The following is a 56,069-nucleotide window of genomic DNA, read 5'->3' on the forward strand; positions in this document are numbered from 1 at the left end:
CGGTGACGGTGGCGGCCGCGGTCGTGTGGACGGTGCCGGGCGGGAGTTGCGCGGCGAGGCTGTGGACGAGGGTGGCCCGGTGCAGCAGGACCAGGGGGCCGCCGAAGCGCGCCGCGGCGGCGTCGGCGCTGGTGCGCGCGAGCCAGCGGCCGCGCGGGGTGCGCAGTCCGCCGTCGCCCTGCCAGGCGGCGAGGTCGCGGATCTCGTCGCCGATGCCGATGACGTCCAGGGCGCGCAGGGCGTTGGGGGCCAGCGAGATGGCCGCGCCGACCGGCTCCAGGGAGCGGGCCCGCTCCAGGACGGTGACCTGCCAGTCCCGGCGGTGCAGGGCCGCGGCCGCGGTCAGGCCCCCGATCCCGCCGCCGATGACGACGGCGCGTGACGACTGTGCCATGGCTCCTCCTGATGCCGGGCGCGCCGCGGCGGACCCGGCGCACTACAGATGTAGTTGGGCGACTCCTCGACTGTACTACAGGCGTAGTTGCGCGGGTAGGGTCGTCCCATGTCCGTACGCACCCCGAGCGCCTCCCGTGCCGATCTGATCGCCGACACCGCCCTGGCCCTGCTCGCCGAGCGCGGTATGCGCGGGCTGACGCACCGGGCGGTCGACGAGGCGGCCGGGCTGCCGCAGGGCTCGACGTCCAATCTGGCGCGCACCCGGCAGGCGCTGCTGGAGCTCGCCGTACGGCGGCACGCCGAGCGGGAGGCGCGGGTGCTGGCGGTGAGCGAGATGCCGGACGCGCGCGGCGGACTCGACGCGCTGGCCGAGGGGCTGGCCCTGGCGGTGCACCGTTCGCTGACCCGGAACCGCGCGTTGCTCGTCGCCCGCTACGAACTGGCCCTGGAGGCCACCCGCCGCCCCGAGCTGCGTGCCTTCTACGACGCGACGGGCGCCGTCTTCCGCGAGCAGCTGACCGTCCTGCTCACCGCCGTGGGCTCGCCCGACCCGGCCCGGCATGTGCTGTCGCTGGTCGCGTGGGCGGAAGGGTTGATGTTCTCCTGCGTGGCCGGGACGTTCAACGCGGAGGTGCCGGAACTGGACGAGGTGCGGGCGGGGCTGCGGGAGCTGCTGACGGGCATGCTGGGCCGCTGAAACCGGCACCCTCGGGGGGCGACGTCAGCTCGCGTCCTCCCATGCCCCTCGTACGGGGCGGGAGACCACCCTTGTGAGGGATCATCCGCCCTTACCCTGTTCCAACGCCGCTGCCGACGCAGCAGAGTTGCGCGGGTGTATCGATCGACGACCTCCGCAGCGATCCTGGTCACCGTGGCCGTCTCGGCCCTCTCCGGCTGTGTGACCGTCCAGCGGCAGCCGACGCCCGGGCCACCACCGGCGGGGGCGCCGTCGCAGTCCTCGGCGCCCCGGACGGACGGCAGCGCGAAGCCGAGGGTCGTCCAGGCACCGGCCCGGGAGGCGCTGGAGATGGTCGGCCCGTCCCGCCGCCAGAAGCGCTCCGGCACCCCGGCCCCTCCCCCGCAGCCGCCCGGGCCCCGCCGCTCCGCCGCGCCCCAGGCCCCCCAGCCACACGGTGTGCCCCGGCACCAGCCCCCCACCGTCATCCCGGACGTGCCCCGGTCCGTCACCAGGGCCCCCGACGTGTGCTCGCTGGGGACGCAATACGGCGGCTGGCGGCAGGACAGCCCCGAGGCAGTGATCTGCCGCCGGACGTACGGTCAGTGAGACGGCGGTGCGGGCAGGGCCTAGGTCGGTCGTCGGCGGGGTGGGCCCCAGGGGTCTCCTCCCGGGGGGTCCTCCTCGCCCAGTCGGTGTTCCAGGCGGGTGATCGCCGCCCTGACGCCGTCCCCGTAGCTGTCGTCGGTGAGGGCGTCGGCCGCGCCGCGGGCGCGGTGCAGACAGGCGCGGGCGGCCTCGGAGCGGCCCAGCTTCATGTAGTCGGTGGCGAGATTCAGGTGCAGGCAGGGGTAGAACGTGCGCAGTGCCGCCGGGCCCGTCGCCCCCGCCGAGACCTCCTCCGCCGCCGACAACGCCCTCAGGTCCCAGGCCAGTTCGTCCGAGGGGTCGTCCTGGGTGTCGGCCAGGTAGTGCGCGAGCGTGCAGCGGTGCACCGGGTCCCCGTCCTGCCCGACCTCCGCCCACAAGTCCAGCAGACGGCTTCTGGCCTCCTCGCGGTCCCCGCCGTGATGCAGCATGACGACCTGCCCGATCCGGGTCAGCACGGCGTCCGGCGCCGTCCGCTCCTGCCGCTCCGCCACCGAGTCCTCCAGGCTGATCCGCACGACAGGCCCAGTCGGCTGTCCCCCCGACGCTAACCGGCGGCACGGACAAACCCGGTCAGGCGGCCCCGTACGACACAGGACCGCCCGCGGGGCGGATCAGCCCAGGTCCGGGATCGTCCAGTCGATCGCCTCGTGGCCCTGCGCGGCGACCGCCTCGTTGATCTGGGTGAACGGGCGGGAGCCGAAGAACTTCTTGGCGGACAGCGGCGAGGGGTGCGCGCCCTTCACCACGACGTGCCGGGTCTCGTCGATCAGGGGCAGTTTCTTCTGCGCGTAGTTCCCCCACAGGACGAAGACCGCCGGGTCGGGCCGGTCGGCCACCGCGCGGATCACCGCGTCCGTGAACTTCTCCCAGCCCTTGCCCTTGTGCGAGTTGGCCTCGCCGGCGCGGACCGTGAGCACGGCGTTGAGCAGCAGCACGCCCTGCTGGGCCCACGGCATCAGATATCCGTTGTCCGGGACGGGCGTGCCCAGCTCCTCCTTCATCTCCTTGTAGATGTTGCGCAGCGAGGGCGGGGTCTTCACCCCGGGCCGGACCGAGAAGCACAGGCCGTGGCCCTGGCCCTCGCCGTGGTAGGGGTCCTGGCCCAGGATCAGCACCTTGACCTTCTCGAACGGTGTCGCGTCCAGGGCCGCGAAGACCTCCTCGCGCGGCGGGTAGACGGCGCCCTTCGCCCGCTCCTCCTCCACGAACTCCGTCAGCTCCTTGAAGTAGGGCTGCTGCAGTTCGTCGCCCAGAACCCCGCGCCAGGACTCGGGCAGCATGGCGGTGTCGGTCACGTCAACGTCCTCACGGTGTGCGGTCACTTGCAGGTTGTGCAGTGCTCAGAACCTACAGGCGCCCACTGACAATCGGTGCCGTGAGCCGGCATCACCAGCTCGTCTTGCGGTGCAGCTCCCACATCATCATGATCGCCGACGGGTCCAGCGACCGTTCCGCGCCGGAGATGTCGGCGCTCGCGGCCAGGTACTGCTTGCCCTGCCACAGCGGCAGCAGCCGTGCGTCGTTCGCCAGGATCGTCTGCGCCTCCCGGAACTCCTTCACCACGCGGGAGCGGTCGCTCTCGCGGCGGGAGGCGGGCAGCAGATCATCGGTGATCTTGGGGGACGGGTAGGGCGTGCCGACGGCGTTGTTCTGGCCGACGAACGGGGCGATGAAGTTGTCGGCGTCGGGGAAGTCGGGGGACCAACCGCGCCCGAACACCGGGTACTCGCCCTTCTGGTAGCCCACCACGTACTTGTTCCAGGGACGGCCGTGCACGGTGACGGTGAACAGGCCGGACGCCTCCAGCTGGCGCTTGATCTCCTGGAACTCCTTCGCCGTCGCCGAGCCGTAGCGGTCGGTGGTGTACCAGAGGGTGAGCGGCACCTTCTGGTTGATGCCCGCCTGGCTGAGGATCTTGGCGGCCTTGCCGACGTCGGGGTCTCCGAAGTCGTCGAAGAAGGCGGTGCTGTGTCCGGTCAGGCCGGCCGGGACCATGGAGTACAGCGGCTGCACGGTGTCCTTGTAGATCCGGTGCGCGATCTCGCTCCGGTTGATGATCTGGGCGACGGCCCTGCGGACGGCGGTCTTGCGCGCCCAGGGGTCCTTCGGGTTGAACACCAGGTACTCGATCTCGTTGCTCGGCCCGTCGATGAGGTCGATGTCCTTGGAGCCCTGGCCCTGGAAGGAGATGACGTCGTCGGCGGCGAGGCCGCGGAAGGTGAGGTCGAGCTTCTTGGCACGCAGGTCGTCGGCGAGCGAACGCGAGTCCTGGTAGTAGCGGATGGTCACCGCATCGTTTCTGCGGTCCGCGGCGCCCTTGTAGTGCTTGTTGCCGACCAGGACGGCCTGCTTGCCCTCCTGGTAGGACTCCAGGTTGTACGGGCCGGACCCGAGCACCTTGCCATCCTTGCGCAGCGCGTTGTCCGGGTACTCCGCGGGATCCACGATCGACATGCCGGGCGTGGCCAGCACGAAGGGGAACGTGGCGTCCGGCTTGTTCAGGTGGAAGGCGACCTCGCGCTCGCTCACCGCCTGGACCCGGTCGAGGCTGCCCAGCAGCCCGGCCGGACCGCTGTTGACGTTGATCTTCTCGATGCGGTCGATCGAGTACTTGACGGCCTGTGCGTCCAGCGTGTGCCCGTTGGAGAAGGTCAGGCCCGCGCGGAGCTCGCACGTGTAGACGGTGTTCGACTGCGAGAACTTGCAGCTCTCGGCCGCGTCGGGCTGCGGTGTGGTCGCGCCGTCGGGGTAACTGAGCAGGGTCTGGTAGATGTTGCGGAAAAGTTCCCAGGACTGGTCCCAGGAAGCGGCCGGGTCAAGCGTGCTCGGGGCACTGGTCGTACCCACCACGATCGGTCCGCCGCTGTCCTGGCTGCCGTCCGAAAAGACGCTGCACCCGGCCACCAGGGATATGGACGCAACCGCCGCCATTCTCTGCAGGCATCGGTTCCGGTTGAACACGCGCACGCTCCTCGATCCGCCATACCAAGGGTCGGCAGACGATACCGCAGTGACACGCCGGGTGAACCTGCTTCGTACATGGGTCTTGATCGGCTTGTTCATGACGACGTTGTCATCGCTTCGGGCCCCTCCCGAACAATGACAAGGGCGCCGTTTCCGTCAAGGAAACGGCGCCCTTGTGCACCCGATCGTTATGCCGAACGAGGTCAGGCGACGCCGGCGTTCAGGAATATCCCGCCGTCGACGACGAGCGTCTGTCCGGTGACCCAGTCGGACTGCTCCGAGGTGAGGAACGCGGCGGCGCCGCCGATGTCCGAGGGCACGCCGAGCCGGGCGAGCGGATAGGCCGCGGCGGCCTCCGCCTCCCGGCCCTCGTACAGGGCCTGCGCGAACTTGGTCTTCACGACGGCCGGGGCGATCGCGTTGACCCGCACCTTGGGCGCGAACTCGTGCGCGAGCTGCTGGGTCAGGTTGATCATCGCCGCCTTGCTGACGCCGTAGGCGCCGATGAACGGCGAGGGCGCGAGGCCCGCGACGGAGGCGATGTTGACGATGGCGCCGCCGTTGTCCTTCTGCCAGGCGTGCCAGGTCTTCTGGGCGAAGCCGAGCGCCGAGATCACGTTGGTCTCGAACACCTTGCGCGCGACGTCCAGGTCGAGGTCGGCCATCGGCCCGAACACCGGGTTCGTTCCGGCGTTGTTGACCAGGAAGTCGACGCGGCCGAAGGCCTCCATGGCGCGCCCGACGGCCTCGCTCTGGTGGGCCAGGTCGTGCGCCTTGCCCGCGACACCGACGACCCGGTCGGAACCGAGCTTCTCGACGGCCTCCTTGAGGGCGTCCTCGTTGCGGCCGGTGATCACCACGCGGTCACCGCGCGCGACGAGCGCCTCGGCGACGCCGTATCCGATGCCGCGGCTGGCGCCCGTGACGAGGGCGACCTTGCCGGAGAGTTCAGGCAGTTCAGTCATGTCCGTGTTCCTCAGATTTCCCGGTGCCGACTAGTCGAGCGGTCCGCCGGCGACGTACAGCACCTGGCCGGAGACGAAGCCGGCCGCCTCGCCCGTGAAGAAGGCGATCGCGTTGGCGATGTCCTCGGGCTCGCCGACGCGCTGCACGGGGATCTGGGTGGCGGCGGCGGCCTTGAACTCCTCGAAGCCCATCTTGACTCGATCGGCGGTGGCCTTGGTCATCTCGGTGGCGATGAAGCCGGGGGCGACGGCGTTGGCGGTGATGCCGAACTTGCCGAGCTCGATGGCGAGGGTCTTGGTGAAGCCCTGCAGACCGGCCTTGGCGGCGGAGTAGTTGGCCTGGCCGCGGTTGCCGAGGGCCGAGGAGGAGGACAGGTTGACGACCCGGCCGAAACCGGCGTCGACCATGTGCTTCTGGACGGCCTTGGTCATCAGGAACGAGCCGCGCAGGTGCACGTTCATGACGGTGTCCCAGTCGGAGGCCGTCATCTTGAACAGCAGGTTGTCGCGGAGCACACCGGCGTTGTTGACCAGGATCGTCGGCGCGCCGAGCTCCTCGGCCACACGGGCGACGGCGGCCTCGACCTGCGCCTCGTCGGAGACGTCGGCGCCGACCGCGATCGCCCGGCCGCCGGCCGCGGTGATCCGCTCCACGGTCTCCTTGCAGGCGGCCTCGTCGAGGTCGATGACGGCGACGGCGCGGCCCTCGGCGGCCAGTCGTACGGCGGTGGCGGCACCGATGCCGCGCGCACCTCCGGTGACGATGGCGACCCGCTGGTCAGTGGTGGACATTGCTGCTTCTCCTCGCCCTTGAGAATTCCCCAGCCGCGGTGAGCGACCGCTTAGTACCTTCGACACACGTGACGCTAGAAGCCCTGGCACCCGGTGTCAACGGCACACCGGGTCCGTGTGATCCATTACCTCACCAGGAGGTCCAGCAACCGCAGCGCCTCGGCCGCCGGATCGGTGGTGAGACCCGTGTGGACGGGCCCGGGCTGCACGATGGTCGACCGCGGCGCGATCAGCCAGCGGAAACGTCGCCCCGCGTCGTCCGGGGCCGCGGGTCCCGCGGCCGCGCCGCCGCCGCACACGCCCTCGACAGCACCGAGCGCGGCCCGCACGCCGGCGACGTCCGCGTCCGGGTCGAGGGCCAGCAGCCGGGCCTCGTCGAGGTGGGTGCGGGCACCGACGTAGCCCTGGGCGCGGCAGTACACGACCACGCCCGCGTTGATGCACTCACCGCGCTCGACGCGGGGTACGACCCTCAGCAGCGCGTACTCGAAGACGTCCCGGCCGCCACCCTGGCCGGCCCGGGTGATGTGGCGCTCGGCCACATGGCCGGCCATGTGGATGTGGTGCTCGCTCACTTGTCCCCCTCGATGCCGGTGATGCGCTCGTGGACCACGGCGGCTCGCGCGAGCAGGGGCCGCGCGTAGGCCCGGCGCAGGTCGTCCGGGCTGTCGAAGCCGCGCTCGCCCGCCAGCCACGCGTCCGGGATCTCGGCGGTGACCTCGGCGAGGAGGTCCTCGGTGACCTGGGGGGCCAGCTCGGCCGCGGCGCCCGCGACATCGGGGCCGAAGCCGGCGAGTGCGTGGTCGGAGGCGTCGTAGGGCCGGGCCGCGGAGGCCTCGACGCCGGGCCAGTTGTGGTGCCAGATCATGGTCGCGCCGTGGTCGATGAGCCACAGGTCGCCCCGGTGCATCAGCAGGTTGGGGTTGCGCCAGGAGCGGTCCACGTTGTTGATCAGCGCGTCGAACCAGACGATCCGTCCGGCCTCCCGCGGGCTCACCGTGAAGGCCAGCGGGTCGAAGCCAAGGGCGCCGGAGAGGAAGTCCATGCCGAGGTTGGTGCCCCCGCTGGACCTCAGCAGCTCCTGCACCTGCTGATCGGGTTCGCCGAGCCCCAGCACCGGATCGAGCTCGATGGTCACGAGGCGGGGCATCCGCAGGCCCAGGCGGCGGGCCAGCTCCCCGCAGACGACCTCGGCCACCAGCGTCTTGCGGCCCTGTCCCGCGCCGGTGAACTTCATGACGTACGTCCCGAAGTCGTCGGCCTCGACGAGCCCCGGCAGCGAGCCGCCCTCACGCAGGGGCGTGATGTAGCGGGTCGCGATGACTTCCTTGAGCATCGCCCCAGGTTACTGGGGAGTCGCCACCCGTTGCCGACAGCGGATCGACAGCTCTGGTTTACGGCGCTCCGACCGCGCGGACGTCAGGATCTCGACAGCGTCTGAACGGGTCGTGCCCAGCGGCCGTACCCCTGGACGGATCACCGAAAAGGCTTCGCGGAAGGGAATCCCCACATGAGCAGCGCATCGCCCAGGCCCGTAACGGGACCGGCCCGCCGTACGGTCGTGGCCGCGGCCGGAGCGGCGGGGCTCGCCGCCGCGCTGACCGCCTGCGGATCGGGCGACGATTCGTCGAACTCCTCCAGTGCGTCCGGGTCTTCCGGCAGCACCGGGGCGACCGGTTCCACCGGGACGCAGGACGGCAGCGGTTCGGGCACCGGCGGCTCGGGCGGCGGCGACAACGCCGCGGCGGGCGGCACCGCGCTCGCCAAGACCGCGGACATCCCCGAGGGCGGCGGCAAGATCTTCAAGGACCAGGGTGTCGTGGTCACACAGCCCTCGGCGGGCACGTACAAGGCGTTCTCGTCGAAGTGCCCGCACGCCGGGTGCGCGGTGGGCAGCGTCGCGAACGGTGTGATCGTCTGTCCGTGCCACAACAGCCAGTTCTCCGTCACGGACGGCAGCCGGAAGGCGGGTCCCGCGACCACGGGGCTCACGGCCGCGAACATCACCGTGTCCGGGGACGAGATCAAACTCGCGTGAGGCTCAGGCCCCTCGGCGCGGACGCTTGAGGCAGCCGAGCACCTCGTCCGTGGTCGCGACCGTCGCGACCAGGGCGAGCGTGTTGCGGATCATCGCGGGGGTGTAGTCGGAGGGCACCCCCGCGATGGCGTCGCGCGGCACGACGACGGTGTAGCCGCGGTTCACCGCGTCGAACACGGCGTTGGGTATCGCGACGTTGGCCGAGACACCGGTGACGATCAGCGTGCGGCAGCCGAGGTTGCGCAGCAGCGCGTCGACGTCGGTGCCCTGGACGGGCGACAGCCCGTGCAGCCGCCGTACGACGAAGTCCTCCTCGGTGACCTCGATCGGGGGCGCGATGCGCACCGCCGTGGTGCCGGACAACTGCTGGACGGGGAGCCGTTCGGCGGCACGGAACAGCCGGGCATTGCGGTTGGCGCCCCGGCCGTCCGGGCGGCGCTCGGCGACGGCGTGGATCACCTGGAGGCCGCTGTGGTGCGCGGCGGCGACCAGCCGGGCGACATTGCCGAGGGCACCCGAGGCACGGGCCTCCCGGGCGAGTTCGGGCAGCGCGCTGTCGGCGCCGACGACCCCCTGCTGGCACTCGACGGTGAGCAGCACGGTGCTCGCGGGGTCGAGGAGTTCTCCGAGCCCTTCGTACGACGCCATGAGGCCCCCTTTCGCCGGGATGCGGGGCGGGCGAGACTAACCACCATTGCGCACGAACGGAAGACGACTCATTCTTTTCTGACGTGATGTCAGAGGATCTGGGCGACGACGGACCTGGACCACCTCCTCTGACACGACGTGGGAGAAGAGGGGGCCGCATGACCGTCACTCAGCGCCGGGGCCGGAAGATCATGATGACGCCGGGCGAGCTGGACGAATTCCTGACCACTCAGCGCACCTGCCGGGTCGCCACCGTGTCCGCGGACGGCGCCCCGCACGTGAGCGCGCTGTGGTTCGCCTGGGACGGCAAGTCGCTGTGGCTGTACTCCGTGGTGCGCAGCAAGCGCTGGGCCGATCTGAGCCGTGATCCGCGGGTGGCGGTCGTGGTGGACTCGGGCGAGGAGTACGACCAGTTGCGGGGCGTGGAGCTGTCCGGAACCGTGGAGTTCGTGGGCGAGGTCCCGCGCACCGGCCAGCTGTGCGCCGAACTCGACACCGCGGAGACGCTGTTCGCCCGCAAGAACTTCGGTCTGGACGAGATGCCGCACGACGGTCGGCACGCCTGGGCGCGGCTGACCCCGGAGAAGGTCGTCTCCTGGGACTTCCGCAAGCTGGGCTCGGTGTAGGGCTGTTGGGCCGGGACCGGCTCCGTTCAGCGAGGCCGGCTTGGTTCAGCCGACTGTCGCGGCCGCCGCCTGCAGTGCCTCCACCGCCGCGCGGATGGAGGGGCGGCGGTCGGCGTCGGCCCGCCAGACGACGTACACATGACGGCGCACGTGCTGCTTGAGCGGGACCATGACGGTGCCCGGGGGCACCGGGTGCCGTCCCAGCAGCGGCGCGATGCACACCCCCAACCCAGCGGCCACCAGGGCGAGTTGGGTGTGGGTCTCGGCGGCGCGATGGCCGACGTTCGGCTCGATGCCGCGCGAGCGCAGCGTGAACATCAGCCACTCGTGGCAGAACTCGCCCGCGCCCCAGGTGATCCACTCGTCCTCGGCGAACTCCCCGAGGTCCACCTCGTCACGGTCCGCGAGCCGGTGACCGGCCGGCATGGCCACATCGGCCGGGTCGTCGAGGAGGGGCGCCTTCACCAGTCCGTCCGGGACCGGCATCGGCTTGTTGTACCAGTCCAGGACCACCGCGAGGTCGAGATCGCCGCGAACGACTCCGGCCACGCCGTTCTCCGGCTCCAGCTCGCTGGAGCGCACCCGCAGCGCCGGGTGCCGGGCGCGCAGGGCCGCGAGCGCGGCGGGGAACAGTCCGCGAGCGGCGGTGGGGAACGCGGACAGTCGCAGCTCACCGACGACCTGCCCGCGATGCGCCTCCAGGTCGGACTGGGCGAGCTCGACCTGGGACAGGATGCGCGCCGCGTGCTCGGAGAGCAGCCGTCCCGCGTCCGTGAGGCGCACCCCTCGCCCGTTCTTGGCGAGGAGCCGCTGTCCCACCTCCCGCTCCAGCTTGCCCATCTGCTGCGAGACCGCGGACGTGGTGACGTGCAGCGCCTCGGCCGCGCCACTGACCGAGCCGTGCCGGGCGAGGGCATCCAGGGTGCGCAGGCGCTCCAGATTCAACATGTAAGCAATGCTACGACGTATCGCGCGAGAATTCTCGATTGTGCTACGAGGTTGCCTCCGGCATCGTAGGGCCCATGAGCACCGTCACGACCCCCCGCGCCGAGGCCGCCCCCGTCCGGCAGCCACGCACCCGCCTCGACTGGCGCCTGCGCTTCGGCGCCCTGTCCCTGATATGGGGCTTCAGCTTCCTGCTCATCAAGGTGGGCACGCAGGGGTACGCGCCCTTCCAAGTCACCCTGGGGCGGCTGGTGTTCGGTACGGCGGTGCTCGCGGCGGCCATGGCGGTCAAGCGGGAGCGGCTCCCGCGCGGGGCACGCACCTGGGGCCACTTGGCGGTCGCCGCGTTCCTGCTGAACGCCCTGCCCTTCTCTCTCTTCGCCTACTCGGAGCTCACCATCCCCTCCACGCTGGCGGGCATCTGCAACGCCACCTCGCCGCTGTGGGGCATGGCGCTGTCCCTGGTCGCCCTCTCCGAGGACCGCCCGACCCGGGTTCGCTTCGCCGGCCTCGGCATCGGTTTTCTCGGGGTGTTGACGGTGCTCGGCGCGTGGCAGGGATTCCACGGCCTGGATGCCACGGGTACGGCGATGGCTCTGCTTGCTTCGCTGAGCTATCCGATCGGGTGGATCTACGTCCGGCGGACGCTGGCCGGGACGGGGCATTCCCATCTGGCGATGACGGGGGCGCAGTTGTTGTTGGCCACGGGGCAACTGGCCATTGTGACTCCGCTGTTCACTTCGGCTCCGGGGCACTTCGCTCTTGTCCCGCTGCTTGCCGTTGCCGCGTTGGGAGCCCTGGGTACCGGGCTGGCTGTCCTCATCCAGTACGGGTTGGTTGCCGAGGTCGGGCCCACCACGGCTCAGATGGTGACCTACTTCATCCCCGTGATCGCGACCGCGGCGGGGGTTGCCATTCTGGGGGAGTCGCTTCGGTGGACCACTCCGGTGGGGGCGGTGATCGTTCTTGCAGGGGCGGCGCTCACTCAAGTTCGGCGGGGCGCCTGAAGGGGTTCCCCGCGCCTCTGGGGGGATCGGCCTTGGCTACACATATGTCCTCACCGGTGTCGGACCCACCGCCGCGGCCACCGCAGTTGCCAAGGCTCCGGTCTCCTGCGGAGTCAGCGTCGAGATCGTGATGCGGATTCCGGGTGGGGCGCTCAGGCGGAAGCGGGCGCCCGGGGAGACGGCCCAGCCGGCGTGGAGGAGGCGGGCGACCGCGCCCGTCTCGTCGGGGACCGGTACCCAGACGTTCATGCCGCTGCGGCCGTGCGAGGGGACCCCACGCTCCGCGAGCGCGTCGATCAGCAGGTCCCGGCGGGACCGGTACGCCGTCGCCACCGCCGGTCCGTCCACCGCGCCGTCCTTCCAGAGGTGGACCACGGCACGTTGCAGCAGCCGGCTCACCCATCCCGGTCCCAGCCGCTGTCTCCCGCGCACCCGGTCGACCGTGACGGCGTCGCCGGTGAGGACGGCGAGGCGCAGGTCGGGGCCGTATGCCTTGGCGACGGAGCGGACGAAGGCCCAGTGGTGGGTGACACCGGCCAGGGGGTGCAGGGGCAGGTCGACGATGCCGTGGCCGTGGTCGTCCTCGATCAGCAGGGTCTGCGGGTACTCGCGCAGCACGGACCGCAGGGCACGCGCGCGCGTGGCGCTCACGGAGGCTCCGGTGGGGTTCTGCGCGCGGTCGGTGACGATCAGGGCGCGCGCTCCGGAGGCGAGGGCCGCGCTCAGGTCCTCGGGGCGCGGGCCCTCGTCGTCGACGCCCACGGGGACCGTGCGCAGCCCCAGTGCCGGCACGAGGTCGAGGGTCCGGCCCCAGCCGGGGTCCTCGACGGCGACGGCGTCCCCCGGCTTGAGGTGGGCCGCGAGGACGCGCTCCACGGCGTCCAGCGAACCGGAGGTCACGGTGAGCGGCCCGTCGGGCACCCCGTCGGCGTCGAGTTCGGCCCGCGCGATCCGGGCCAGCTCCGGCTCGACGGGCTCGGCTCCGTAGAGCACCGGGTCCCGGTCCCCCTCCGCCGCCACCGCCGCGAGGGCGGGCGTGAGTGAAGGCAGCAGTGCCGGGTCGGGGTTGCCGCTGGACAGGTCCCGCACCCCGGCCGGCACGGCCACATGCAGCTGCTCGCGGCCCGTCGTGGCCGGCTTGGGCCGGATACGGCTGCCGCGGCGTCCCGCCGTCTCGATGACCCCGCGCTCCCGCAGGGTGCGGTAGGCGGCCGCGACCGTATTGGGATTCACCCCCAGCCGGGAGGCCAACTCTCGCATGGGTGGCAGCAGTTGGCCCGGTTGCAGATCACCGGCCCCCACCGCGCGCTCGACGCTCGCCGCGATCTCTGCTGCGCCGCGGCCTTCGATCGGATACTCTCCTAGCACAAAAGTCATTATGCACTAGTGCAATGGAGAGCGCCATGCAGGGGACCCAGCAGACGCCGCCGCCGTCGGCCGCCTACACCCCGACCGACCGCACCGTCCCGACGCGCGCCGCCGAGAGGGCGTCGTACGACAAGGAGCTGGTGCACTCGATACTCGACGAGGGCTACGTCTGCCACCTCGGCTTCGTCCGCGACGGCGCGCCGGTGGTGCTCCCCACGCTGTACGGCCGGGTCGGCGAGCGGCTCTATGTGCACGGCTCCACGGGTTCGCGCCCGCTGCTGATGACGGGCGGGAGCGACCCGGGGCTCCCGGTGTGTCTGACGGTCACCCATGTCGACGGGCTGGTCCTGGCCCGCTCCGCCTTCCACCACTCGATCAACTACCGCTCGGTCGTGGTGCACGGCATCGCCCACCAGGTCACCGACCCCGAGGAGCGGCGACTGGCCCTGGACGCGCTGGTCGACCATGTCGTACCGGGGCGCTCCGCCGACTCCCGGCCCGCCAGCAAGAAGGAGCTGGCGGCCACCGCGGTCATCCGGCTCGACCTGGACGAGGTCTCCGCCAAGGTCCGTACCGGCGGCGCGAACGACGAGCCCGAGGACCTGGCCCTCGCCCACTGGGCCGGGGTCGTCCCGCTGCGCAAGGGGTACGAGGCGCCGGTCGCGAACGCCGACCTCGTCCCCGGCATCGAGCTCCCCGACTACCTCAAGGGGCTGTGATGCTGATCCACCCCTGGGACGCGCCCCGCGACGACACCGAGTGGCAGACCTGGCTGGCCGCCCATGACTTCGGCCAGCTCGCGGTCAACGGACCGTCCGGTGAGCCGCCCTTCGTGCAGCCGCTCCACTTCGCCTTCGACGCCGCCCGCGGCGAGGCGGTCACCCACCTCGCCCGCCCCAATCCGCTGTGGCCCGCCCTGGAGGCGAATCCGCAGGTGCTGCTGAGCGTGGTCGACGACTACGTCTATGTGCCCGGCCCCTGGCAGGCCGCGCCGGACGGCCCGTCCGAGCACGGCGTCCCCACGAGCTTCTACGCCGCCGTCCAGCTCCGCTGCACGGCCCAGGTCGTGGACGACCCGGCGGAGAAGGCCGACCTGCTCAACCGCCAGCTCGGCCACTTCCAGCCGGAGGGCGGCTCGTCGCGGGCGACACCGGAGGAGGCTCCGTACGGCCGCCTGCTGTCCGGCATCCGCGGGCTGCGGCTCGTGGTGACCGACGTACGCGCGAAGTTCAAGTACGCGGGCAAGAAGCCGGAGGAGGTGCGGGACCGGATCGCCGGCGCGCTGGCGGAGCGGAGCGGGCCGGGGGACGCGGCGGCACGGGAGCACCTGGTGCGCAGGCGCGGGGCGTGAGCGGACGGCCGGCCCGGTTCACTCCGCGGGCTGTGCCGCCGTTGCCTGGGCGGCGAGTTCACGTGGGGGTGCGCCGCTCGCCACCGGGTCCGCGGAGCCCTTGGCAGGCGTCGAGGACTGGGCGATGAACGCTCCGACCAGGACGACCGCACCCCCGACGACCTGGGGCGCGGAGAGGTGTTCGCCGAGGAGCACCCAGGCCAGCACGGTCGCGACGACCGCCTCCAGGCAGGCCACGACACCCGCGACCTGCGGGGAGAGCCGCCGCACGGACACCACACCGGTGACATAGGCGATGACGGTGGCGACCAGGACGATCCACGCCAGCAGCGCGGCCGCCGGGACCGGGGTGCCGTTCATGTGGGCCGTGCCGGAGAGGACGGACCAGTCCATGGCCCAGGGGCGGGCCACGGCGGTCAGTACGAGGGCGCCGATGAGCAGTCCGTACGCGATGACACCGAGCGGGTCGGGCGCCTCCTCGCCCGCCTCGCTGCCCTGGTCGGACAGGACGAAGTAGCCGACCTGGCAGCAGGCCGCGCACAGGGCGAGCAGCAGCCCGAGCGCGTCGAAGCCCAGCCCCGACCAGACCTCGACGACACAGGCGAGGCCGCCGGCCGCGAGGACCACACCGAGCGCGGCGGCCCGTGTGACCGGCCGGCGCTGCACGAATCGCACCCAGCCGAGCACCAGGGCGGGGGCGAGGTACTCCACGAGCAGCGCGACCCCCACCGGGATGCGTGAGATCGCGGCGAAGTAGCAGGCCTGGACACCGGCCACGGCGAGCAGTCCGAACCCGGCGAGCAGCGCGGGGCGACGGCGCACCAGCCCCCGGTGGCGCACCGCGAGCGGCAGCATCACCAGCGCGGCACCGGCCACCCGCAGCCACACCACGTGCAGCGGGTCGAGTCCCGCCTCGATCAGCGGCTTGGCCGCGACACCGGATCCCCCGAAGGCGAGCGCCGAGGCGAGCGCGAGGCCGAGCCCGACGCCCTTCCCGTGGCTGCCCTGGCTGCTTTCAGACGTATGCACCGGCACATGATGACAGGCGACGACATGAGCGTCACCCCCAATGGCACCTGTCTCAGCGGCTGGACGGGGCGCGCTCAGCAGGCCGCGCCACCGTCCCCCGCGTACTCCCCCCAGCCAGCGATCCGGGCCGGCAGGCCGGCCACCTCGATCCCGGCGCGCGCGAGCACCTCGACGGCCCGGGCCTCGGGGTCCCGGACGAGCGCGACGAGCAGATCGGTGCCGCCCGCCCGGTCGCCGCCGCGCAGCCGGGCCCGCTCGACGGCGTGGACCATGGCGGCGGAGGCCAGCGGCGACCAGCCGTCGGCCCCCTTCAGAGTGGGCATCACGCCCGAGTCCTCCACGGTGCTCTGCCAGCGCAGGCCGTAGCCGATGCTGCGCTGCACGAGGTAGCCGAGCAGGCGGGCGATCTGCGGAGGGTCGCCGGTCACGGCCCGTACGTCGGGATCGGACTCCAGGAGCGAGTGCAGCAGATGGGCGGTGTCGATCTGCCGGTCCCCGTCCCGAACAGCCCTGCGGCGGGCACCGGCGACCACCGCTGCCAGCTCGGCACTGAGCCCGGCATCGGCATCCGCGCGGAGGATTCCCTGGTCATGGGCGGACTGGTGGGGAATACGGGGTTGCACATCCCCTACCCCATCAGCCTCTCGGGCCGAGGTCATCGCCGAGGGGAAGCATCTTCGCGTCCCACGGTGAGTGGACAACCCCGGCCGGAATCTCCTCCTTACGGAGGAGATCAGGCCGATGCCCCCGCGGGAACGCGTGCTCTCCACATTTTCTGACAGTTCATCAGTATTGAATGTTCCGGGCCCTGCGGCTACGTTCCGCGACACCACAGCCCGACACTGAGAGGTGGTCGCATGGCCGAAGTCAGCGCGGAGGCACGCATCGGGGCACCGGCCGAGAAGGTGTGGGCGCAGCTCACGGACTGGCCGGCGTACGGGGAGTGGAACGCGACCCACACCAACTTCCCCAAGGGCGGCCCCGAGACCCTGGCGGTGGGCGGCACCTTCCAGGAGAACATGAAGCTGATGGGGTTCCCGGCCGAGGTCGAGTGGACCATCGAGGAGCTGGAGCCGGCCCGGGTGCTCGCCATTCGCGGCAAGGGCCCGATGGCGGTGACCGTCGCCACGCGCTACACACTCACCCCGGACGGCGACGCCACGACGGTGCGCATCGACGGCGAGTTCACGGGCGCCGCCGTGTCGCTGATGGCGGGCAAGCTCAAGGACTCGGCGACGGCGGCCCTGAACGAGTCGCTGCGCAAGCTGGGCGGGCTGGTGGCCTGAGACGGCAGGACGGACGGCGAGACGGGAAGGCGCCCCGCGGAACAGTCCGCGGGGCGCCTCGGTCAGTGCTGCCCTCGCTCCTCGTGAGGAGGAGGCTCAGTCCTCGTCGGCGAGGATCAGATACAGCTTCTTGCGGGCGTCGTTGATGACGGCCAGCGCCTTCTCGCGCTGTTCCTTGCTGCCGGTCTTCCAGACCTGCCCGAAGGCCTCCATCAGACCGAAACCGGCCTGACGGATCTCGCCGAGGGCTTCCCAGTCGACCCCGCGCGAGGCCTCTTCCCAGGGCGCTTCGGGCCCCTCGTCGGCCGCGGTGCGGCCGTCCTCGGTGAGCGAGAACAGCTTCTTGCCGCCCTCGGACTCGCTGGTGATCAGGCCCTCGTCCTCCAGCAGTTGCAGGGTGGGGTACACCGAGCCGGGGCTCGGCTTCCACGCGCCGCCGCTGCGCTCGGCGATCTCCTGGATCATCTCGTAGCCGTGCATCGGCCGGTCCTTGAGCAGGGCCAGGATCGAGGCCCGTACGTCACCGCGCCGCGCCCTTCCCCTGGGACCGCCGCGCCCTCGATGACCCCAGGGGCCCGGTCCGAAACCGGGTCCGCCGGGACCGAAGCCGGGGCCGCCCGGGCCGAAGGGCCCGAAGGCCGCCCGCAGCCCCTCGAAACCGCCCCGGTCGCGCCGGGAGCCGCCGTCGTGTCGATGTCCGTGCTCGTATCCGTGGGAACGCATCGCCATCACTCCATTCCATCGTTGATCTGTCGCGATGCGTCAACGATATATCGGAACCGATCGGATGACAAGCCTCTTCGGCACCCACGGCGGCTCCGCCGTTTCCGGAATCAGGCGTTCCAGCTCCAGTCGGCGACTTCGGGCAGGTCAACGCCGTGCTCGCGGATCCAGGCGTGGTGGCGGGTGCGGGCATCGGCCATCTGCTGGCGCACGCGGGCGGCGCCCGCCGCGAGGTCGGGGACGCGGTCGATGACGTCCATCACCAGGCGGTAGCGGTCGAGATCGTTGCGCACGACCATGTCGAACGGCGTGGTCGTGGTGCCGGACTCCTTGTAGCCGCGGACGTGCAGGTTCCGGTGCCCGGCGCGGCGGTAGGCGAGACGGTGGATCAGCCACGGGTAGCCGTGGTAGGCGAAGATCACCGGCTTGTCGGTGGTGAAGAGGCCGTCGAACTCGAAGTCGGTCATACCGTGCGGATGCTCCTCGCGCGGCATCAGCCGTGTCATGTCGACCACGTTGACGACGCGCACCGCGAGCTGGGGCAGATGCCGGCGCAGCAGCTGGGCCGCGGCCAGGACCTCCTGGGTGGGCACGTCCCCTGCGCAGGCCAGCACCACGTCCGGTTCGCCGCCGTTCTCCGTGCCGGCCCACTCCCAGATGCCGGCTCCTCGCGCGCAGTGGACCCGGGCCTGATCCATGGACAGCCAGTCGAAGCACGGCTGCTTCCCGGCCACGATCACGTTCACGTAGTCCCGGCTGCGCAGGGCGTGGTCCGCGACCGACAGGAGCGTGTTGGCGTCCGGCGGCATGTACACGCGCACGACCTCGGGGCTCTTGTTGAGGACGTGGTCGACGAAGCCGGGGTCCTGGTGGGAGAAGCCGTTGTGGTCCTGGCGCCACACGTGCGAGGTCAGCAGGTAGTTGAGGGAGGCGATGGGCGCGCGCCAGGGCAGGTCCCTGGAGGTCTTCAGCCACTTGATGTGCTGGTTGACCATCGAGTCGACGATGTGCACAAAGGCCTCGTAGCAGGAGAACAGTCCGTGCCTGCCGGTGAGGAGATAGCCCTCCAGCCAGCCCTGGCAGAGGTGTTCGGAGAGGATCTCCATCACCCGGCCGTGCCGCTCCAGGTGTTCGTCGACCGGCAGGATCTGTGCCTGCCAGGCCTTTCCGCTGGCGTCGAAGACGGCCTGCAGCCGGTTGGAGGCGGTCTCGTCGGGGCCCACCACGCGGAAGTCCCGGCGCCCGCCGGTGTCCTTCATGACCTGTTCGAGCAGGGCGCCGAGGACCCGGGTCGGCTCGTGCAGCGTCGTCCCCGGCTTGTCGACCGGGACCGCGAAGTCGTCGAGGCCGCGGATCGGCAGGTCCCGTACGAGGAGGCCGCCGTTGGCGTGCGGCGTGGCACCGAGCCGCTTGTGGCCCTCGGGAAGGCAGGCCAGGACATCGGGGACGGGCCTGCCGTCGGCGCCGAAGAGCTCCTCGGGCCGGTACGAGCGCAGCCAGGCCTCCAACTGCCGCAGATGCTCGGGGTTCTCGCGGACACCGGCCAGCGGGACCTGGTGGGCGCGCCAGGTGCCCTCGACCGGCTCGCCGTCCACCTCGGCCGGACCGGTCCAGCCCTTCGGCGTGCGCAGCACGATCACCGGCCAGTGCACGCGCTCGCCGACGCCGTCCTCACGGGCGGTCCGCTGCGCCACCGCGATACGGTCCAGCGCCTCGTCGAGCGCCGCGGCCATCGCCCGGTGCACCTCGGCCGGGACGTGACCGGTCACATGGATCGGCTCATGGCCGTATCCCCGCAGGAGCTCGTCGAGTTCGGACTCGGGAAGACGGGAGAGCACCGTCGGGTTGGCGATCTTGTACCCGTTGAGGTGCAGGATCGGCAGGACCGCTCCGTCGTGCACCGGGTCAAGGAACTTGTTCGAGTGCCAGGAGGCGGCCAGCGGTCCGGTCTCCGCCTCGCCGTCGCCGATCACGCAGGCGACCAGCAGGTCCGGGTTGTCGAGGGCGGCGCCGTAGGCATGGGCGAGCGAGTAGCCGAGCTCGCCGCCCTCGTGGATCGAACCGGGTGTCTCCGGGGCCACATGGCTGGGCACCCCGCCCGGGAACGAGAACTGCCGGAACAGCCGCTCCATGCCCGCCGCGTCACGCGACACGTCCGGGTAGGTCTCGCTGTAGCTGCCCTCCAGCCAGGAGTTGGCCACCACGGAGGGCCCGCCGTGCCCCGGCCCCCAGATGGCCAGCGCGTCCAGGCCGCGCGTCCTGATCACGCGGTTGAGGTGGGTGTACACGAGGTTGAGGCCGGGCGAGGTGCCCCAGTGACCGAGCAGCCGCGGCTTGATGTGCTCCGGCCGCAGCGGCTCGGTGAGCAGCGGGTTGGCCATCAGATAGATCTGGCCCGCCGCAAGGTAGTTGGCGGCGCGCCAGTGCGCGTCCAGGGTGCGCAGCTCGTCGTCGGAAAGTACGGTGGCGTCCTGGTGTTCGACCTTGGACATGGGTGAGACTCCGGAAGTCGTCGACGTAGAGGTCATCGGGCGGTGGAGGCGGCATGGCCGACAGGAAAGCGGCGGAGCTGCCGCGGAAGGTGTACGAGAAGGAACTGCTGCGCCTGCAGACCGAGTTGGTGAAGCTGCAGGAGTGGGTGCGGGCGGAGGGCGCCCGGCTGGTCGTCGTCTTCGAGGGGCGGGACGCGGCGGGCAAGGGCGGTGCGATCAAGCGGGTGACCCAGTTCCTCAATCCGCGCGTGGCCCGCGTCGCGGCGCTGCCCAAGCCGACCGAGCGCGAGCGCACGCAGTGGTACTTCCAGCGGTATGTGGAGCACCTGCCGGCCGCGGGGGAGATGGTGCTGTTCGACCGGTCCTGGTACAACCGGGCCGGTGTCGAGCATGTGATGGGCTTCTGTACGCAGCAGGAGTACCAGCGCTTCCTGCGCCAGTGCCCGATCTTCGAGCGGATGCTGGTGGAGGACGGGATCCTGCTGCGCAAGTACTGGTTCTCGGTGAGCGACACCGAGCAGCAGGAGCGGTTCCGGCGGCGCCTGGACGATCCGGTGCGGCGCTGGAAGCTGTCGCCGATGGACCTGGAGTCGATCACCCACTGGGAGGCCTACTCCCGGGCCAAGGACGAGATGCTGGTCCACACCGACGTCTCCGAGGCGCCCTGGTACGTCGTCGAGAGCGACGACAAGCGCCGCGCCCGGCTGAACATGATCGCCCATCTGCTGGACTCCGTCCCGTACCACGAGGTGAAGCCGCCGGTGCTGAAGCTGCCGGAGCGACCGCCGTCGACCGGCTACGAGCGCCCGCCGCGGGAGCTGCAGACCTTCGTCCCGGACCACGCGGCGAGCCTCTGAACCACCGCCCACCGCGTTCACGACCGATGGGGTACGACCGCGACGGGGCAGGCGGCGTGGTGCAGAACGCCGTGGGTGACGCGACCGAGCTGGAGCCCGAAGGCGCCCTGCGTGCGCTGGGCACCCACCACCAGCAGGCCCGCGTCGCGCGAGACGTCCAGCAGCACCCGGCGTGCGTGGCCCTCGACGGTACGCCGTCGCAGGTCGACACCAGGGTGCTGCTCGGCCGCCTCGCTCACGGCCGCTTCCAGCGTCTCGGCGGCCCGCTCCTCGTGCAACCGGGCGGACTCGCCGCCGGCCGGATGTGCCGGGTGCCGCCAGGCGCGTACGGCCTCCAGGGGCACCCCGCGCAGCTCCGCCTCCGCGGCGGCGAAGCGCACCGCCGCCGAACCGGCCGGCCCCTCCGCCACGCCCACCACGATCCGGCCGTGCGTCTCCGGCCCGCCGCGCTGGTCCTGGGTGCCGCGGAGCACGATCACCGGGCAGTCGGCATGGGCGGCGACGGCCAGGCTGACCGAGCCGAGCAGCATCTCGACCATGCCCGTGCGGCCCCGGGTGCCCATCACCAGCGCGGACGCTTCGCGGCTCTCGCGTACCAGCGCGTATTCGGGTTCCTCGGGCAGGACGTCGGTGGAGACCTTCACACCGGCCTGCCGCCGGGCCGCACGCCTGGCGGCCGCGGCGACGATGTCCTCGGCCATCACCTGCTCGGACGGCCTGCCCACGTCCTGCGCCGGCGAGGTGCCCTCGTAGCGCTCCCACAGCGAGGCGTACACCAGCCGCAGCGGCACCCCGCGCAGCACCGCCTCGTCCGCCGCCCAGTCCACCGCGCGCAGACTCGGCTCCGACCCGTCGACGCCCACGACCAGGGGCAGGTCCACCGCGCTCATCGCCTGGCCCGGATCGCCAGGGGCTCACCAAAGGCCCGAACAACCGCTGCCTTCATGGGTCTTCTCTCCTCCGGGGTGGGTCGGTCGAGTCCGCTGGGTCGGTCGGGTCGGTCGGGTCCGCCGGGTCAGTCGTGCGCGACCACGGCGACCGGGGCGGTGGAGTGGTGCAGGGCGGCGTGTGTGACCGGACCGATGTGCGTGCCGAACGGGCTGCGGCGGATCCGCCGGCCCACGACCAGCAGGGAGGCTTCGCGGGCGGCGTCGACCAGGTGGTCGGCGGGGGTTCCGCAGTGGCACTCGGTGGTGACCTCGACGTCCGGGAACTTCTGCCGCCACGGCAGGAGAATCTCGGCCAGGGGGGTCTTCTCGCCGAGCGTCTCGGGCGCCTCGGGCGCCTGGATCACGAGGTCCGCGGTGACGGCTTCCGTGTAGTACGGCGGTGGGGTCCAGCCGTGGACGACACGCAGGGTCGTACCGCGCCGGGCCGCCGCCCGGAACGCGAACCCGATCAGCTCCTCGTCCGGGGAGTCCACGTCCAGGCCCAGGACCACGGGGCGGAAGGGTGTCGCGGCGGACGGGCTGCCCGCCGGGTCCGTCTCGTGCTCGTCGGCGGCCTGCTTCCCCGCCCTGACCAGCACGACGGGTCGTTCGGCGTGGGCGACGACCGAGAGTCCGACCGAGCCGACCATGAAGCCGGCCACGCCGCCCAGCCCGCGCGAACCGAGGACCACCAGTTCGGCGTCCTTCGCCGCGTTCGCAAGGACCTCGCCGGGCGTGCCGGACAGCTGCTCGGTGGTCACTTCGAGGCCGGGGTGGCGCCGGGCGATGTCCGCGGCCGCCTCGCGGGTGATCCGGTCGGTCCAGTGCTGGTGGGTCTCGGACCCGAGCAGCGGGGCCTGTGCCATGGGCTCCGGTACCGGTTCCCACACCTGGAGCAGCTTCAGCGGCAGACCCAGCAGCTCTGCCTCGCGGGCCGCCCATTCGGCCGCGGCGCGGCTCTCTTCCGAGCCGTCCAGGCCGACCGTGACGGTGCGGGTCATGATCTCCACCTCCTGAGTGGGGTTCGCGATTCGAGCCTCGTACACGGACCGGTCGGGGGGCAGGGGCCGCAGGTCCCGGAGAAGGGCCGAAGGACCCTCGACGATCAGGAGGACGGCGCGCCTCATCAGCGCCCTCATCATGGTGCCCGTGACGGCCGTGATCCGCAGCGCGATGCCTCCGACCAGGGCAGGTCCGATGCCGAAGGCCGACGGCCACGGCCCTGAACGGTCCCGCACGCCGGGCTCGTTGGGCTCGACGGCACGAGCGGGGCGGACGAGTTCACGGATACGTCTCGCGACGGCTCGTACCTCGGTGGATCATGAGGTCAGTCACGGAGAAGGGTGGCGCATGTCCCAGGGCTCGGCCGCACAGGCTTCGTGGTGGCGCCATCCGGTACCGGGGCTCGCGGTCCTGCTCCGCTATCACCGCTCGTGGCTCAGGGGCGACCTGCTGGCCGGCGCGACCGTCGCCGCGTATCTCGTGCCGCAGGTCATGGCCTACGCCGGAGTGGCCGGGCTGCCGCCGGTCACCGGGCTGTGGGCGATCCTGCCCGCGCTCGCGCTGTACGCGCTGTTCGGCTCCTCCCGGCTGCTCTCGGTCGGCCCCGAGTCCACGACCGCCCTGATGACGGCCACCGTGGTCGGTCCGCTGGCGGCGGGCGACTCCGGGCGGTACGCGACGCTGGCGGCCGCGCTCGCGGTCACGGTCGGGCTGCTGTGCGTGGCGGCGTGGGCGGTGCGGCTGGGCTTCCTCGCCGATCTGCTCTCCCGGCCGGTCCTGATCGGCTATCTCGCGGGCGTGGCACTGATCATGACCGTGGATCAGCTGACGAAGCTCACCGGAGTCACCACGACGGGCACCGAGTTCTTCCCTCAGGTCTGGTCGTTCGTCACGCACCTGTCCGACGCCCACGCGGCCACGGTCGTCTTCTCGGCCACGGTGCTCGCGTTCCTGTTCGTGGTGGCGCGGTATGCCCGCGCAGTGCCGGGCCCCCTGCTCGCGGTGATCCTCGGCACGGCCGCGGTGGTGGCGTTCGACCTCGACGACCGGTACGGCATCAAGGTGATCGGCGAGGTCCCGTCGGGAGTGCCGGACCTCGCCCTGCCCGACCTGAGCGACCTGCCGCGTCTGGTCCTGCCCGCGCTCGGCGTGCTGATCGTCGCGTACACGGACTTCATCCTCACCGCGCGGGCGTTCACCGGCGGCGCCGACGCGGGCCCCGGCCTGGACGCCAACCAGGAGTTCCTCGCGCTGGGGACGGCCAACCTCGGCGCCGGTGTGCTGCACGGCTTCCCGGTGAGCAGCAGCGCCAGCCGCACCGCGCTCGCCTCCTCGGCGGGGGCCCGCAGCCAGGCGTACTCCCTGGTGGCGGGGGCCGCGGTGCTCGCCGTCCTGCTGTTCCTCAGCCCGCTGCTCTCCCGCACGCCCTCGGCCGTGCTCGGTGCGCTCGTCGTCTACGCGGCGGCCCGCATGATCGACTTCGCGGGCTTCCGCCGGCTGGCGTCCTTCCGCCGCCGGGAACTCATGCTGGCCCTCGGCTGCCTGGCCGGGGTGCTCGCCCTGGACATCCTGTACGGCGTGCTGGTCGCCGTCGGGCTGTCGGTGGCCGAGCTGCTGACGCGGGTGGCCCGGCCGCACGACGCGGTCGAGGGGCTGGTGCCCGGGATAGCCGGCATGCACGACGTGGACGACTACCCCGAGGCCCGTACGATCCCCGGCCTGCTGGTCTACCGTTACGACTCCCCGCTGTTCTTCGCCAACGCGGAGGACTTCCGGCGCCGGGCCCTTGCCTCGGTCGACGAACAGACCGATCCCGTGCGCTGGTTCGTCCTGAACACGGAGGCCAACGTCGAGGTCGACATCACGGCCCTGGACGCGGTCGACGAACTGCGCCGTGAACTCGTCGGGCGGGGCGTCGTGTTCGCCCTCGCCCGGGTCAAGCAGGACCTCCTGGACGACCTGCGGGCGTACGGCCTGGAGGAGTCCGTCGGGACGGATCTCATCTTCCCGACGCTGCCGACCGCCGTGGCCGCCTACCGGACGTGGTGCGAGGGCCGGGCTCCGGGCGGGGACGGCGCTCCCGGTGGGGACGGCGCTCCGGGCGGGGACGACCGCAGCTGAACCGATCCTCCAGCCGTTCTTCGGCGGCCCCGCCAAGCATGGTCGATCGGGCCCTCGGCGCGGATGCGACCGCGGTGGGAACCGACGAGAGCCGAGTGGCCCGACCGACGGGCCGGGTGGCCCATGGCCCGCCGCGCCCGACGGACACACGCTGGCCTCGGCAGTTCCTACGCGCCGCCGGGAGGCACGCCATGATCACTACTCGTACGCCCAGCATGCTGCAGGCCCTGCCCGCCGAGTACCGGCAGCAGCTGATGCGCGTCGCCCGAGAGGTGTCCTTCCCGCAGGGGACACGCCTGTTCGAGGAGGGTGGACGTGCCGACCGGTTCTGGATCCTGCGCACCGGCAGCATCGAGCTCGACATGCATGTGCCCGGCCGCAAGGCCGCCGTCATCGAGATGCTCCGGCCGAACGAGCTGGTCGGCTGGTCCTGGCTGTTCTCGCCGCACGTCTGGCACCTGGGCGCCGAGGCGGTGACGCCGGTGCGTGCGTACGAGTTCGACGCCGAGACCGTGCGCACGATGTGCCGGGAGGATGCGGGGCTGGGCAACGCCGTCGCGCAGTGGGTCGGCGACGTGCTGGCCCACCGGCTGCGGTCCGCCCGGGGCCGGCTCCTCGACCTGTACGCCCCGTACGGCGCCGGCAGCCTCGTCTGACCGGTCCGGCACCGACGACGACCCGGTGGGCCCCGGTGAGTGGGGCCGGTCGGCCCTAGTACGACCGGCCCCGGCGAGTGAGGATCGGCCTCACGGACTGCCCACAGGCCGTCCGCCACCGGGTAGCGAGGGATCGCCATGGCCGACACAGGCACTTTCGACGAGCGGAATCCGATCCGCGTGTTTCTGCTCGACGATCACGAGGTCGTACGGCGCGGTCTGACCGACCTGCTCGACGGCGAGCCCGACATCTCCGTGGTCGGCGACGCGGACAGCGTCGAACAGGCGCTGGTCCGCGGTCCCGCGCTGCGCCCGAATGTCGCCGTGCTGGACGTCCGTCTCCCCGACGGCGACGGCATCACGGTCTGCCGGGAGCTGCGCAGCCGGATGCCGGAGCTCGCGTGCCTGATGCTCACGTCGTTCGACGACGAGGACGCGCTGCTGGACGCGATCATGGCCGGGGCCTCGGGCTATGTCCTCAAGCAGATCAAGGGCTCGGACCTGATCTCGGCGGTGCGCACCGTCGCCTCGGGCCAGTCGATGCTGGACCCCGCGACCACGGCCCGCCTGATGCGCTCGCTGCGCGCCGACCCCACGGACACTCCGGCCATGCCGGCCGAACTCGCGAGCCTGTCGCCGCGCGAGCGCGACATCCTCGCCCTGATCGGCGACGGCCTGACCAACCGCGAGATCGGCAAGAAGCTCTACCTCTCCGAGAAGACGGTCAAGAACCACATCTCCCGCCTCCTGGCCAAGCTCGGCGTACAGCGCCGCGTCCAGGCCGCGGTCCTCGCCTCCCACCTGGACCAACTGGAAACCACCGACCACGCCACCCGCTGACCTCCCCGCCCCGTCCAAGGACGCACCGGCACCGCCGGCCAGCCGATACGCACCCAGCGCCCCGAGCCCACGGAGTCTCCCGCCTCCCGGCCAAGCTCGGCGTACAGCCCCGCGTCCAGGCCGCGGTCCTCGCCTCCCACCTGGACCAACTGGAAACCACCGACCACGCCACCCGCTGAGCCCACCCCTCCGGTTCGCACCGTCACCGCGGACCGGCCGATGCGCACCCAGCGCTCCGACCCACGGAGTCTCCCGCCTCCTGGCCAAGCTCGGCGTACAGCCCCACGTCCAGGCCGCGGTCCTTGCCTCCCACCTGGACCAACTGGAATCCGGCGACCACGCCACCGCTGAGCCCCCGCGCTCCCGCCCCCTCCGGTTCGCACCGTCACCGCGGACCGGCCGATGCCCGCCCCCGCGACACCCGCCGCGCGGTGAAGCCCGCGCCCCGGCCGCTCCCCGCCCCGGCCGCAAACGCACCGTCACCGCCGGCCAGCCGATGCGCGCCCAGCGCCCCGACCTCACGGAAATCTCCCACCCACCGACCAAGCTCGGCGTACAGCACCGTGGCCCCTCCCCCGCGACACCCGCCGCGCGGTGAAGCCCGCGCTCCGGCCGCTCTCCCGACTCGCCCCCGGGACGCACCGCGGTATCGGTCCAGCATCCTCGAATTGGCCTTGGTGCCCGGGTGCGCGGGGCGTCTAGCGTCGGCGCATGCGGATTCGTATCGTCGATGCCTTCACCGACCGTCCCTTCGCCGGCAACCCGGCCGGGGTCCTGCTCCTCGACGCGTTCCCGGACGACGACTGGCTCCAGAGCGTCGCCATGGAGGTCAACCACGCCGAGACGGCGTTCGCGCACCCGCTGCCGAAGGGCGGTGCGGCGGACTGGGCGCTGCGCTGGTTCACGCCCGTCGCCGAGGTCGCGATGTGCGGGCACGCCACGCTCGCCACGGCCCACGTCCTGCACACCGGCGGCGCCCACGAGGGCCCGGTGCGGTTCGCGACCCGCAGCGGTGTGCTCGTCGCCACGCCCGGCGAGGACGGCTGGATCACCATGGACTTCCCGACCGCGCCGCTCACCGCGGTCGAGGTCCCGGCCGGGGTCGCCGAGGCGCTCGGCGCGGAGCCGCTCGTGGCGTTCGACACCGGGCCGAACGTCGGGGACCTGGTGGTGGAGCTGGCCGACGAGAAGACCGTCCTGGGGCTCGCCCCGGACCACAAGGCGCTCGGCGCCTACTCCGCGCGCGGCATCATCGCCACGGCCCGTGCCGAGGACCCGGCCCGGGGGTACGACTTCGTCTCGCGGTGCTTCTTCCCCAACGTCGGCATCGACGAGGACCCGGTCACCGGCAGCGCCCACACCGCCCTGGCCCCCTATTGGTCCGAGCGCCTGGGCCGCCCCGAGCTGACCGGCCTCCAGGCCTCCCGGCGCTCCGGTCTCGTCCGCACCGCACTGCGTGGCGACCGCACCCTGCTGACCGGCCGAGCGGTCACCACCATCGAGGGCGAGCTGCTCACGCCGTAGGCAGCCAGCCCACCTTCCCCGCCAGCACCGCGTATCCCACGAACGCCCCGATGTCGAGGAGGGAGTGGGCCACCACCAGGGGACCGACCCGGCCCCAGCGCCGGTACAGATAGACGAACACCACGCCCATGACCATGTTGCCGACGAAGCCGCCGACGCCCTGGTACAGGTGGTACGAGCCGCGCAGCACGGAACTGGCCACCAGCGCGGTGCCGGGGGTCCAGCCCAACTGGCCCAGCCTGCGCAGCAGATAGCCGACGACGATCACCTCTTCGAGGATCGCGTTCTGCAGCGCCGAGAGGATCAGCACCGGGTACTTCCACCACACATCGGGCAGCGCCTCGGGCACCACGGTGAGATTGAAGCCGAGGCCGCGGGCGGCCAGGTAGAAGGCGATCCCGGTGCTGCCGATCACGGCCGCGACGCCCGCCCCCCGCCCGAGGTCGGGCCAGGGGCGGGTGCGGTCGAAGCCGAGGGTGCGCAGGCTCTCGCCCTCACGCATCAACAGATGGGCGACGAGCAGGACGGGCACGAGTGCCGACGCGATACCGAACAGCTGCCAGGCGAGATCGAGCCAGGGACGCCCCGGCGCGGCCGAGGCATTGAGGGTGGCCGCCTGGTCCTTGAGGCCGCCCGGTTTCGTGACCGATCCGACAAAGCTGATCAGGGCGGACACTCCGCTCGCGCCCAGCGAAAGCCCCAGCACGAGCAGCGTCTCGTCCCGGAACATCCGTCGCGAGGGCCGCTCCAGCGGATAAGAATCGGCCACCGGGTCCGCCTCCACCTGCACACCTGCCTCCAGTTGGGTAATCCCGCCCCATGCCCATCTTCGCCCCGCTAATGTCTCGAAAGCAGTTACGAAGAACGTGCGCCACGGACTGTCGGGGGGACAGGGAGGGGCACCACCGTCATGGGACGTCACAGCTTGCCCGATCGGTACGGGGCGGGCACGGCCGACCCCCGCCCCCGTGCCCGTCGCCGCAGCGTGGCCATCGCGACCGCCCTCGTCCTGACCGTCGCGGGCGGCACGGCCGCCGCCGTGCACAGCGGGCTGCTCTCCTTCGGCTCCTCCTGCCAGGACGACCCGGTACGGCTGACGCTCGCCGCCTCCCCCGACGTCGCCCCGGCCCTGGAGGCGGCGGCCGGGCGGGCCCGGAAGCAGAACCTCACCTCCGACGGGAACTGCGTGGCCGTCACGGTGAGGGCGCAGGACTCCGCCAAGGTCACGGACATCCTGAGCGCGGGCCGGAAGCCCGACGCGCAGGTGTGGGTGCCCGATTCGGACGTATGGGTGCAGCGGGTCACCGCGGACGGCAAGGCGACGCAGGTGACACCGGAGGGCAATGTGGCCGCGACGCCGGTGGGTGTGGCGATGCTGCACACCGCCGCCAAGTCGCTGGGGTGGCCGAAGAAGACGTACACCTGGACGGAACTGGCCGCAGCCACCCTCTCGGACGACTCGCTCAGGCTGGGCGCGGCGGACCCGGCGCGCAGCGCGACCGGGCTGCTCGCGCTCACCAGGCTGAGCACGGCCGCCGCCGAGGCGAAGGGCGGGGCCACGCGGGCCGCGGCCATGATGAAGGCGCTGTCCCAGCGCGTCTCGGCGGCCGACGGCCAGGTCCTGGACACCCTGCCCCACGACTCCTCGGGCACCGAGCAGGGCAACCCCAGGCGCAACCAGGCACTGATCCTCAGCGAGCAGGCGGCGTTCACCCACAACTCGACGGCCGGCGGCGGCACAGACCTGGACCTCTTCTATCCCACGGACGGTGCGCCGACGCTCGACTACCCCTACACGCTCGTCGACGAGCCGGAGCTGACCACCGACGAGAGCCGGGCCGCGATCCGGTTCATGACGTATCTGCGGGAGCCCGCACAGCACAAGCTCCTGGAGAAGTACGGCTTCCGCGCGGACGACGGCTCCGTGGCGCCGTCGGTCGTCGCCGCGGCGGGCGGCCGCAGCCCGCAGCCCTACGCGGAGCCGTCCCCGGAGCCGGCCTCCGACACCGCGCTCCAGGAGGCGCTGGGGACGTGGACGATCACGGTGCAGAGCGCCCGGATCACCACGGTCGTCGATGCCTCCGCCTCCATGTCGGAGCCGGTGGCGGACACGGGCCGGTCCCGTATGGACGTCACCAAGGCCTCGCTGCTCCAGGCCCTCGCCACCTTCACGCCGGAGGACGAGATCGGTCTGTGGGAGTTCGCCGCCAGGCTGGACGGCGACAAGGACTACCGCGTGCTGGTGCGGACAGAGCGGCTGGGCGACCGCAGGGGCCGCGGCACCCAGCGGGACCGGCTGTCGGCGGCGTTCGGCGCACTGGAGCCGGTCCCCGGCGGCGCCACCGGTCTGTACGACACCACCCTCGCCGCGTACCGGGCGGCCACCTCGTCGTATGCGAAGGGCAAGTTCAACGCGCTGGTCGTGCTGACCGACGGGGTGAACCAGGATCCCGGCAGCATCTCCCGCGCCGGGCTCGTCTCCCAACTGCAGAAGCTCAGCAACCCCGAGCGCCCGGTGCCCCTCATCGTCATCGCCGTCGGTCCGGATGCCTCCCGGAAGGAGGCCCAGGAGATCGCGCGGGCCACCGGCGGCTCCGGCCACGAGGTCAGCGTCCCCGCCCAGATCCACTCGGTCATCCTGCAGGCCATCGTGGCGGCGGGGGCACGGAACGCCTCGGGCTGACCGACGGCCCTTTCTCGGTGCGCGGCCGTGCCGCCCTCACCCCAGCGGCACCGGCTCCGGCAGGCCCACCGGCCAGGTGTGCACCGGCTCCCCGATGTGCATCAGTTCGCGGTAGCGCCGGGTGGTGGCGGCCAGCGCCGCCTGCCGGGACAGCCCCTGTTCCAGGGCGCGGTGGAAGGTCGCCGACTGCCAGCTCGCGCCGTTGACACGGCGGCGGCAGCGCTCCTCGATGACGCCCAGGAAGTGGTCCCGGTCGGCGGCTTCGACACCCCACGCGTCCAGTCCCGCCTCGGCCAGCGGCAGGAGTTCGTCGCGTACGAGGGTGACGGCGTCGACCTCGGCCGTACCGCCGTAGCGTCCGCGCCGGGGCCAGACGAAGCGGGCGTCGATGCCGTGCCGGCACGCGGCGTCGAAATTGGCCTCGGCCGTCGCGAAGGGCAGCCGGGTCCACACCGGACGGGACTCCTCGGCGAGGGCGCGGACGACGCCGTAGTAGAAGGCGGCGTTCGCGATGACGTCGGTGATGGTCGGTCCGGCGGGCAGGACCCGGTTCTCCACGCGCAGATGCGGAACGCCGTCGGCGATGCCGTAGACCGGACGGTTCCAGCGGTACACCGTGCCGTTGTGCAGGACGAGTTCGGCGAGCTTGGGCACGCCTCCCTCGTCGAGCACCCGCAGCGGGTCCTCCTCGTCGCAGATCGGGAGCAGGGCCGGGAAGTAGCGCAGGTTCTCCTCGAACAGGTCATGGGCGGAGGAGATCCACCGTTCGCCGAACCAGGTGCGCGGCCGCACGCCCTGGGCCTGCAGTTCGGGCGGGCGGGTGTCGGTGGACTGCAGGAACAGCGGCGGTCTCGACTCGCGCCACAGCTCGTGGCCGAACAGGAAGGGCGAGTTGGCGCCGACGGCGATCTGGGCCGCGCAGGCGGCCTGCGCCGCGTTCCACACGTCGGCGAAGCGGCCGGGGGTGACCTGGAGGTGCAGTTGGACGGAGGTGCACGCGGCCTCGGGCACGATGGACTTCGAGGTGCAGGTGAGGTGTTCCACCCCCTCGATGTCGAGCACGAAGTCCTCGCCGCGGGCGGCCACGATCTGGTCGTTGAGCAGGGTGTAGCGGTCGACCTCGGAGAGGTTGGAGGAGACCAGGTCGTCCCGGTCGAGCGTGGGCAGAATGCCGATCATCACTATTCCGGCGTCCAGTTCCCCGGCCTTGCGGTCGGCGTACGCCAGCGAGGTCCGCAGTTCCTCGGCCAGCCGGTCGAATACCCGGCCGCCCAGGCGGTGTGGGGCTATGTTGACTTCCAGATTGAACATGGCGAGTTCTGTTTGGAAATCACGGCTCGCGATACGTTCCAGCACCTGGCCGTTCAACATTCTCGGCATACCGTCGGAACCGGCGAGATTCAATTCGATCTCGACGCCCATGAGATTCTTCGGGCGGTCGAACCGCTTCTCCACCAGCAGCCGCTCCAGTCCCGTCAGACACCGCCGGAGCTTTTCCCGGTAGTGCTGGCGATCGGACAGGTCGAACGCACCTGCCACGACCTTCTCCCCCATCGAAGTGTCCCTCCTCGATCGGGCGGGCCGAGGATCCGGCCGCCGGGTGTCCCGGGTCAGGTGGGATGATGCCCAGCCGAGGCGATCGATAACGTCCCACGGGGGCCCGGGGCCCGCTACTCTGTTGGAATGTGTCCAGGGGCACATTCACGGGGCATGGGGCATCATGCAACTTCGGGTGCCCCGAGAGCCTCGTGAAAAACGCCGACGACATTCAGCCGACCGCCCCTGAAGCGTATTCCGAGGTCAGCGGGTATCCACCGGGCAGGGATTCGGGAGGATTCCCGCGAATCAGCGGCTGAATTGCGCCTTGTTCGCGACGCCGGAAACGGCTAGTGGAAACATCATATGAACAGCCGTCGTATAAACTCCGTGAACAAGGCAGAAGGTTGGCGCCCACGGTCCTGGTTCCTGCCGTCAAGGTGACCTGCGGCAGACCTCATCCGCACCCTCGCTCACCGGCCCGGGCCCCCGCCTCTCTGACCCCATCGAGCTGACAGCGCCGTCCGCCCCCTCCCTCGCGCCGTCGCGCCTGTCGAATGAGAGGCGACCCACCATGCCGCTGCAAGTCCCTCCTGCCCCCGCGCCCGCACTGCGCTCCGTCCTCACGGCCCTAGGTTCCCCCACCGCGGTCCGCGAGGCCCGAACTCCCTCCCTGCGCAACGCCCAGGGACCCGCCACACCCGAACTCCCGCTGCCCGTACATGTGCTGGACCGGATCACCCCCGAAGGCGTGTCCGCCACCCGGCTCACCGGGTGGCGCTTCCTGATCCGGTGCGGCGATCGCGCGGTGGCCGCCGCCGAGACCAGGCTGATGCCGGACGGCTGGGCGTTCTCGCACTTCTTCGAGGGCCCCTACATCGCCGCCACGGAACACGCCCTGCGCCAGGCCGAGGCGATGCAACAGCCCTACCAGCCCCGCCTGCTCTCCGTTCCCGGCCTGTACATGCTCACCCTGTGGCTGCACGGCGACTGCGCGGCGGACGGCGCCGAGGGCCATCCGGCGGCCGCGGACCTGCTCGTCCCGCTGGCGCCGGCGCCGCCGGGCATCGCGGCGCACCGCCCGCACCGGGTCGCCGAGCTGCTTCCGGTGCTGACCCATCGCGTGACTCCCGTGCCACTGCTCGGCTCACCCGCCTGACACACCCCTTTCGTACCCCGTTTCCAATTTCCGGAGGCGGGGTACGACTGCATTTCCTGCGGCTATTACTCACCCCTGCGCTCGTACGAGCAATAAAGCGCTCCGACGAGCTGAAAAGGGCATCCGGTCCGAGCGGACTAGCCCCATCCGGCCATCCCGAACCACCCGAAGTGGCTGCCCAGTTGGGATGAACCAGACGCGTGGCCGATGCGTCATCAACCTGTGAGAAAGCGGTGCTGCGAAATCCCTGCGGATTGACGCCCAAAGAGCAACACTGGGTTCCGACCGACTTAATCGCAACGGGGGACGAACATGACCACGACACAGCGAAAGATCCCATCAATGTGCCAGCACCAGCCGCCGTGCCCGACAGCCGAATCCGCCGACCGGGAGTCCGCCCGCCTCATGGCGCACCACCCGGAGCAGGGATGGAGCCTGCTGTGCAACGGCGTTCTGCTCTTCGAGGACACCGGTGAGCTCCTGCCGGACGGCCAGATCATCGCCCCGCACCGCCCGCTGGGTGCCGACCGGGTGATGACCGCCGCCTGAGTACCACCCCGGGCGGTCCGCCGCTCCGCCCGGCGACATGAGGGGCCGGCCCGCACGCCCTTGGTGCGCACCGGCCCCGACGCGTGTCCGGGGGTGACTACTCCTCGTAGTCGGTCGAATGCGCCGGCCCGGTGCTGCGGTACTCGAACCAGTCGAAGTCCGCGCGCCCCTGCGTCACATACATTCCGATCACGCGTCCGGTGAACCCGGTCGCGACCTGGGTGGACAGATAGCGGCCGTCGAGTTCGGCCAGCCGCACCGGCCCGGCGGGGGTTTCCACCAGGAAGGCGATCGTGTCGGGACCGCCCGTCGCCGTCGTGAGCGGTTGCGCGTCCGTGGTCCGGATGTCGACGACCAGCGTGACCGGCCCGGGTGGCACGGGATGTTCCGCGAGCCGCTGCCGCGCCGGCCCGATCCGCGCGATCACGCTCACCGCTCCCCCGCACACCTCGATGTCGTAGTGGTGGGCCTCGTCCATGCGGACCGACAGTCCGGCCCGCGCCGAACCCGGATCGACGAGGACCGCCGCCCGGCAGTCGGGGTGCTGCTGGCGCCGCCCCAGGAAGGTGTGCCCGGGACGGTCGAGGCTGTCGCCCGTGGCCGTCAGCGTCAGCCATCCGGGCCGGTCGGTCAGCGACCAGGAGCCCTCGGGCCGGCGGCGCGGCGATATCCAGTACGGCGCCGGCGTCACGGCGTCGAAGTCGTCCCGCACCGGCGGCGGTTCGACGGGGTGCCAGGCGGCGGGCGCGGGATGCCGCTCCCGCACCGGCCCGACCCGGGGCCAGCCGTCCACCCACTCGACCGGTGCCAGGAAGGTCTCCCGCCCGAGGACGTGGAACTCCGGGAAGTAGCCGCGCGGCCGGGTGCCGAGCAGAACCATCCACCAGCTGCCGTCGGCCGCCTCGACCAGGTCGGCGTGGCCGGTGCACTGGATCGGCAGGCCGGTGCCCCGGTGGGAGAGGACCGGATTGCCGGGCGCCGGCTCCCAGGGGCCGCGCGGGGAGCGGGCGCGGGCGACCGAGACCCCGTGACCGAGCGCCGTTCCGCCCTCGGCCATCAGCAGGTACCACCACGCGCCGATCCGGTAGAGGTGGGGCGCCTCCGGGTCCCGCAGCCCCGTCCCTGACCACACCGGCAACGGCCCCTCCAGCACCTTGCCCGTCAGCGGATCGATCCGGGCCACCCGGCATCCGGCCACGGCACACCAGCAGTTCCCGTCGTCGTCCCAGGCGAGGTCGGGATCGATGCCGGGCAGGTCGATCGGGACGGGGTCCGACCAGGGTCCTTCGGGCCGGTCGGCGGTGACCAGGAAGGTGCCGAGCCCGCCGACGTCCGTGGTGATCACATGGAAGCGGCCGTCGTGGTGGCGGATCGTCGGGGCGTAGATGCCGCCGGAGGCCGGGGTGTCGTCGGGCAGCTCCAACTGCCCCGGCCGGTCGAGGACATTGCCGAGCTGGCGCCAGTGCACCAGGTCACGGCTGTGGAAGAGCGGGACGCCGGGGAAGTACTCGAAGCTGGAGCACACGAGGTAGTGGTCCGCACCGACCCGGCACACGCTGGGGTCGGGGTGGAATCCGGGGATGACAGGGTTGGAGTAGGTCCGCATACAGGCCCCCGAGCCGCGAAGTCGAAAGTTTCGAACTCGAAAGCGAATCCTATCGGAACGCCTCGCACGCCTCGCACGCCTCGCACGCCTCGGACACCTGGGACGCCTCAGACACTCAGCCGGTAGGGGAGCATGCACACCACCACATCGGTACGGGCCCGCAGCACGGTCGCCAGCAGCAGCCCGCGCTGGTTCTGGAGGATCTCGTAACGGCGGTGCAGCGGTTCCACCTCCGGGATGAGGACGGCGACCTGGCGTCCGTCCCCGGCGACGCGCAGCACGTAGTCGACGATCGGCTGGACGAGCGAGCGGTGCGGGCTGTCGATGACATCGAGGCGTACCCCGGGGTTCCAGCGGTCCCAGGCTTCCTCCAGCGCACGGCTCTTCTCCGGGTCCGCGTGCACCGCGACCGCGACCACCTCGTCGCCCAGCGCCAGGGCGGCGGTGATGGCGTGCTGGGCGAGTTTGCTGACCTCGCCGAGCGGCACGATCACCAGGCTGCCGGTGCGCCGGTCGGGCGGTTCGGGGACCCGGCCCAGTCCGAGTTCCCGGCCGACGGTCGCGTAGTAGCGCTCGATGCGCGCGAACAGCAGCATCATCAGCGGTACGGCGACCACGACCACCCAGGCTCCTTCCAGGAACTTGGTGGTGAGCAGGATGATCCCGGCCAGGGTGGTCAGCACCGCCCCGGTGCCGTTGATCAGGGCACGGCGCCTCCAGCCGGCGGGTCTCTCGGTGGCCCAGTGCCGGACGAGACCGAGCTGGCTGAGGGTGAAGCCGATGAACACGCCGATCGCGAACAGCGGGATCAGCCGGTGGGTGTCGGCGCCGGTGGCGAGCAGCAGCAGCGCGGCGAGCAGGGCCAGGGCCAGCACGCCGTACCGGTAGACGGGACGCTCCGCGCGCAGCCCGAACAGATGCGGCAGACGGTGGTCGCGGGCGAGCAGGCCCATCAGCACCGGCAGCCCGCCGAAGCTGGTGTTGGCGGCGAGCCCCAGGACGACGGTGACGAGGATGTTCGTGGCGTAGTACGCCCAGCCGTCGCCGTAGGCGCCGGCCGTGAGCTGGGCCAGGACGGTGACGTCTCCGCGCGGGGCGACATGGTCGCGGCGGATCAGCACGGCGATGCCGATGAGCATCGTCCCCAGCAGCGCGCCGAGCATGAGTTCGGTGCTCTGGGCGCGCCTGACGCGCGGGGTGCGGAAGGTCGGCACGGCGTTGGCGATGGCCTCGACGCCCGTCAGGGCGGAACAGCCGGACGAGAACGCCTTGAGGATCAGCAGCAGACCGAGCGACTCCTGGGCCGGGAAGGACTCCGCGGTGCCGACGACGGCCACCGGGTGCGTGCGCAGCAGTCCGAGGACGATGACACCGAGGATGGCCACGATGAACAGCGCGGTGGGAAGCATGAGCACCCGGGCACTGTCGGTGATGCCCCGCAGATTCACGGCCGCCAGCACGGCGAGGCCCACCAGGCACACCCAGAGCTTGTCCCCGGCGAGGGCGGGGAACGCGGAGGCGAGGGCGTCCGCTCCGGCGGTGAGGCTGACGGCGACGGTGAGGACGTAGTCGACGACCAGACTGGCCGCGGCGAGCAGACTGGTGGTCGGGCCGAGGTCCTTCTTGGCCACGGCGTAGGCGCCTCCGCCGTCCGGGTGTACGGCGATCACCTGGGCGTAGGAGATCACGAGGACCACGAGCAGGAAGACGATCGCCAGCGTGATCGGCAGCGTGGCCGTCAGGGCCCCGGTCCCCGCGACCACCAGCGCCAGCACGATCGCCTCGGGCCCGTACGCCACCGAACTGAGCGCGTCCAGGGACAGCGCGGCCAGACCCTCCAGGCTGGTGAGGTGGTGCTTCTCCCCTTCACCGGGGCGCAGCGGAACCCTGGGTCTCAGCTGACGATGTGCCAGGCCATATGCCATCGGGACCTCACCACGGCCGGGTCGGACGATCGGCACCAGTCTCAGCGGGGAGCCGTCCGCGCGCCCTCCGGCAGGGCCCGGGCGGGTCGGTCGGCCGGCGCCGCGGGCCTGGAGGGTCCGCACGATGAGGGCGGGTTACAACCCACATCCCTGTTGCGGACGTCGTCCAGGGACTCGCGGCGGACCAGGAGGCGGGCCGGCCCCGCGCGCACGGCGGCCACCGGCAGGCGGCCGACCAGGTTGTAGCCGGAGGCCATGGACAGGTGATAGGCACCGGCCACGGGGACGGCGAGCAGGTCTCCGGGGCATACGTCGTCGGGGAGCTCGGCATCGGTGGCGAGGACGTCGCCGACCAGCACTCGGGTCATCAGTTGCCCTTGATCAGTTCCTTGAGCGCGATGTTGAGTTCGAGGACGTTCACTCGGGGCTCGCCCATGAAGCCGAGGGTGCGGCCCTCGGTGTGGTCCTTCACGAGCTTCTCCACCTTGTCGACGGGCAGGTTGTTCTTCTCGGCGACCCGGTGGACCTGGATCTTCGCGTACTGCGGGGAGATGTCCGGGTCCAGGCCGGAGCCGGAGGAGGTCACCGCATCGGCGGGGACCTCGGCAGGCTTGACCCTGTGGCCGGGCACCGAGTTGTCCTTGACGACCGCGGCCTTGGCGTCCTTGACCCACTTGATCAGATCGGCGTTGTCACCGGAACGGTTGGTGGCGCCGGACAGGATCAGCTTGTACCGGGTGTTGACGCCGTTGGTGCCGAGGCCGTTCTGCGGGCGGCCCTGGAACCACTTCAGGTCGGGCTCGGGGGTCTCCTGACCCTTCTTCAGCGGCAGGTTGTACGCCTGGCCGATCAGCGAGGAGCCGACGACCTTGCCGTCCGCCTCGGTCTCGGAGCCGTTCGCCTTGTCGTCGAACAGTCCCTGGGCGATGCCGGTGACGGCCAGCGGGTAGATGACGCCGTTCACCAGGGTCAGCACGAGGAGGGCACGCAGGCCGGCCCAGAGCAACCGGGCCGTGTTGCTTACGGAGTTGTTCATGGCGTTCAGCCGATCCCGGGGATGAGAGAGATGATCATGTCGATGATCTTGATACCGATGAAGGGGGCGATCAGTCCGCCGATGCCGTAGACCGTGAGATTGCGGCGGAGCATCCGGTCCGCGCTCACCGGCCTGTACTGCACGCCCTTCAGGGACAGCGGCACCAGCGCGATGATGATCAGCGCGTTGAAGACGACGGCGGACAGGATCGCGGAGTCGGGCGAGGACAGGCCCATGATGTTGAGCCTGTCCAGGCCGGGGTAGACCGCCGCGAACAGCGCCGGGATGATCGCGAAGTACTTCGCGACGTCGTTGGCGATGGAGAACGTGGTCAACGCGCCCCGGGTGATGAGGAGTTGCTTGCCGATCTCGACGATCTCGATGAGCTTGGTCGGGTTCGAGTCGAGGTCGACCATGTTGCCGGCCTCCTTGGCGGCCGACGTACCCGTGTTCATCGCCACGCCGACGTCCGCCTGTGCCAGCGCCGGGGCGTCGTTCGTACCGTCACCGGTCATCGCGACCAGCTTGCCGCCCGCCTGCTCCCTCTTGATGAGGGCCATCTTGTCCTCGGGTGTGGCCTCCGCGAGGAAGTCGTCGACGCCCGCCTCCTGGGCGATCGCCTTGGCGGTCAGCGGGTTGTCACCCGTGATCATGACGGTCTTGATGCCCATGCGGCGCAACTCGTCGAACCGCTCCCGCATACCGTCCTTGACGACGTCCTTGAGGTGGATGACGCCCAGGATCCGGGCGCCTGCGGTGTCCTCGACCGCGACGAGCAGCGGGGTCCCGCCGGCCTCGGAGATCCGGTTGGCGACGGTGGCTGCGTCCTCGGCGTTCTCGGCGACCGTGCCGCCCTGCTCCTTGACCCAGGCGATGACCGAACCGGCCGCGCCCTTGCGGATCTTCTTGCCGTCGACGTCCACGCCCGACATCCGGGTCTGGGCGGTGAAGGCGATCCACTCGGCGTGCGCCAGCTCGCCCTGGTGGCGCTCGCGCAGACCGTACTTCTCCTTCGCCAGGACGACGATGGAGCGGCCCTCGGGCGTCTCGTCGGCCAGCGAGGAGAGCTGGGCGGCGTCGGCGACCTCGGCCTCCGTGGTACCGCGCACCGGCACGAACTCGGACGCCTGCCGGTTGCCCAGGGTGATGGTGCCGGTCTTGTCGAGCAGCAGCGTGGAGACGTCACCGGCGGCCTCGACCGCGCGGCCCGACATGGCCAGGACGTTGCGCTGGACCAGGCGGTCCATGCCCGCGATGCCGATCGCGGAGAGCAGCGCGCCGATCGTGGTCGGGATCAGACAGACCAGCAGGGCCACCAGGACGACCATCGTCAGATGGGTGCCCGCGTAGTCGGCGAACGGCGGCAGCGTGGCGCAGGCGAGCAGGAAGACGATCGTCAGCGACGCCAGCAGGATGTTCAGCGCGATCTCGTTCGGCGTCTTCTGCCGGGCCGCGCCCTCGACGAGGCTGATCATCCGGTCGATGAAGGTCTCACCCGGCTTCGTCGTGATCTTGATGACGATGCGGTCGGACAGAACCTTCGTACCGCCGGTGACCGCGGACCGGTCACCGCCGGACTCACGGATCACCGGGGCGGACTCACCGGTGATCGCCGATTCGTCCACCGAGGCGACGCCCTCGATGACGTCTCCGTCACCGGGGATGATGTCACCGGCCTCGCAGACGACCAGGTCGCCGATCCTCAGCTCGGTGCCGGGCACCTGCTCCTCGCGGTCGCCGACGAGCCGCCGGGCCACCGTGTCCGTCTTGGCCTTGCGCAGGGTGTCGGCCTGCGCCTTGCCCCGGCCCTCGGCGACGGCCTCCGCGAGGTTGGCGAAGACGACGGTCAGCCACAGCCAGGCGCTGATCGCCCAGCCGAACCAGTCGCCCGGGTCCTTGAACGAGAAGACCGTGGTCAGCACCGAGCCGATCCACACCACCAACATCACGGGCGACTTGACCATCACCCGCGGGTCGAGCTTGCGGAAGGCGTCCGGCAGTGACTTGACCAGCTGCTTGGGGTCGAAGAGGCCCGCGCCGACACGTCCTTCGGCGGGCTTGTGCCCGGTGGGGACGTCGCTGTGCGGCGCCCGGGTCGGGGTGGCTGTGGACATGGAGTCCTCTTGCTTCTCTGTGCGAGTGGTCATGACGCCAGCCCCTCGGCCAGCGGACCCAGCGCGAGGGCCGGGAAGTAGGTCAGACCGGTGATGATCAGGATCGCGCCCACCAGCAGGCCGGTGAACAGCGGCTTCTCGGTGCGCAGGGTGCCCGCGGTGACCGGGATGGGCTTCTGCTCGCCGAGTGAGCCGGCGAGCGCCAGCACGAACACCATCGGCAGGAAGCGGCCGAGCAGCATGGCCAGGCCCAGGGTGCTGTTGAACCACTGGGTGTCCGCGTTCAGACCGGCGAAGGCCGAGCCGTTGTTGTTGGCGGCGGACGTGTAGGCGTAGAGGATCTCGGAGAATCCGTGCGCCCCGCTGTTGGTCATCGAGTTCGCCGGGGTCGGCAGGGCCATCGCGAGCGCGGTGAAGACGAGCACCAGCGCCGGGGTGATCAGGATGTAGCAGGCCGCCAGCTTGATCTCACGCGAGCCGATCTTCTTGCCCAGGTACTCGGGCGTACGACCGACCATCAGACCGGCGATGAACACCGCGATGACCGCCATGATCAGCATGCCGTAGAGGCCGGAGCCGGTACCACCGGGCGCGATCTCACCCAGCATCATCGAGAGCATCGTGATGCCGCCGCCAAGGCCCGTGAACGAGGAGTGGAAGGAGTCCACCGCGCCGGTCGAGGTCAGCGTGGTCGCCACCGCGAAGATCGATGAGCCACCGACACCGAAGCGGGTCTCCTTGCCCTCCATCGCGCCGCCGGCGATCTGGAACGCCGGGCCGTGGTGGGCGAACTCGGTCCACATCATCAGGGCCGTGAAGCCGAGCCAGATGGTGGCCATGGCCGCGAGGATCGCGTAGCCCTGCTTGACCGAGCCGACCATGACGCCGAAGGTGCGGGTCAGCGCGAACGGGATGAGCAGGATCAGGAAGATCTCGAAAAGGTTCGTGAACGGGGTGGGGTTCTCGAACGGGTGGGCGCTGTTGGCGTTGAAGTAGCCGCCGCCGTTGGTGCCCAGCTCCTTGATGGCCTCCTGGGAGGCGACCGCGCCGCCGTTCCACTGCTGCGAGCCACCCATGAACTGTCCGACCTCATGGATGCCGGAGAAGTTCTGGATCGCACCGCACGCCACCAGCACCACGGCGGCGACGGCGGCCAGCGGGACCAGGATGCGGATCGTGCCGCGCACCAGGTCGGACCAGAAGTTGCCGAGCTCACCGGTGCGCATGGGGGTCCCCCCGCTCGAGCGGAGCCGAGAGTGGGGGAGAGCGAAGCCGCGCACCAGCGCCACGGCGACGGCGATGCCGACGGCCGCGGAGACGAAGTTCTGGACGGCCAGACCGGCGGTCTGCACGACGTGGCCCATGGCCTGCTCGCCGTAGTACGACTGCCAGTTGGTGTTGGTCACGAAGGACGCGGCGGTGTTGAACGCCTGGTCCGCGTCGATCGAGGCGAAGCCGAGCGAGCCGGGCAGCGAGCCCTGGATCCGCTGCAGCAGGTACAGGAAGAGGACACCCGCCGCGGAGAAGGCGAGGACACCACGCAGATACGCGGGCCAGCGCATCTCCGTGTCGGGATTGGCACCGATGCCCTTGTAGATCCACTTCTCGACGCGCCAGTGCTTGTCGGAGGAGTAGACCTTGGCCATGTAGTTGCCAAGGGGGACGTAGCAGAGTGCCAGCGCGCCCATCAGGGCGAGCAGCTGGAGCACGCCGGCGGTTACGGGACCCATATCTGTCTCAGAACCTCTCCGGGAAGATCAGGGCGAGGACGAGATAGCCCAGCAGGGCGACGGCCACGACGAGGCCGACGATGTTCTCGGCGGTCACAGCTTCGTCACCCCCTTGGCGACGAGGGCCACCAGCGCGAAGACCGCGATCGTGGTGACGACGAAGGCCAGATCGGCCACCGTGAACTCCTGGGTCGAGGTTCGGATGAGGACGGGGAAGTCCGGACGCTTAGAGGAAACCGCCTGGCCGGCCGAATTCGAGCGCCGTTGACGGGTCCCTTACGGCGGTCGACACGGCTTTGACGGGGCCCTTACGGCGACGGTGACCGGCGCCTCGGGACAGCCGGAAGCGCAGCCTGCAGATCACCGCGTCGGTCTCCCGCCGCACGGCGTGCGCGACGACGGCGCCCCGCTGGTTCTGCAGCAGCCTCTGCCACAGCCGCTCCGGCTCGGTCTCCGGGATCAGCACGGTGACCCGGGTGGCCGGCTCCGCCACGGCGACCTCACAGACGTACGCGGCGATGGGACGGCCCAGGCTGCGGCGCTCGCAGGCCAGGCGGACCAGCGGCACCCCGGGGTCCCACTCGGCCCAGGCGCGCTCCAGGGCGTGCAGCTGGGCGCGGTCCTCGGGGTCGGGATGGCAGACGGTCACCGCGCGGACCTCGTCGCCCAGGGAGCCGGCGGCGCTCAGCGCCTCGGAGGTGAGCCGGGACAGACTGGAGACGGGCACGATCACGACCGAGCGCTCGCGGTGCGGGGCCTCGGGTATCCGGCCCAGGCCCAACCGCTCGCCGATGCGGGCGTAGGCGCGGTGCACGGCGACGAAGGCCATGACCAGCAGCGGCAGCGCGACGACGATCAGCCAGGCGCCCTCGGTGAACTTGCTCGCGGTGACGACGACGGTCGCGACACCGGTCAGCAGCGCGCCGGAGCCGTTGAGCAGCGCCTTGCCGCGCCGGCCGGGCGTGCGCTCCAGTCGCCAGTGCCGGACCATGCCGACCTGGGCGATGGTGAAGCCGACGAAGACGCCGATGGCGAAGAGCGGCACCAGGGTGTTGGTGTCGCCGCCGGAGAAGACGAGCAGCGCGGCCGACACCGCGGCGAGGGTCAGCACGCCGTGCCGGTGGACCTGGCGGTCGGCCTTCAGGGCGAAGACATGCGGCAGGTAGTTGTCCCGGGCGAGCAGCTTCAGCAGGACCGGAAGGCCGCCGAAGGAGGTGTTCGCGGACAGGGCCAGCAGGATCATCGTGGCGAACTGGATCACGTAGAAGGCCCAGTTGTGGCCGAGCGAGGCGTCCGCCAGCTGGGCGAGGACGGTGACGCCCTCGACCGGCTGGAGGTGGAAGCGGGAGATCAGCACCGACAGGCCGATCAGCATCGCGCCGAGTACGGCGCCGAGGGCGACCTCGGCCCGCTGGGCGCGCCGGGCGCGCGGGACCCGGAAGGACGGGACGGCGTTGGCGATGGCCTCGACGCCGGTCAGGGCGGAGCACCCGGAGGCGAACGCCTTCAGCAGGAGCAGGGCGCCCACGGTGGTCGCGTTGTCGGCCAGGGCCGAGGCGTGGCCGGCCGCCGTGGCGGTGCTCACCGGCGCGGACCGGAACAGCCCGACGATGATCAGCACGAAAATGGAGCCGACGAAGACGGCGGTGGGCACGATGAACGCCTTGGCCGATTCCACGATGCCGCGCAGATTGACCGCCGTGATCAGTACGAGGACGGCAGGCACAGCCACAGCCGGTCGCCGTACAGTGCCGGGAAGGCGGAGGTCAGGGCGGCCACGCCGGCCGTGACGGCGACGGCGACGTTCAGGACGTAGTCCAGCACCAGGGAGGCGGCCGCCACCAGGCTGGTGCGCGCGCCCAGATGCGTGTTGGCGACCGCGTAGGAGCCGCCGCCGTCCGGGAAGGCCGCGATCACCTGCCGGTAGGAGGCGACCAGCACCGCCAGCAGGGCGGCGATCGCCAGGGTGACGGGGAGCGTGAAGCCCAGGCCATGGGCGCCCGCCGCCGCGAGCACGAGCACGATCGCCTCGGGGCCGTACGCCACCGAGGCCATCGCGTCCAGCGACAGCGCGGCGAGGCCGGTGACGGCGGTCAGACGGTGTCGCTCGCCGGTATCGGGCGGCTCCTCGCCGGCGGGGACGGCGCCCGGTTCGACGGTCAGTACGGATATGGGCGAGTGCTCCTCAGGACGGGACGAACGAGCCGCAGTACGGGACGAACGGCCGCGCGCGGGGCTGGCCGCGCGGTGCACCTAGGTTCTGTCCCGATCCGGCCGCACCCGGCGGCTCCTGGCGCGTTCTTCCCGCCGAACCCCACGACCTTGACGTGCTCTTGACGGGAGTGTGACGCGGGCAACGCCCGTCCGCGCCGCACCGGCGTCAAGAAGGCAGAACCGCTCGTCAGAGTCGCGTCAAGGCGGGCCGAAGCGGCGTTCTCCCGGCTCCCCGGGTCTCTACGCTCGGGCGCATGGAGCGCCGCGTGCTGTACGACCGCCGCTGGGCCGAGGATCTGTACAGCTCGGCCCGCTGCTCCGGCGTGCTGCTCGGCATGCTGTTCCTGATCGACTGGGGCACGTGCGACCTCACCTGGTGGCGCGGCACCCTGTGGGTCGCACTGGCGCTGGTGCTGTTCCTGGTCCTGTCCCCGGCGCGGGTCTCGGCGGGCGAAGGCTGGCTCGCCTCCCGCCGTCTGGTGCGCACCCGGCGGGTGCGCACCGACGTGCTGGTGTCCGTGCGCTGCCTGGACGGCGTCTCCCGGCGCCTCGTCCTGCGGGACGCCTTCGGCGACCGGGTCGAGATCGACCCCCAGGTCCTGGTGGACAACCCCGACCTCTGGTACCGCTTCGACGCGGACGCCCGGAAGTCCGAGCGGTCCGGGACCCTGCTGTGCGGGACGACCGCGCTGCGCCGCGTCTCGGAGCGGATCGAGCGGGAGACGGCGCTGAGCGTGTTCAGGGCGTCCGGGCTGGAGTAGGCCCGGTGCCGGCGTTTCTCACCCCCGCCGGCCCGCCGGATGCGGCTGCACCCCCGTCATCAGGATGTCCAGGCCGCGCCGTGTGGTCGCCAGGACGACCCGGTCTCCCGCCCGCAGCACCTTCCCCTGCGCGGGACGCCAGTCGAAGCCCGGCCGGTCCGGGCGGAGTCCGGTGAGGGTGTCCATGGCGGACGTCGGCACCGGCCCGGCGGCCGCCCCCACGGCCAGCACCCGCCACTCGTTCTCCCGGAACGCCTCGCGCACGGACCGCCCCTCCAGCTCGGGGTGCCCTGCCACGTCCACGCAGGTGAACAGCAGTGAGCCACGCTCCACGGGCATCACGCCCAGCACATGGCGGCCCATCATCGCGGCGGCGAAGGTGGGCGCGGCCAGCGCGGAGACGCTTCGGCTGCGGGTGAGCGCGTCCGGATAGGAGGCGCGCAGGGTGCGCTGCACGGTCGCGGCGAAGTCGTCGTCGTACAGCCGCATCACCACCCGTACACCGGGGTTGGTCTCCCGGACCGCCATCACGATGTCGAGGTTCTGTCCGTCGTCGCGGGTGAGGACGAGCAGTGACCGGCTGTCTCCGACGCGGGCCAGTTCCAGCACGCCCGGGGCGGCGGCGTCCTCCAGGACGAGCGGGATGCCGAGTTCGCGGGCGAGCGAGATGCCGCGCGCCTGCGGGTCGCGCTCGATGGCCACGACCTGGTGGCCGGTGCTGCGCAGCCGGGCCAGTACCCGGGTGCCGACCATGCCGAGCCCGACCAGCACGATGTGGCCGTTCACGTCGTCGTCGGGCGGATGGCTCGCGGAGGCGGTACGGAAGGCCTCCGTGGCGTTCATGGTCGCGGCGACGACCAGCGGGAGCACGGCCAGGCCCACGAACCCGGCGATCAGCTGGAGCACGCGCCGGGCGACCGACTCCTCGGTGGCCGGGTCGCCCATGGTGAAGATGTCCAGCAGCGGCAGGTAGATGTTCTTCCACCACGGGTGTTCGTCCGCGAACAGCGCGGTGGCGGTCGAGAGCCCCACCACGATGGCCGCCAAGGACCCGTAGACGGAAGCGAGTTGACGCGAGAGCAGAACCTTCCACGGCAGATGGGTGAGCCGCGCCCGCAGCCAGCCGCGGAGGTGGCGGCGCCGGGTGCGGGCCGCCGGTTCGGGGGTGTGCTGGATGACCTCCTCCAGCATGAGCCGACCGTGCGTGACCTGCCTGTGGTCGGCGGTCTGCGTGTCCGGCAGGAGCTGGGTGCCCTCCTCGCCGGGCGTCTCCGCGCTGTCCTGGCTGGCCGGGTCGTCCTGGTGAGCGCCGGACAGTACGGCGAGAGTGGCCAGGTCGGTGGCGTGCGGTGGCGTCCCCGCGGGCCGTACGACACCGCGGAAGACCTTGCCCTCGACCTGGAGGGTGTGGCCGTGTCCCACGGCGGCGGCCGCGACCAGTTCGGGCACCGCGGTGTCGGCGTCGGAGAGCACCGTGGTGGAGGTGTCATGTGCCAGGTCGTCGCACAGTCCCGCCGCACGGTCCAGCAGCCGCTCCAGGTGCCGGCCGCGCTCACGATCGAACATGCGGACGACCAGCCGTACGGCGGGGTTGACGGTACGGGCCAGCAGGGCCGCGGTCATGTTGACCTGGTCGTCGCGGTAGGTGAGGGCGAGCGCGGCGGCACGCTCGACGCCCGCGGCCCGCAGGGTCCGCTCGTCGGGCCGTGCGGAGACGAGCAGTTCGACCGGGGAGTCCGGATCGCGGTGCAGCACGGCGATCCCAGCGCCGTGCTCATCGCTCCCGGAGGGCAGCACGACGGTGACGATCTCGCCGCACACGGCGTCCAGTTCGAGGGCGAGCCGGTGGGCGAGTCCGTCGTCGCCGCAGATCACCATGTGCTGTGCTCTCTGCCCGGGCTCCGCGGGTATGGGAAGGGTTGATGTCACATGAGGCTGAACGGCGCGGGTCGCGGGGCCGGTTCCGGCCGGGCACGGCACCGGCCCCAAGAATGCGTCAAGAACATGCCAAGCACATCCCGTCAGCGGGCCGCCGCCGAGAGCGCCGCGACGACACCGGCCGTACGACTGCCCTGCGAGGCGACCGCGACCAGGGCGACGACGTCCCGCAGCGGTCGGCGGCCACGCGGTATTCACGCACGGGACCGTGCGGGCGCCGAATGCCGGTCATGGTGCTCACGGGGCACCTCCTACGCTCTGTGCATCCTGAGGATGCGGGTTCGGTACGGGTTCGGCTCGTTCGGCTCGTTCGGCCAGCGGGAGGGACAAGACCATCGTCAGGCCGCCGCCCGGTGTGTCCTCGGCACTGAGCGTGCCGTCCATGGCCTCGGTCAGGCCCCGGGCGAGGGCGAGTCCCAGACCGAGTCCGGTGGTGTTGTCGGTGTCGCCGAGCCGCTGGAAGGGCTCGAAGAGCCGGTCCCGGCCGGTGGCCGGCAGCCCGGGTCCCCGGTCCACGACGCGGAGTTCGGCCCGCCCCGCCAGGACGCTGCCGGTCACCAGCACCTTGGTGCCGGGCGGGCTGTGCCGGGCCGCGTTGCCCGTCTTGACGCGTCCCTGGCGCCACTGACGACGACGTTGACACTGTCTTGACGGGCTCCGGCCGGACAGGGTGAAGGCGGTGTGCCGGGAAGTCTGGTCGGCTGGGAGCCAGGGTGGCTCCGTCAGGGCCCCACGGTGGTGGCGACCTTCGCGCGCCAGTGGCGCACCGCTGTCGGCTGTGGTGCAGCGCAAGGGCGGCATCCAGCGCCTGAACTGGCGGGTGCCGATGGTGCTGACCTGGGTGGGCACCGTGGGGTGGTGCCGCTGGTGGCGGCGCTGTCGATCCCCGAGACCACGAAGAGCGGTGCCGCCCTGGCGGACCGGCCGCTGGTGCTGGTGCTGATGCTGACCGCCTCGGTCGTGGTGGTCACCCTCGTTGTGCAGGGCCTCACCCTGGCCCCGGTGGTCCGCCGCTCCGGCATCGCCCTGGAACCCGACCGCCCGGAACGCGAGGAGGCCGCCGCCCGCTGAATCCGCCGACGTGGCCCACCGGCAGCTCCGCCGCGACCTGATAGCCGCGGAGCTGCGGCGGCTGTACGAGCGGTCAGCGGAACTCGGCCAGCCGCGGCCGCAGGCCGAGCGCGGTGAGGAACATCGCGGCCGGCAGCAGGCCCGCGGCCCAGGGCAGCAGCCCGGTGAGCTTGGCACGGCCGTCCGTCACGGAAGACCTGAAGTGAGCGCGGTTGATGTCGGTCACGTCGTCCAGAGCGGCCATCCACGCCCCGAAGTGGGCGTTGGACGTACCCGACTCCCAGCCCATGCAGAACTCGACCGCCTTGCGCTCCTTGCCCGCCGCGAGCAGCGCGTGGATCTTCCGGTCGTCGCGCTCGTAGACGGCGTACGACTCCACCGTCCTCTCGGCCGCGGCCCGCTCCCCGGGGAAGGTGACGTTGTCGAGCTCGCGCCGGAACTCGCCGGTGAAGCGCGGGTTCGCATGGTCGGCCCGGTAGTCCTTCCAGGTGGTGGCAAGATCGGCGTCGTACGTCGAGAGGGTCGCGCCCCTCAGTCCGTACAGCTTCTGCGACTTGGCGAGGAAGGACTGCTCGTACTGGGTACGGCGCCGGGGGTCGAGGAGATACCGGCTCTCGTCGGCGTTGGCGTCGTAGGCGATGGCGCGGGCGCGGGAGAGTGCGACGACGGAGTCGAAGGCGTCATGGCGGGCCACGCGCAGGTTCTCGGCGGATGCGGCGAGCACCTGGCAGCCGAGGCCGACCGAGACGAGTGTGCAGACCGTGGCGGCCAGGACACCGGGGTTGATGATCCGGTGGAAGCGCCGGGTGAGGTACCACTGCAGGACGCCGAGCGCGCCGAGCAGCAGCAGGCCGAGGGCGAGGACCGCGGCGAGCTGGGCGGCGAGGGCCGAACGGGCCGCCGAGTAACGGGCGTTGAAGGCCGCGTTGTTGTAGGCCACCAACGTGCGTGACTCGGGCAGGAGTTTGCTCTGCAGCAGGTCGGTGGCGTCACGGTAGTCGGTGAGCGCGTCGGGCTTGCCGCCGGTGCGGCCGTCGTTCTCCAGGGCCCGGCCGATGAGTTCCTGGTACTCGGCGAAGTCGTCGGTGAGGGACTCCACCGTCTTCTCGTCGGCCCGGTCGCCCTGGGCGGCCACCGCGAGGGTGCGCAGATCGTGGCCGATCTCGCGCCGGGCGTCGCCGTAGAAGCCGACGGCCTTGGCGTGCGGTGTCGCCAGCTCGCCCCTGCCCGCGTCTCCGCTCGACAGCAGGATGTTGGCGGCCTGCGCGTCCATGTCGTTGAGGGCGAGGTTGAGGTCGGCGGCGCTGGTGGTGCGGGGTGCTTCGCGGTCGGCCACGCCGTCCCAGGTGCCGCCCGCGGCGAGCCCGGCGACGGCCAGGACCACGGTCAGGGCTGCGGCGAACAGGACTGTGGCCGCGCGCAGAAGGCGCAGCCGGGCGGGCACGGTGGCCCAGTAGCGGCGGCGCAGAGCGGCCCGCGCGGCCACGGCCTGCTGCCTCGGGCGCCGCCCCGGACGTTGCGTCCGCGGCTCCCCCTCTGGCCGCGGCCCTGGACTGCCCCCTGGCCCTGGCGGGACGGCCGCCGGCAGCGATGGCTGCCCCACAGCTCCCGCCCGAGATCTGTGCGATGTGCCGGCCGATCGGGATCTCCCCTGTTCGAGCGAAGTCGAGAGCTTGGGGATCGTCACGGACCCTCCCACGTACACGCCACGGACGGTCGCCCGTCCCCCGTGCCGATCAGTCTGCGACCCGATCCGGCCACAAGCGGTCGCCCTTGACGCTCCTCTGACGCCTCCTCAGGCGGGTTTGACGTGGCCTTGACGGCGCCCTCGCCCTGCCCGTACGAGAACCGCAAATTCCTTGCTGAGCTGGGGTGTTCAGGGTGCGCTCGCGGATAGATCCTTCGTCGGCCACCCGAAGAGGCCGCAGGCGTCAGCGGCCTCACCGCTCCGGTGCTGCTGCTGAACCGGTGCTACGGCACGAACGTGGGCACGGCCCGCACGGCGGCGGTCGCCGCCACTGAGCTGAAGCCGCTGGACTTCGTGATCGTGGGGGCGGGCGAGATGATCCCGGCGGACGGCGACGTCGTCGACGGGGTGGCGGCGGTGGACGAATCCGCCATCACCGGCGAGTCGGCACCGGTGATCCGTTAGTCGGGCGGCGACCGCAGCGGCGTCACGGGCGGCACGACCGTTCTGTCGGAGCGGATCGTGGTCCGGGTCAGCGCACGCCCCGGGCACAGCTTTCTGGACCGGATGATCGCCCTGGTCGAGGGCGCCTCCCGGCAGAAGACCCCGAACGAGATCGCCCTGAACATCCTGCTGGCAGCAAGGCCGGCCAGAGCTGACTCCGCCGTTCGTTCGGCACGAGCCGTCGGCCGCCGGTGCGCAGCCGCATCGACGCGCACCACCTCGCCCCCGCAGATCCCGGGCTGCCCAGGGGCTGCTCTACGCGATGACGCTCGGTGTCCGTCCCCGACGCGCGAGCCGGTCCTCCCCCATACAGTCCAATGCCGGACGACCGCGTCCCGGCCTCCGCTTCTTGCCGCGCCACCGCCTCCCGCCAGGCGATTCTTAACGCAAGTTTGACGCCCACCGCCCCCTGATCCGTGGGCCCACGCGTCACGCTCTGCATACGCTGGTGCCGCCGTCCGCGTGATGGCCGGAAACACGCTGAGCCGCACAAGGAGCAGGCCGATGGCCACGACCGAACACCCTCCGCCCAGTCGCCTACGGGCCTGGATGCTGGAGGGCCTGTCCGACATGGGCAAGGGGGCAGGCCAGCACGGCGCAGCCGAGGCCGAACCGGAGCCGGCTCACAAGGGCCAGCGCTGGTGGCGGGTCATGTGCCTGACCGGCGTGGACTACTTCTCCACCCTCGGCTACCAGCCGGGCATCGCGGCCCTGGCGGCCGGCCTGCTGTCGCCGATCGCCACGATCGTGCTCGTCATAGTCACCCTGGCCGGCGCGCTGCCGGTCTACCGGCGGGTGGCCGAGGAGAGCCCGCACGGCGAGGGATCCATCGCCATGCTGGAGCGGCTGCTGTCCTTCTGGCAGGGCAAGCTGTTCGTCCTGACGCTGCTCGGCTTCGCCGCCACCGACTTCCTGATCACCATCACCCTGTCGGCCGCCGACGCCTCCACCCACCTCGTGGAGAACCCGCATCTGACCAGCGTCCTGCACGGCCAGCAGATGGTGATCACGCTGTTCCTCGTGGCGCTGCTGGGCGCGGTCTTCCTCAAGGGCTTCCTGGAGGCGATCGGCGTCGCGGTCGCCCTGGTCGGCATCTACCTGGCGCTGAACGTCGTCGTCGTGATCGTGGGCCTGTGGCACGTCGTCACCGCCGGCCACGTGGTCACGGACTGGACGACCGCACTGACCGCCGAGCACGGGAACGTCTTCGTCATGATCGGGCTGGCCCTGATCGTCTTCCCGAAACTCGCCCTGGGCCTGTCCGGCTTCGAGACCGGTGTCGCCGTCATGCCTCACGTCGAGGGCGACCCGAGTGACACCGAGCAGAGGCCGACCGGCCGGATCCGGGACACCAAGAAGCTGCTGACCACCGCCGCAGTGATCATGAGCGGCTTCCTGATCACCACCAGCTTCATCACCACGCTGCTCATCCCGGAGAACGAGTTCAAGTCCGGCGGCCAGGCCAACGGCCGTGCGCTGGCCTACCTGGCGCACGAGTACATCGGCAACGCCTTCGGCACGGTGTACGACGTCTCGACCATCGCGATCCTCTGGTTCGCCGGTGCCTCCGCGATGGCGGGTCTGCTCAACCTGATGCCGCGCTATCTGCCCCGCTACGGCATGGCCCCGCACTGGGCGCGCGCCGTGCGCCCCATGGTCATCGTCTTCACGCTGATCGCCTTCCTGGTCACCTGGATCTTCGACGCCGACGTCGACGCGCAGGGCGGCGCCTACGCCACCGGTGTGCTGGTGCTGATCAGCTCCGCGGCGATCGCGGTGACCATCGCCGCGCGGAAGGCCGGGCAGCGGAACTGGTCGATCGCCTTCGGGGTGATCTCCGCGGTGTTCCTCTACACGACCGTCGTGAACGTCATCGAGCGTCCGGACGGTGTGAAGATCGGTGCCTGCTTCATCGCCGGCATCATCCTGGTCTCACTGCTGTCCCGGCTGGCACGGGCCTTCGAGCTCCGTGTCACCCATGTCGAGCTGGACAGCATGGCGGAACGATTCGTCCGGGACATGGCCAGCCGCAAGATGCGGTTCATCGCCAATGAGCCCGACCGTCGGGACAAGGCCGAGTACCGGGACAAGATCGAGCAGATCCGCGAGGACAACGAGTTCCCGGAGCACGAGGACTTCGTCTTCGTCGAGGTGACGGTCACCGACCCCTCCGAGTTCGAGGCGGGCCTGACCGTACGCGGCGAGGTGCTCCACAACCGCTACCGCGTGCTGACCCTGGAGTCCTCCTCCATCCCCAACGCCCTGGCGGCGCTGCTCCTGCACGTCCGCGACTCGACGGGCTGCACCCCGCACATCTACTTCGAGTGGACCGAGGGCAACCCCTTCGCCAACTTCCTGCGCTTCTTCCTCTTCGGCCAGGGCGAGGTCGCCCCGGTCACCCGCGAGGTGCTGCGCGAGGCGGAGCCCAACCGCGCACTGCGCCCGCGCGTCCATACGGGCTGAGTCGGACTTCGGTGGTTCCTGACGGCCCGGCCCACCCGGCCCGGCCGTCAGGATCGCGTCAAGATCCGGCCCGACCGCGTCAGGGCTCCGTCAGCGATCCGAGTCCCGGCCCGACCGGGACCTTAGCGTCGACTCATGCGACGGAGTGGACGCGTGAGCCCGGCCGGCGACCGCCACTGGCGCGGCAGCGCCCGGTTCGCTCTGGGCTGCGCCCTCGCCTTCCTCGGCATGGCCCTGCTGGTCGACTGGGACGCGGGCACCCTGACCCGCCTGCGGGCCCTGTTGTGGATCGCCCTGTCCGCGGCGGCCTTCTGCGTCCTGCTGCCGCACCGCGTCACCGCCGGTCCCGGCCGGCTGTCGGTGCACGGTCTCGCACGACGGCACACCATCCGCACCGACGCGCTGGTGACCGTACGGCAGTACGGCGACGTCTCCTCGCGCCTGGTCCTGCGGGACACCCACGGTCGCCGCCTGGAGGTCGACCCACGCGTCCTCGTCGCGAACCCCCTGCTCTGGCACGAACTGGACACAGGCGCACGCCGCTCACAGCAACACGGCACGCTCCGCGAGGGCACGGACGTACTGGAACGACTGGGCCACGAAATAGACGACTCGACCGCACGGGTGGTCCTCAAGGCCTCGGGGCTCTCCTGACCCATCCCCTGCGCGGCGGGCGCGTCACGACCCGGCCGTAGCTCATACGGCCGCACACCTCCACGCACAGGACGACCGGCGTCCCCGGGTCACCGGCCGGACGCGTCTTGATCTTGGCGTAGCCGAGCGCCAGGGAGTCGGTGTCCACGACGACGCCGGGCCGGGTCACCAGCCGCAGCGTGCCGCCGCGCATGTCCAGGTCGATGCGCAGGGTGTCGTGCGTGATGACCGCCCGGGTGAAGTCGAGCGTCACATCACCCCAGGCAGACTCGACCTCCATCCGCCGCGGCACCACCCAGTCGTCCTGGCGGGAGGCCGAGCCGCCCTGTTGTTCGATGCGGACGACGTCCTTGACCGGGGCGGGCCCGTCCGCATCGGGCAGGTCCGTCGTCAACGCCGCCAGCTCGCCCAGTGTCCGGGCCGACAGCGCGGCCTCCACTCGCTCGTCGAGCTCCTCGGCGGTGAGTCTGCCGTCCCCCGCGGCGACGGTCAGCACGTCCACCACCCGGTCCCGGTCCGCGTGCGAGGCCCGCACCTCGGGCGACGCACCCTCGCTGCGCAAGAGCTCAGCCGACATTCCCTCACCCCGATCAGACCGTACGGACGCACCCACGGGAACTAACGCTATATCGCGTTATACCCAACGGCCAACCCCACGTCCACCGTTCCCGCCCGTAGCCCTATCGTGATCCGCATGCAGTCCTACACGATCGGCCAGGCGGCACGGCTGCTCGGCGTGAGCCCGGACACCGCCCGCCGATGGGCCGACGCCGGCCGGATGACCACCCACCGCGACGAGGGCGGACGTCGGCTCATCGACGGCAGGGACCTGGCCGCGTTCTCGGTCGAGCTCGCCAAGGCGGGAGCGATCGAGGAGGACACCCCGTACACCTCGGCCCGCAACGCCTTCCCCGGGATCGTCACCGCGATCAAGCTGGGCGACGTCGCGGCTCAGGTGGAGATCCAGGCGGGCCCCCACCGACTCGTCTCCCTGCTGACCCGGGAGGCCGTCGAGGAACTGGGCCTGGAGGTCGGCATGGAGGCCACGGCCCGCGTGAAGTCGACGAACGTGCACATCGACCGCGTCTGAACGGCGACGGGCGTCCGCTTCACCGGGCCGACGCCGGCGCACGGCCGGGTACGACCGCACCGGTGGGCGAAATCGGGGTCGATCTCGGCTCAGGACAGCAGGGCGTGATGGCCGTCCGTACCGCTGACGGCGACGAGGAAGCGCAGCCGGTCCTTGCGCCGGGCCAGGTCACCGGTGAGGGCGAGTTCCGCGAACGTCACGTGCGACCACCTCCGACTTGACCGTGCCCTGTCAGACCCCAGTACAAACGCACATGCATACCACACTTCGCGATGATCCCCGCTCATGCGATGCAACAGGAGACCTGCACCTTGCATATGCGGCAGTATCATCGCCGCACGGGCGTCGATCGGCGGCCGTGGAAGGGCGCGACCGCTTTTCCCGAAGGAACAGAGGAGTAGATCGTGATGACCCGTTCCGCGCGCCGGACCCGGCGGATGCTGCAGGTGGCCGGTGCAGGAGTCGCAGCCCTGATAGCGCTGAGCGCCTGCTCCTCCTCCGACGGCTCCTCCGCCTCCTCCGACTCGTCGGGCAAGTCGTACACCTCGACGTCCGCCTCACCCAAGCTGTCCGGCACGGTCACCGTCTTCGCCGCCGCCTCGCTCAAGGAGAGCTTCACGACCCTGGGCAAGGAGTTCGAGAAGCAGCACCCGGGCACCAAGGTCAGCTTCAACTTCGGCGGCAGCGACACCCTCGCCGCCAGCATCACCTCCGGCGCCCCCGCCGACGTCTTCGCCGCCGCCAGCCCCAAGACCATGGCGATCGTGACGGACAAGAAGGACGCGGCCACCACACCCGTCACCTTCGTCCGCAACCAGCTGGAGATCGCCACCCTGCCGGGCAACCCCGACAAGGTCGCCTCCCTCAAGGACCTCACCAAGTCGAACCTCAAGGTCGTCCTGTGCGACAAGGCGGTGCCGTGCGGCGCCGCCGCGCAGAAGGCCCTGGACGCCAGCAGCCTCAAGCTCACCCCGGTCTCCTACGAGCAGGACGTCAAGTCCGCCCTCAACAAGGTGGTGCTGAAGGAGGCCGACGCCGCGGTGGTCTACAAGACCGATGTGAAGGCGGCAGGTGACAAGGTGGAGGGTGTGGAGTTCCCCGAGTCGGCCAACGCCGTCAACGACTACCCGATCGCCCTGCTGAAGAACGCCGACAACGCCGCGGCGGCCAAGGAGTTCATCGCGCTCGTGCAGTCCGCCGAGGGCCGGCAGGTCCTGTCCGCGGCCGGGTTCCTCAAGCCGTGACCTCGCTGGACAAGTCCGGTGCCGCGGACACCCTGACGGGTGAGCCGCGACGCCGGCGCGGCCGGAGCCGGACGGGCCGCACCGGCCGCGGAGTACCGCTGCCGCTGCTGCTCCCCGGCGTGGTGGCCCTGGCGTTCCTGCTGCTTCCCCTGGTCGCCCTGCTCGTCCGGGCCCCCTGGAGCAGCATTCCGGACCAGCTGACCAGCACCGAGGTGTGGC

Annotated in this window: 50 protein-coding genes and 5 pseudogenes (2 of these 55 cut by a window edge); 24 read left to right on the forward strand and 31 right to left on the reverse strand. The window is 71.2% G+C overall.

From position 1 onward, the window contains the following. A protein-coding gene (locus tag AB0I54_RS33395; protein WP_363299977.1) for an FAD-dependent monooxygenase crosses the window boundary here: on the reverse strand, nt 1-394 show its 5' portion. The gene continues 782 nt to the left of window position 1, outside the view; 394 of the gene's 1,176 nt are visible here — the first part of the coding sequence; the start codon lies at nt 392-394; its stop codon lies off the left edge, out of view. A 108-nt stretch (nt 395-502) separates the two neighbouring features. On the opposite strand from AB0I54_RS33395, the gene AB0I54_RS33400 reads away from it, so the two are divergent. Then, nucleotides 503-1,093, forward strand: a complete 591-nt coding sequence (locus AB0I54_RS33400; RefSeq protein WP_363299978.1) for a TetR/AcrR family transcriptional regulator — start codon at nt 503-505, stop codon at nt 1,091-1,093. Nucleotides 1,094-1,228: 135 nt separating this feature from the next. Further along, nucleotides 1,229-1,681, forward strand: a complete 453-nt coding sequence (locus tag AB0I54_RS33405; RefSeq protein ID WP_363299979.1) for a hypothetical protein — start codon at nt 1,229-1,231, stop codon at nt 1,679-1,681. A gap of 20 nt (nt 1,682-1,701) precedes the next feature. Here the strand turns inward: AB0I54_RS33405 and AB0I54_RS33410 are convergent, their stop codons facing one another. The 7 genes from AB0I54_RS33410 to AB0I54_RS33440 form a co-directional block, all read right to left on the reverse strand. Further along, complete coding sequence (locus tag AB0I54_RS33410; protein ID WP_363300044.1) at nt 1,702-2,214, reverse strand: hypothetical protein; 513 nt, start codon at nt 2,212-2,214, stop codon at nt 1,702-1,704. Nucleotides 2,215-2,334: 120 nt separating this feature from the next. Beyond that, nucleotides 2,335-3,018, reverse strand: coding sequence for a uracil-DNA glycosylase (gene ung / locus AB0I54_RS33415; RefSeq protein ID WP_363299980.1), 684 nt, complete (start codon nt 3,016-3,018; stop codon nt 2,335-2,337). A 91-nt stretch (nt 3,019-3,109) separates the two neighbouring features. Then, on the reverse strand, nt 3,110-4,684 hold the full coding sequence (locus tag AB0I54_RS33420) for an ABC transporter substrate-binding protein (protein ID WP_363299981.1): 1,575 nt from the start codon (nt 4,682-4,684) through the stop codon (nt 3,110-3,112). A gap of 206 nt (nt 4,685-4,890) precedes the next feature. Then, complete coding sequence (locus AB0I54_RS33425) at nt 4,891-5,652, reverse strand: SDR family oxidoreductase (RefSeq protein WP_363299982.1); 762 nt, start codon at nt 5,650-5,652, stop codon at nt 4,891-4,893. 30 nt (nt 5,653-5,682) lie between these two features. Next, nucleotides 5,683-6,444 (reverse strand): 3-oxoacyl-ACP reductase FabG, encoded by a 762-nt coding sequence (fabG, locus tag AB0I54_RS33430; protein ID WP_363299984.1) that lies wholly within the window; start codon nt 6,442-6,444, stop codon nt 5,683-5,685. Nucleotides 6,445-6,569: 125 nt separating this feature from the next. Continuing rightward, complete coding sequence (locus AB0I54_RS33435; protein ID WP_363299986.1) at nt 6,570-7,019, reverse strand: DUF3037 domain-containing protein; 450 nt, start codon at nt 7,017-7,019, stop codon at nt 6,570-6,572. Further along, nucleotides 7,016-7,780 (reverse strand): HipA family kinase, encoded by a 765-nt coding sequence (locus AB0I54_RS33440; RefSeq protein WP_363299987.1) that lies wholly within the window; start codon nt 7,778-7,780, stop codon nt 7,016-7,018. Before AB0I54_RS33440 ends, AB0I54_RS33435 begins: the two co-directional genes overlap by 4 nt. A 174-nt stretch (nt 7,781-7,954) precedes the next feature. Here AB0I54_RS33440 and AB0I54_RS33445 point away from each other — a divergent pair, with 174 nt between their 5' ends. Further along, the gene (locus AB0I54_RS33445; protein ID WP_363299988.1) at nt 7,955-8,482 is read left to right on the forward strand and encodes a Rieske (2Fe-2S) protein; all 528 of its coding nucleotides are present in this window, start codon (nt 7,955-7,957) and stop codon (nt 8,480-8,482) included. A gap of 3 nt (nt 8,483-8,485) precedes the next feature. On the opposite strand, the gene AB0I54_RS33450 is transcribed toward AB0I54_RS33445, so the two are convergent. After that, on the reverse strand, nt 8,486-9,130 hold the full coding sequence (locus tag AB0I54_RS33450; RefSeq protein ID WP_363299989.1) for a cysteine hydrolase: 645 nt from the start codon (nt 9,128-9,130) through the stop codon (nt 8,486-8,488). Nucleotides 9,131-9,288: 158 nt separating this feature from the next. Here AB0I54_RS33450 and AB0I54_RS33455 point away from each other — a divergent pair, with 158 nt between their 5' ends. Next, nucleotides 9,289-9,756, forward strand: coding sequence for a pyridoxamine 5'-phosphate oxidase family protein (locus tag AB0I54_RS33455; protein ID WP_363299990.1), 468 nt, complete (start codon nt 9,289-9,291; stop codon nt 9,754-9,756). Between the two features lie 45 nt (nt 9,757-9,801). Here the strand turns inward: AB0I54_RS33455 and AB0I54_RS33460 are convergent, their stop codons facing one another. After that, nucleotides 9,802-10,704 carry a LysR family transcriptional regulator gene (locus tag AB0I54_RS33460; protein WP_363299991.1) on the reverse strand — a complete coding sequence of 301 codons (903 nt, stop codon included), beginning with the start codon at nt 10,702-10,704 and terminating at the stop codon, nt 9,802-9,804. 74 nt (nt 10,705-10,778) lie between these two features. On the opposite strand from AB0I54_RS33460, the gene AB0I54_RS33465 reads away from it, so the two are divergent. Then, nucleotides 10,779-11,708, forward strand: coding sequence for a DMT family transporter (locus AB0I54_RS33465; RefSeq protein WP_363299992.1), 930 nt, complete (start codon nt 10,779-10,781; stop codon nt 11,706-11,708). Nucleotides 11,709-11,744: 36 nt separating this feature from the next. Here the strand turns inward: AB0I54_RS33465 and AB0I54_RS33470 are convergent, their stop codons facing one another. Then, the gene (locus AB0I54_RS33470) at nt 11,745-13,076 is read right to left on the reverse strand and encodes an aminotransferase class I/II-fold pyridoxal phosphate-dependent enzyme (protein ID WP_363299993.1); all 1,332 of its coding nucleotides are present in this window, start codon (nt 13,074-13,076) and stop codon (nt 11,745-11,747) included. Between the two features lie 35 nt (nt 13,077-13,111). Between AB0I54_RS33470 and AB0I54_RS33475 the strand changes: the two genes are divergently transcribed. Then, nucleotides 13,112-13,795, forward strand: a complete 684-nt coding sequence (locus AB0I54_RS33475) for a pyridoxamine 5'-phosphate oxidase family protein (protein ID WP_363299994.1) — start codon at nt 13,112-13,114, stop codon at nt 13,793-13,795. After that, nucleotides 13,795-14,427 carry an FMN-binding negative transcriptional regulator gene (locus tag AB0I54_RS33480; RefSeq protein WP_363299996.1) on the forward strand — a complete coding sequence of 211 codons (633 nt, stop codon included), beginning with the start codon at nt 13,795-13,797 and terminating at the stop codon, nt 14,425-14,427. Before AB0I54_RS33475 ends, AB0I54_RS33480 begins: the two co-directional genes overlap by 1 nt. Before the next feature lie 18 nt (nt 14,428-14,445). On the opposite strand, the gene AB0I54_RS33485 is transcribed toward AB0I54_RS33480, so the two are convergent. Together AB0I54_RS33485 and AB0I54_RS33490 are read right to left on the reverse strand one after the other, a co-directional pair. Continuing rightward, a complete protein-coding gene (locus tag AB0I54_RS33485; RefSeq protein ID WP_363299997.1) occupies nt 14,446-15,462 on the reverse strand; it encodes an EamA family transporter in 1,017 nt (338 codons plus the stop codon). 68 nt (nt 15,463-15,530) lie between these two features. Further along, the gene (locus AB0I54_RS33490) at nt 15,531-16,079 is read right to left on the reverse strand and encodes a Clp protease N-terminal domain-containing protein (protein ID WP_363299998.1); all 549 of its coding nucleotides are present in this window, start codon (nt 16,077-16,079) and stop codon (nt 15,531-15,533) included. Nucleotides 16,080-16,313: 234 nt separating this feature from the next. On the opposite strand from AB0I54_RS33490, the gene AB0I54_RS33495 reads away from it, so the two are divergent. Continuing rightward, complete coding sequence (locus AB0I54_RS33495; protein ID WP_316764314.1) at nt 16,314-16,742, forward strand: SRPBCC family protein; 429 nt, start codon at nt 16,314-16,316, stop codon at nt 16,740-16,742. A gap of 96 nt (nt 16,743-16,838) precedes the next feature. On the opposite strand, the gene AB0I54_RS33500 is transcribed toward AB0I54_RS33495, so the two are convergent. Beyond that, nucleotides 16,839-17,465: a PadR family transcriptional regulator gene (locus tag AB0I54_RS33500; protein WP_363300000.1), complete on the reverse strand. Its 627-nt coding sequence runs from the start codon at nt 17,463-17,465 to the stop codon at nt 16,839-16,841. A 110-nt stretch (nt 17,466-17,575) separates the two neighbouring features. Beyond that, nucleotides 17,576-19,957 carry a phosphoketolase family protein gene (locus tag AB0I54_RS33505; RefSeq protein ID WP_363300001.1) on the reverse strand — a complete coding sequence of 794 codons (2,382 nt, stop codon included), beginning with the start codon at nt 19,955-19,957 and terminating at the stop codon, nt 17,576-17,578. A 53-nt stretch (nt 19,958-20,010) separates the two neighbouring features. Here AB0I54_RS33505 and ppk2 point away from each other — a divergent pair, with 53 nt between their 5' ends. After that, nucleotides 20,011-20,814 carry a polyphosphate kinase 2 gene (gene ppk2, locus AB0I54_RS33510; RefSeq protein ID WP_363300002.1) on the forward strand — a complete coding sequence of 268 codons (804 nt, stop codon included), beginning with the start codon at nt 20,011-20,013 and terminating at the stop codon, nt 20,812-20,814. A gap of 17 nt (nt 20,815-20,831) precedes the next feature. On the opposite strand, the gene AB0I54_RS33515 is transcribed toward ppk2, so the two are convergent. Further along, nucleotides 20,832-21,704 carry a universal stress protein gene (locus AB0I54_RS33515; RefSeq protein WP_363300003.1) on the reverse strand — a complete coding sequence of 291 codons (873 nt, stop codon included), beginning with the start codon at nt 21,702-21,704 and terminating at the stop codon, nt 20,832-20,834. Between the two features lie 125 nt (nt 21,705-21,829). Beyond that, entirely contained in the window at nt 21,830-22,744 is a 915-nt protein-coding gene (locus AB0I54_RS33520) for a universal stress protein (RefSeq protein ID WP_363300045.1), read from the reverse strand. A gap of 349 nt (nt 22,745-23,093) precedes the next feature. Between AB0I54_RS33520 and sulP the strand changes: the two genes are divergently transcribed. From sulP to AB0I54_RS33540, 4 genes are all read left to right on the forward strand, one after another. Next, the gene (sulP, locus tag AB0I54_RS33525) at nt 23,094-24,866 is read left to right on the forward strand and encodes a sulfate permease (protein WP_363300004.1); all 1,773 of its coding nucleotides are present in this window, start codon (nt 23,094-23,096) and stop codon (nt 24,864-24,866) included. Nucleotides 24,867-25,057: 191 nt separating this feature from the next. Beyond that, nucleotides 25,058-25,522, forward strand: a complete 465-nt coding sequence (locus AB0I54_RS33530; RefSeq protein ID WP_363300005.1) for a cyclic nucleotide-binding domain-containing protein — start codon at nt 25,058-25,060, stop codon at nt 25,520-25,522. A gap of 138 nt (nt 25,523-25,660) precedes the next feature. After that, a complete protein-coding gene (locus AB0I54_RS33535) occupies nt 25,661-26,362 on the forward strand; it encodes a response regulator transcription factor (RefSeq protein WP_363300006.1) in 702 nt (233 codons plus the stop codon). A gap of 711 nt (nt 26,363-27,073) precedes the next feature. Then, entirely contained in the window at nt 27,074-27,886 is an 813-nt protein-coding gene (locus AB0I54_RS33540; protein ID WP_363300007.1) for a PhzF family phenazine biosynthesis protein, read from the forward strand. Here the strand turns inward: AB0I54_RS33540 and AB0I54_RS33545 are convergent. Continuing rightward, nucleotides 27,876-28,676 (reverse strand): CPBP family intramembrane glutamic endopeptidase, encoded by an 801-nt coding sequence (locus AB0I54_RS33545; protein WP_363300008.1) that lies wholly within the window; start codon nt 28,674-28,676, stop codon nt 27,876-27,878. The genes AB0I54_RS33540 and AB0I54_RS33545 overlap by 11 nt on opposite strands. Before the next feature lie 120 nt (nt 28,677-28,796). Here AB0I54_RS33545 and AB0I54_RS33550 point away from each other — a divergent pair, with 120 nt between their 5' ends. Continuing rightward, nucleotides 28,797-30,569 carry a substrate-binding and VWA domain-containing protein gene (locus AB0I54_RS33550; protein ID WP_363300009.1) on the forward strand — a complete coding sequence of 591 codons (1,773 nt, stop codon included), beginning with the start codon at nt 28,797-28,799 and terminating at the stop codon, nt 30,567-30,569. A gap of 36 nt (nt 30,570-30,605) precedes the next feature. Here the strand turns inward: AB0I54_RS33550 and AB0I54_RS33555 are convergent, their stop codons facing one another. After that, nucleotides 30,606-32,123 carry a glutamate--cysteine ligase gene (locus AB0I54_RS33555; protein ID WP_363300010.1) on the reverse strand — a complete coding sequence of 506 codons (1,518 nt, stop codon included), beginning with the start codon at nt 32,121-32,123 and terminating at the stop codon, nt 30,606-30,608. A 556-nt stretch (nt 32,124-32,679) separates the two neighbouring features. Between AB0I54_RS33555 and AB0I54_RS33560 the strand changes: the two genes are divergently transcribed. Next, nucleotides 32,680-33,264 carry a hypothetical protein gene (locus AB0I54_RS33560; RefSeq protein ID WP_363300011.1) on the forward strand — a complete coding sequence of 195 codons (585 nt, stop codon included), beginning with the start codon at nt 32,680-32,682 and terminating at the stop codon, nt 33,262-33,264. Between the two features lie 342 nt (nt 33,265-33,606). Further along, entirely contained in the window at nt 33,607-33,813 is a 207-nt protein-coding gene (locus tag AB0I54_RS33565; protein ID WP_316764346.1) for a DUF5999 family protein, read from the forward strand. 97 nt (nt 33,814-33,910) lie between these two features. Here AB0I54_RS33565 and AB0I54_RS33570 read toward each other — a convergent pair whose 3' ends face one another. The 8 genes and pseudogenes from AB0I54_RS33570 to AB0I54_RS33605 form a co-directional block, all read right to left on the reverse strand. Beyond that, nucleotides 33,911-35,419 carry a glycoside hydrolase family 43 protein gene (locus AB0I54_RS33570; protein ID WP_363300012.1) on the reverse strand — a complete coding sequence of 503 codons (1,509 nt, stop codon included), beginning with the start codon at nt 35,417-35,419 and terminating at the stop codon, nt 33,911-33,913. 107 nt (nt 35,420-35,526) lie between these two features. Next, on the reverse strand, nt 35,527-37,344 hold the full coding sequence (locus tag AB0I54_RS33575) for an APC family permease (RefSeq protein WP_363300013.1): 1,818 nt from the start codon (nt 37,342-37,344) through the stop codon (nt 35,527-35,529). 140 nt (nt 37,345-37,484) lie between these two features. Next, a pseudogene (locus AB0I54_RS33580) lies at nt 37,485-37,694 on the reverse strand (diaminopimelate decarboxylase); the annotation flags it as partial. A gap of 17 nt (nt 37,695-37,711) precedes the next feature. After that, complete coding sequence (locus tag AB0I54_RS33585) at nt 37,712-38,380, reverse strand: potassium-transporting ATPase subunit C (RefSeq protein ID WP_363300014.1); 669 nt, start codon at nt 38,378-38,380, stop codon at nt 37,712-37,714. Between the two features lie 5 nt (nt 38,381-38,385). After that, nucleotides 38,386-40,527 carry a potassium-transporting ATPase subunit KdpB gene (kdpB, locus tag AB0I54_RS33590; protein ID WP_363300015.1) on the reverse strand — a complete coding sequence of 714 codons (2,142 nt, stop codon included), beginning with the start codon at nt 40,525-40,527 and terminating at the stop codon, nt 38,386-38,388. After that, the gene (gene kdpA, locus AB0I54_RS33595) at nt 40,524-42,224 is read right to left on the reverse strand and encodes a potassium-transporting ATPase subunit KdpA (RefSeq protein ID WP_363300016.1); all 1,701 of its coding nucleotides are present in this window, start codon (nt 42,222-42,224) and stop codon (nt 40,524-40,526) included. Before kdpA ends, kdpB begins: the two co-directional genes overlap by 4 nt. A gap of 7 nt (nt 42,225-42,231) precedes the next feature. After that, complete coding sequence (gene kdpF / locus AB0I54_RS33600) at nt 42,232-42,321, reverse strand: K(+)-transporting ATPase subunit F (protein WP_016434100.1); 90 nt, start codon at nt 42,319-42,321, stop codon at nt 42,232-42,234. 237 nt (nt 42,322-42,558) lie between these two features. Next, nucleotides 42,559-44,396: pseudogene (locus tag AB0I54_RS33605) on the reverse strand (APC family permease); the annotation flags it as partial. A gap of 296 nt (nt 44,397-44,692) precedes the next feature. Here AB0I54_RS33605 and AB0I54_RS33610 point away from each other — a divergent pair. Continuing rightward, nucleotides 44,693-45,199, forward strand: a complete 507-nt coding sequence (locus tag AB0I54_RS33610; RefSeq protein WP_363300017.1) for a hypothetical protein — start codon at nt 44,693-44,695, stop codon at nt 45,197-45,199. An 18-nt stretch (nt 45,200-45,217) separates the two neighbouring features. On the opposite strand, the gene AB0I54_RS33615 is transcribed toward AB0I54_RS33610, so the two are convergent. Then, nucleotides 45,218-47,077: an NAD-binding protein gene (locus AB0I54_RS33615; protein WP_363300018.1), complete on the reverse strand. Its 1,860-nt coding sequence runs from the start codon at nt 47,075-47,077 to the stop codon at nt 45,218-45,220. 297 nt (nt 47,078-47,374) lie between these two features. Next, a pseudogene (locus AB0I54_RS33620) lies at nt 47,375-47,737 on the reverse strand (sensor histidine kinase); the annotation flags it as partial. Nucleotides 47,738-47,900: 163 nt separating this feature from the next. On the opposite strand from AB0I54_RS33620, the pseudogene AB0I54_RS33625 reads away from it, so the two are divergent. Further along, nucleotides 47,901-48,278 (forward strand): annotated as a pseudogene (locus AB0I54_RS33625) (Na+/H+ antiporter); the annotation flags it as partial. 3 nt (nt 48,279-48,281) lie between these two features. Here AB0I54_RS33625 and AB0I54_RS33630 read toward each other — a convergent pair. Further along, complete coding sequence (locus AB0I54_RS33630) at nt 48,282-49,694, reverse strand: hypothetical protein (protein ID WP_363300019.1); 1,413 nt, start codon at nt 49,692-49,694, stop codon at nt 48,282-48,284. Between the two features lie 522 nt (nt 49,695-50,216). On the opposite strand from AB0I54_RS33630, the pseudogene AB0I54_RS33635 reads away from it, so the two are divergent. The 3 genes and pseudogenes from AB0I54_RS33635 to AB0I54_RS33645 all read left to right on the forward strand — a co-directional run. Then, nucleotides 50,217-50,351, forward strand: a pseudogene (locus AB0I54_RS33635) (hypothetical protein); the annotation flags it as partial. 552 nt (nt 50,352-50,903) lie between these two features. Further along, entirely contained in the window at nt 50,904-52,862 is a 1,959-nt protein-coding gene (locus AB0I54_RS33640; protein ID WP_363300020.1) for an APC family permease, read from the forward strand. Between the two features lie 135 nt (nt 52,863-52,997). Continuing rightward, nucleotides 52,998-53,516, forward strand: a complete 519-nt coding sequence (locus tag AB0I54_RS33645) for a hypothetical protein (RefSeq protein ID WP_363300021.1) — start codon at nt 52,998-53,000, stop codon at nt 53,514-53,516. On the opposite strand, the gene AB0I54_RS33650 is transcribed toward AB0I54_RS33645, so the two are convergent. Next, nucleotides 53,494-54,093 carry a DUF1707 domain-containing protein gene (locus AB0I54_RS33650; RefSeq protein WP_363300022.1) on the reverse strand — a complete coding sequence of 200 codons (600 nt, stop codon included), beginning with the start codon at nt 54,091-54,093 and terminating at the stop codon, nt 53,494-53,496. The two genes, AB0I54_RS33645 and AB0I54_RS33650, sit on opposite strands and share 23 nt — an antisense overlap. Nucleotides 54,094-54,210: 117 nt before the next feature. Here AB0I54_RS33650 and AB0I54_RS33655 point away from each other — a divergent pair, with 117 nt between their 5' ends. From AB0I54_RS33655 to AB0I54_RS33665, 3 genes are all read left to right on the forward strand, one after another. Beyond that, nucleotides 54,211-54,606 (forward strand): helix-turn-helix transcriptional regulator, encoded by a 396-nt coding sequence (locus tag AB0I54_RS33655; protein ID WP_363300023.1) that lies wholly within the window; start codon nt 54,211-54,213, stop codon nt 54,604-54,606. 407 nt (nt 54,607-55,013) lie between these two features. Then, nucleotides 55,014-55,850 carry a molybdate ABC transporter substrate-binding protein gene (gene modA / locus AB0I54_RS33660; protein ID WP_363300024.1) on the forward strand — a complete coding sequence of 279 codons (837 nt, stop codon included), beginning with the start codon at nt 55,014-55,016 and terminating at the stop codon, nt 55,848-55,850. Then, a protein-coding gene (locus AB0I54_RS33665) for an ABC transporter permease (protein WP_363300025.1) crosses the window boundary here: on the forward strand, nt 55,847-56,069 show its beginning. The gene runs 644 nt beyond the window's last position; only the first 223 of its 867 coding nucleotides appear in the window; its start codon is at nt 55,847-55,849; the stop codon falls past the right edge of the window. The genes modA and AB0I54_RS33665 overlap by 4 nt, the downstream gene beginning before the upstream one ends.

Origin of the sequence: Streptomyces sp. NPDC050625 (genome assembly GCF_040654755.1) — a bacterium.
GTDB lineage: Bacteria > Actinomycetota > Actinomycetes > Streptomycetales > Streptomycetaceae > Streptomyces.

Excerpts from the sequence above, each read along its gene's own strand:
- AB0I54_RS33575 (WP_363300013.1), bottom strand. The coding sequence starts at position 37,344 with ATGGCATATGGCCTGGCACATCGTCAGCTGAGACCCAGGGTTCCGCTG.
- AB0I54_RS33610 (WP_363300017.1), top strand. The coding sequence starts at position 44,693 with ATGGAGCGCCGCGTGCTGTACGACCGCCGCTGGGCCGAGGATCTGTAC.
- AB0I54_RS33540 (WP_363300007.1), top strand. The coding sequence starts at position 27,074 with ATGCGGATTCGTATCGTCGATGCCTTCACCGACCGTCCCTTCGCCGGC.
- AB0I54_RS33505 (WP_363300001.1), bottom strand. The coding sequence starts at position 19,957 with ATGTCCAAGGTCGAACACCAGGACGCCACCGTACTTTCCGACGACGAG.
- AB0I54_RS33460 (WP_363299991.1), bottom strand. The coding sequence starts at position 10,704 with ATGTTGAATCTGGAGCGCCTGCGCACCCTGGATGCCCTCGCCCGGCAC.
- AB0I54_RS33520 (WP_363300045.1), bottom strand. The coding sequence starts at position 22,744 with ATGACCCGCACCGTCACGGTCGGCCTGGACGGCTCGGAAGAGAGCCGC.
- AB0I54_RS33645 (WP_363300021.1), top strand. The coding sequence starts at position 52,998 with ATGCGACGGAGTGGACGCGTGAGCCCGGCCGGCGACCGCCACTGGCGC.
- ppk2 (WP_363300002.1), top strand. The coding sequence starts at position 20,011 with ATGGCCGACAGGAAAGCGGCGGAGCTGCCGCGGAAGGTGTACGAGAAG.
- AB0I54_RS33400 (WP_363299978.1), top strand. The coding sequence starts at position 503 with ATGTCCGTACGCACCCCGAGCGCCTCCCGTGCCGATCTGATCGCCGAC.
- AB0I54_RS33440 (WP_363299987.1), bottom strand. The coding sequence starts at position 7,780 with ATGCTCAAGGAAGTCATCGCGACCCGCTACATCACGCCCCTGCGTGAG.
- AB0I54_RS33515 (WP_363300003.1), bottom strand. The coding sequence starts at position 21,704 with ATGAGCGCGGTGGACCTGCCCCTGGTCGTGGGCGTCGACGGGTCGGAG.
- AB0I54_RS33585 (WP_363300014.1), bottom strand. The coding sequence starts at position 38,380 with ATGAACAACTCCGTAAGCAACACGGCCCGGTTGCTCTGGGCCGGCCTG.
- modA (WP_363300024.1), top strand. The coding sequence starts at position 55,014 with ATGACCCGTTCCGCGCGCCGGACCCGGCGGATGCTGCAGGTGGCCGGT.
- AB0I54_RS33530 (WP_363300005.1), top strand. The coding sequence starts at position 25,058 with ATGATCACTACTCGTACGCCCAGCATGCTGCAGGCCCTGCCCGCCGAG.
- fabG (WP_363299984.1), bottom strand. The coding sequence starts at position 6,444 with ATGTCCACCACTGACCAGCGGGTCGCCATCGTCACCGGAGGTGCGCGC.
- AB0I54_RS33480 (WP_363299996.1), top strand. The coding sequence starts at position 13,795 with ATGCTGATCCACCCCTGGGACGCGCCCCGCGACGACACCGAGTGGCAG.
- AB0I54_RS33495 (WP_316764314.1), top strand. The coding sequence starts at position 16,314 with ATGGCCGAAGTCAGCGCGGAGGCACGCATCGGGGCACCGGCCGAGAAG.
- AB0I54_RS33455 (WP_363299990.1), top strand. The coding sequence starts at position 9,289 with ATGACCGTCACTCAGCGCCGGGGCCGGAAGATCATGATGACGCCGGGC.
- AB0I54_RS33445 (WP_363299988.1), top strand. The coding sequence starts at position 7,955 with ATGAGCAGCGCATCGCCCAGGCCCGTAACGGGACCGGCCCGCCGTACG.
- AB0I54_RS33560 (WP_363300011.1), top strand. The coding sequence starts at position 32,680 with ATGCCGCTGCAAGTCCCTCCTGCCCCCGCGCCCGCACTGCGCTCCGTC.
- kdpB (WP_363300015.1), bottom strand. The coding sequence starts at position 40,527 with ATGACCACTCGCACAGAGAAGCAAGAGGACTCCATGTCCACAGCCACC.
- AB0I54_RS33550 (WP_363300009.1), top strand. The coding sequence starts at position 28,797 with ATGGGACGTCACAGCTTGCCCGATCGGTACGGGGCGGGCACGGCCGAC.
- AB0I54_RS33640 (WP_363300020.1), top strand. The coding sequence starts at position 50,904 with ATGGCCACGACCGAACACCCTCCGCCCAGTCGCCTACGGGCCTGGATG.
- AB0I54_RS33450 (WP_363299989.1), bottom strand. The coding sequence starts at position 9,130 with ATGGCGTCGTACGAAGGGCTCGGAGAACTCCTCGACCCCGCGAGCACC.
- AB0I54_RS33655 (WP_363300023.1), top strand. The coding sequence starts at position 54,211 with ATGCAGTCCTACACGATCGGCCAGGCGGCACGGCTGCTCGGCGTGAGC.
- AB0I54_RS33425 (WP_363299982.1), bottom strand. The coding sequence starts at position 5,652 with ATGACTGAACTGCCTGAACTCTCCGGCAAGGTCGCCCTCGTCACGGGC.
- AB0I54_RS33650 (WP_363300022.1), bottom strand. The coding sequence starts at position 54,093 with ATGTCGGCTGAGCTCTTGCGCAGCGAGGGTGCGTCGCCCGAGGTGCGG.
- sulP (WP_363300004.1), top strand. The coding sequence starts at position 23,094 with ATGTCCCAGGGCTCGGCCGCACAGGCTTCGTGGTGGCGCCATCCGGTA.
- AB0I54_RS33570 (WP_363300012.1), bottom strand. The coding sequence starts at position 35,419 with ATGCGGACCTACTCCAACCCTGTCATCCCCGGATTCCACCCCGACCCC.
- AB0I54_RS33615 (WP_363300018.1), bottom strand. The coding sequence starts at position 47,077 with ATGGTGATCTGCGGCGACGACGGACTCGCCCACCGGCTCGCCCTCGAA.
- kdpA (WP_363300016.1), bottom strand. The coding sequence starts at position 42,224 with ATGGGTCCCGTAACCGCCGGCGTGCTCCAGCTGCTCGCCCTGATGGGC.
- AB0I54_RS33555 (WP_363300010.1), bottom strand. The coding sequence starts at position 32,123 with ATGGGGGAGAAGGTCGTGGCAGGTGCGTTCGACCTGTCCGATCGCCAG.
- AB0I54_RS33535 (WP_363300006.1), top strand. The coding sequence starts at position 25,661 with ATGGCCGACACAGGCACTTTCGACGAGCGGAATCCGATCCGCGTGTTT.
- AB0I54_RS33500 (WP_363300000.1), bottom strand. The coding sequence starts at position 17,465 with ATGCGTTCCCACGGATACGAGCACGGACATCGACACGACGGCGGCTCC.
- AB0I54_RS33475 (WP_363299994.1), top strand. The coding sequence starts at position 13,112 with ATGCAGGGGACCCAGCAGACGCCGCCGCCGTCGGCCGCCTACACCCCG.
- AB0I54_RS33565 (WP_316764346.1), top strand. The coding sequence starts at position 33,607 with ATGTGCCAGCACCAGCCGCCGTGCCCGACAGCCGAATCCGCCGACCGG.
- AB0I54_RS33465 (WP_363299992.1), top strand. The coding sequence starts at position 10,779 with ATGAGCACCGTCACGACCCCCCGCGCCGAGGCCGCCCCCGTCCGGCAG.